A 57,671-nucleotide genomic window follows, 5' to 3' on the forward strand; every position below is an offset into this window, starting at 1 on the left:
AACTGCGTCATCCCTGCGTTGTCCGACAGATAGGTGTCCAGCAGGACCACGGCGGCCGGGCCCGCGCCCAGCTCCTCCAGGCGGGCCGCGACGCCGTGCGCGAGCGTGCCGCCGGACGAGGAGCCCATCAGGACGAGGGGCCGCCCGTCCAGCTCCGCGCGCAGGGTCCTGGCCTGGAAGTCCAGGAGCGCGGCCAGGTCGGCCGGGACCGGTTCGCCGGGCAGGAAGCCGGGGGCCGCGAGGGCGCTGACGCCGTAGCGGTCGCGGAACCGGGCGGCGAAGCGGGCGTACTGGTGGGCGCCGCCGAGCGCCACGACGGAGCCGAAGCAGACCAGTTCCGGGGCGTCGTCGTGCGGGCACAGGCGCAGCAGCTCGGGCCTGGCGTCGGCGGCCTGGAGTTCGGCTCCGGTGCGGAAGTCGGGGCGCAGCGCGGCGGCGTTCTTCAGGAGCGCGATGCCCGCGTCGACGCGGCCCAGTTCGCATGCCTGGCGGAAGAGGGTGCCCACGGGGTCCGTGGTCGCGCTCTGCCCGGTGGCGGGCGTGTCGTCGGCCGCGGCCGCGTTGACGGGTCGCGCCGCCTTGGCCAGTTCGGTACGCAGCCGCTCGGCGAGGCGCGCCGGGGTGCCGCTGTCGAGGACGGTGGTGGGGCGCAGGCGCAGGCCGGTGTGGCCGGCGAGCCGGTTGTGCAGCTCGATGGCGGTGAGCGAGTCGAAGCCGACGGAGAGGAACGCGTCATCGGCGCCCAGGGCCTCGGGCGTGGCGTGGCCGAGCACCGCGGCGGCCTCGGCGAGGACCAGGGCGAGGAGGATCCTCCCGTGCTCGTCCTCGGGCGCGGCGGCGAGGCGCCCGCGCAGCGCCGTGGTGCCGGCCGCGGGGCGTGGCCCGGCGGGCGCCGCCGTCACGAGGGAGCGCAGGAGCGGCGGCACGGTCTGGCCGCGGTAGGCGGCGAGGTCGAGGTGGACGGGGACCAGGGCGGGCTCGTCCAGGGCGAGCGCGCGGTCGAACAGCGCGACGCCCTCCTCCGCCGACAGGCCGCGCACGCCGCTGCGGCGCATGCGGCGCAGGTCGGTGTCGGACAGGTCGGCGGTCAGCCCGCTGCGCCGCTCCCACAGGCCCCAGGCCAGCGAGGTGGCGGGCAGGCCGAGGCGGTGGCGCTCCGTCATGAGGGCGTCGAGCGTGGCGTTGGCGGCGGCGTAGGTGGACTGGCCGGGGCTGCCGAAGACGCCGGCGGCGGAGGAGTAGACGACGAAGGCCGTCAGGTCCGCGTCCCGGGTCAGTTCGTGCAGGTGCAGGGCGCCGTCCGCCTTGGGCCGCAGCACGGCACTCAGCCGCTGGGGCGTCTGGGTGTCGAGCAGCCCGTCGTCGAGGACGCCCGCGGTGTGTACGACGGACCGTAGCGGGTGCTCCGCCGGGATGCCGGCCAGGACGGCGGCGAGGGCCGCGCGGTCGGCCACGTCGCAGGCCGTGACGGTGACGTGGGCACCGGACTCCTCCAGGTCCCGCGCCAGTTCGGCGACGCCCGGCGCGTCGGCGCCCCGGCGGCCGAGCAGCAGCAGGTGGCGTACGCCGTGCCGGGTGACGAGGTGGCGGGCGAGGATGCCCGCGAGGACGCCGCCGCCGGTCAGCAGGACCGTGCCGTCCGGGGCGAGGGCGGGGCCCTCGCTCCTGGGGGCCGCCGCCCGGGCGAGCCTCGGCGCGTACAGCACGCCGTCGCGGAGAGCGAGCTGGGGCTCGTCGGCGGCGAGGACGGCGGGCAGGGCCGCGGCCGTGGCGTCCGGGTCTTCGCTGTCCAGGAGGACGAACCGGCCGGGGTGTTCGAGCTGGGCCGCGCGCAGCAGCCCCCAGACGGCGGCGCCGGGCAGGTCCACGGGCCCGGAGCCGGGTCCGGCCGCGCCCCGGGTGAGGACGACCAGCGGGCCCGACCGGGGCGAGCTGTCCGCCAGCCAGGCGCGCAGCCGCTCCAGGACGGCCGCCGTGGCCGCGTGCACGGCCTCGGGCCCTTCGGCCGCGCCGCGCGGCGGGCAGGGCAGCAGGACCGCGTCGGCCCCGGAGGGGTACGACTCCGCCGCGAAACCGTCCGGCAGGAGCCGCGGGTCGCGCTCCCCGAGGAGTGCCCAGCGCGCCCCGGCCGCAGACGCGGGCACGGGCACGGGTGTGCCGGGGCGGTCGACCGGCGTCCAGTCGACGCGATACAGCGAGCGGTCGACGGCGGGCAGCCCGGCGGGCGAGGCCGCCCGCAGGATCAACGAGCCGACAGAGGCGACGAGTTGCCCGTCTTCGGCGGTGGCGCGCACCGTCACCGCGTCGTCCCCCTCGGGGCGCAGGGTCACGCGCAGGGTGTGTCCGGCGGCCGGGCCGAGGGTGACCCGGCTCCACGCGAACGGCAGCGGTACGGCGCTCCCCGTGGTGTCCACGGGCCGCAGCCCGGCCGTCTGGAGGGCGGCGTCGAGAACGGCGGGGTGGGCCGCGGCGAACACGTCCGGCGTCCCGTCGGGCAGCGCCACTTCGGCGAAGACCGCGTCTCCCTGCCCCCAGGCCGCACGCAGCCCCCGGAAGGCGGGGCCGTACTCCACGCCCCGCGAGGCCATGGCGTCGTACAGGCCGTCGACGTCCAGCGGTACGGCGCCCGCCGGTGGCCAGGACGTCTCCTCGGGGCCCGCGTGATCCGCCGGGGCGGGTGCGAGCCCGCCACTGGCGTGCTGGGTCCAGGGCTCGTCCGTCGCCGCGTCCTCGGGCCGGGAGTGGAAGGCGAGCGAGCGTCGGCCCTCCGGGTCCGCCGGGCCCACGGTGAGCCGCAGTTGGACGCCGCGCGCCGCCTCGTCCCCGTCGGGCAGGAGCAGCGGCGCCGCCAGGGTCAGCTCCTCGACCTGTGCGCAGCCGAGCAGGGCGCCGGCGTGGGCGGCCATCTCCAAGAAGGCCACGCCGGGCAGCAGGACCGTACCGGCGACGGCGTGGTCGGCGAGCCAGGGGTGGGCGGCCACCGAGAGGCGGCCGGTGAGGAGGGTGCCGCCGTCGTGCGGCAGGTCGACGGCCCCGCCGAGCAGGGGGTGCCGGGCGTCGCGCTGCCCCGTGGACGCCGGGTCGCCGGCCGGGGCGGGTGCGTCGAGCCAGTAGCGCTGCCGCTGGAAGGCGTAGGTGGGCAGGTCGGCGCGGCGCGCGCCGGTGTTCTCGTACGCGGGCCGCCAGTCGACGGGGAGCCCCGCCGCGTACGCCTCGCCCAGGGCGAGCAGCAGGCGGCGCGGGCCGCCCTCGTCGCGGCGCAGGGTGGTGACGACCTCGACGTCGGTGGCGCCCGCGTCGGCGGCCGTGTCCGCGATGCCGTACGTGAGCGTGGGGTGCGGGCTCACCTCGACGAAGGTGCGGTGGCCCGTGTCGAGGAGGTGGCGCACGGCCGGGTGGAAGCGGACGGGTTCGCGCAGGTTGCGGTACCAGTAATCGGCGGTGAGGTCGTCGGCGGTCAGCCAGTGGGCGTCGACGGCGGAGAGCAGCGGGATCGCGGGGGTGCGCGGGGCGATGTCCGCGAGCGCCCCGCGCAGTTCGTCACGCACGGCGTCGACCGCGCCGGAGTGGGACGCGTAGTCGACCGGGATGTTCCAGGCCATGAGGCCCTGCCGGGACAGGTCGGTGACGAGGGCGTGGACGGCGGGCGCGGGGCCCGCGACGACCACGACGCGCGGGCCGTTGACCGCCGCGACCGACACCTCGCCGCCGCGCGCGGCGAGCAGTTCCTCGGCCTCCTCCCCGGACATCATCAAGGTGGCCATGCCGCCCCCGCCGGTGACGCCGGCCAGGGCGCGGCTGCGCAGGGCGACGATCCGGGCGGCGTCCTCCAGGGTGAGGGCCCCCGCGACGCAGGCCGCGGCGACCTCGCCCTGGCTGTGGCCGACGGCCGCGGCGGGCTCGACGCCGTACGCGCGCCACACCTCGGCCAGCGAGACCATCACCGCGAACAGCGCGGGTTGCAGGACCTCCACGCCGTCCAGGGACGGCGCGCCCTCCTCACCGCGGAGGACCGCGCCGAGCGACCAGTCCAGGTGCGGGGCGAAGGCGCGCTCGCACGCGGCGACGCGGGCGGCGAAGACGGGGGACGCGTCGAGGAGGTCTGCCGCCATGCCGGGCCACTGGGCGCCGAGGCCGGGGAAGACGAAGACGGCCTTGCGGCCGCCGCGCGGCGCGGTGCCCGTGGCGCCGTCGGTGAGCAGCTCGCCGCGTGCGAGGGCGCCGAGTCCGTCGAGGAGTTCGCCCCGGTCGGCGCCCACGACGACGGCACGGTGGGCGAACCGGGAGCGCCCGGTCGCCAGGGAGAGGCCGATGTCGGCGGGGCGGAGGGCGGGGTCGGCCAGGACGTGGGCGTGCAGGGCGGCGGCCTGGCCGCGCAGGGCCGCCGCGCCCTTGGCGGAGAGCGGCCAGGCCACGGGGCCCTCGTACGGTTCGCGTTCCTCCGCCGGGTCCTCGGGGGCCTGTTCCAGGACGACGTGGGCGTTGGTGCCGCTGGCTCCGAAGGAGGACACACCGGCGCGGCGCGGGCGGTCCGTCGCGGGCCACGGCGTGGCGGCGGTGAGCAGCGAGACGGCGCCTTCGGTCCAGTCGACCTGCGGGGTCGGCCGGTCGATGTGCAGGGTGCGCGGCAGCAGGCCGTGGCGCAGGGCGAGGACCGTCTTGATGACGCCGCCGACGCCCGCGGCGGCCTGGGTGTGGCTGAGGTTGGACTTGAGCGAGCCGACTCGCAACGGCCGGTCCGCGGGCCGCTGTTGCCCGTAGGTGGCGAGCAGGGCCTGGGCCTCGATGGGGTCGCCGAGGACGGTGCCGGTGCCGTGCGCCTCGACGGCGTCGACGTCGGCGGGGGTGAGCCCGGCGTTGTCGAGGGCCTGCCGGATGACGCGCTCCTGGGCGGGGCCGTTGGGCGCTGTCATGCCGTTGCTGGCGCCGTCCTGGTTGACGGCGGAGCCCCGGATCACGGCGAGGACGGGGTGGCCGTTGCGGCGGGCGTCGGACAGGCGCTCCAGGAGGACCATGCCCGCGCCCTCGCCGAAGCCCGCGCCGTCGGCGGCGGCGGAGAAGGACTTGCTGCGCCCGTCGGGCGCGAGGCCGCGCTGCCTGCTGAAGCCGACGTAGAGGCCGGGCGTGGCCATCACGGTCACGCCGCCCGCCAGGGCCAGGGTGGCGTCGCCCGCCCGCAGGGCCTGGCAGGCCAGGTGGAGGGCGACCAGGGAGGAGGAGCAGGCGGTGTCGAGGGTGACCGCGGGCCCTTCCAGGCCCAGGGTGTAGGCGACGCGGCCGGAGGCGACGCTGGCGATGGACCCGGTGCCGAGGAAGGCTTCGAGTTCGTCGGGGACGCGGTCGAGGCGGGAGCCGTACTCGCTGTAGATGACGCCCGCGTAGACGCCGGTGCGGCTGCCCTTGAGGGTCAGCGGGTCGATCCCGGCACGCTCGATCGCCTCCCAGGAGGTCTCCAGGAGGAGGCGCTGCTGCGGGTCCATGGCGAGGGCCTCGCGCGGGGATATCCCGAAGAAGCCGGGGTCGAAGGCGCAGGCGTCGTGGAGGAAGCCGCCCTCGCGGGTGTACGAGGTCCCGGGCGCGTCCGGGTCGTCGTCGTAGACGGCGTCGAGGTCCCAGCCGCGGTCGGCGGGGAAGGCGGTGACGGCGTCGCGCTCCTTGACGAGCAGGTCCCACAGGTCTTCGGGCGAGCGGACGCCGCCGGGGTAGCGGCAGCTCATCGCCACCACGGCGACCGGCTCGCGGGACTCGGCGGCGAGCCTGCGGTTCTCCCCGCGCAGCCGCTGATTGTCGAGGAGGGAGGCTCGCAGGGCCTCCACCACCTGGGGGTCGGTGGACATGTTCTTCCCTTCCTTCCGCGCCGGGTCAGGCACGATCGCCGCCGCCCAGTGCCATCCGCACGAGGCCGTCCAGTTCCATCTCCCGGATCGCGTCGGGGTCGTCGGGCCGGTCCGCTCCGGTCCCGCGCGCCTCGGGGCCGGCTTCGGTTCCGGTTCCGGTTCCGGTTTCGGTGAGCCGGAGTACCGCCTCCAGGAGTCCGGCCTCGCGCAGCCGGGCGACGGGGACGGCAGCGAGGCGCCGCTGGAGTTCTCGGTCGCCGTCCGGGCGCCCGGGGGCGTCGGGCGCGGAGGCCGGGGCGAGACGCGCGGTCACGTACGCGGCCGCGGCAGCCGGTGTGGGGTGGTCGAAGACGAGGGTCGCGGGCAAGCGGAGCCCGGTGGCCGCGTTGAGGCGGTTGCGCAGGTCGACGGCCGTCAAGGAGTCGAACCCGAGGTCCTTGAAGGCCTGTTCCGGGTCGATCGCGTCCGGTCCGCCGTGCCCGAGGACGTCGGCGACGCGGGACCGTACGAGGTCTTCGACGCGCTCGCGGCGCTCTCCGGCGCCGAGGTCCGCCAACTGTTCGCGCAGGGAGGCCGCTTGTCGTGCGTCGGTGCCGGCGGCGGTGGGCCGGGAGGCGCGGACGAGGCCGCGCAGGAGCGGCGGCACGGTGCCGTTCGCGGCGACCGCCCGCAGCCGGGCGGCATCGAGGCGCACGGGTACGAGCAGGGCGTCGTCGCGGCGCAGCGCGGCGTCGAACAGCGCGAGCCCCTGGGCGTCGGAGAGCGCGGCGACGCCGCCGCGGGTCATCCGCCGCAGCCCTGTCGCGTCGAGTGTGCCGGTCATGTCGCCGCGCTGCTCCCACAGGCCCCAGGCGAGGGACTGGGCGGGCAGGCCCGCGGCGCGGCGGCGCTGGGCCAGGGCGTCCAGGTAGGCGTTGGCGGCCGCGTAGTTGGCCTGGCCCGCGTTGCCGATGACGCCCGCGGCGGAGGAGAAGAGGACGAAGGCGGACAGCGGCAGGCCGCGCGTCGCCTCGTGCAGGGCGAGGGCGGCGTCCACCTTGGGCCGCAGGACGCGGTCGACGCGCTCGGGCGTGAGCGCGGCGAGGACCCCGTCGTCGAGGACGCCCGCGGCGTGCACGACGGCCGTCAGCGGGCGCGTGGCGGGCACGCCGGAGACGAGCTGGGCCACGGCGGCCGGATCGGCGACGTCGCAGGCCGCGAACTCCGCGTCCGCGCCCAGCTCACGCAGGTCGGCGAGGAGCGCGTCGGCCCCCGGCGTGCCGGCGCCGCGCCGTCCGGCCAGGAGCAGATGGCGCACGCCGTGCCGGGCCGCGAGGTGCCGGGCCACGAGCCCGCCGAGCGCCCCGCCCGCGCCGGTGACGAGGACGGTGCCGCCGGGGTCGAGCGGCACCGGGCCCTCGTCGGCGCCCGCCTCTGTCCCCACCCGGGCGAGCCGGGCGACCAGCACCTCTCCCCCGCGTACGGCCAGTTGGGGCTCGTCCAGGTCCAGGGCGCCCGGAAGGAGCGTGAGCAGGGCGTCGTGGTCCGGCGTGTCGGCGAGGACGAAGCGGTCGGGGTGCTCGGACTGGGCGGAGCGCAGCAGGCCGCGCACCGCCGCGGCCGCCGGGTCGCTCACGTCGTCGCCCGGCCCGGTGCGCACGGCCCCGCGGGTGAGGAACACCAGGCGGGCGTCATCGAACCGGTCGTCCGCGAGCCAGGCCTGGAGGAGCGCGAGGGTGTCGCGTACGAGGGTCCGTACGGCGGTCGCGTCGTCGCCGTCGGCCTCGGGGCACGGTACGAGGACGACGTCGGGCGCGGGCAGGCCCCCGTCGACGGCCGCGGCGAGGCCCGCGAGGTCCGGGTAGGTGTCGGGCAGCGGCGCGCCGGGGCCGAGCGCGGCCCAGCGGGCGGGCGGGGTGCGGTCGGTGGCCAGGGTGGGCACGGGGGTCCACTCCAGGCGGTACAGGGAGTCGTTCCCCGCCGGTGCGGTGGCGGTGCGCAGGGCGTCGACGTCGACGGGGCGTACGGCGAGCCCGGTGACCGTGGCCACCGGGCGGCCCGAGGGGTCGCTCGCGGTGAGGGACACCGAGCCGTCACCGTCCTGGGCCAGGCGCACCCGCAGCTCGGTGGCACCGGAGGCGTGCAGGGTGACGCCCGTCCAGGCGAACGGCAGCCGCGCGGTGCCCGGTGCGAGGCCCGTTTTGGCCGCCGGGCCGGGCGCGAGCCACAGGCCCTGGAGCGCCGCGTCGAGCAGGGCGGGGTGGAGGCCGAAGGCGGCGGCGGCCGTGTGCTGGTCCTGGTCGAGGCGCACCTCGGTGAACAGGTCCTGGCCGCGCCGCCAGGCCGCGCGCAGCCCCTGGAAGGCCGGGCCGTAGCCGTAGCCGGACGCGGCGAAGCGCGCGTACAGGTCGTCGACGGGGACCGGCTCGGCGCCGGGCGGGGGCCAGCTCCCGCCGGTCACCGGCGCGTCCTGCCCGGCGGCTTCGGCCAGGACGCCGGTGGCGTGCGCTGTCCACGGGGCGTCGACGGCGTCCTCCGGCCGCGCGTGCACGTCCAGGGCGCGACGCCCGGTGGCGTCCGGGGCGCCGACCCGCACCTGGAGCCGGACGCCGCCGGACGGGGGCAGCACCAGGGGCGCCTGGAGGGTGAGTTCCTCCACGACCGGGCAGCCGGCCTCGTCGCCCGCGCGCACCGCGAGGTCGACGAAGGCGGCGCCGGGCAGCAGGACGACGTCGGCCACGGCGTGGTCGGCGAGCCAGGGATGGCTGCGGATTGAGATCCGGCCGCTCAGCAGGATCTCGCCGGTCTCGGCGACCTCGAAGGCCGCCCCGAGGAGGGGGTGGCCGGTGCTGCCGAGGCCCGCGGCGGTGACGTCGGCGGCGGTCTCGGGGCCGGGCACGGCCCAGTAGGGCCGGTGCTGGAAGGCGTACGTGGGCAGGTCGACGCGGCGCGCGCCGGTGCCCGCGAAGAGCGGCGCCCAGTCCACGGGGGCGCCGTGGGCCCAGGCAGCGCCGAGGGACAGGAGCATGCGCTCCATGCCGCCCTCGTCGCGCCGCAGTGTCCCGAGCACGGCGGCGTCGATGCCCGCGGACTCCAGGGTCTCCTCGACCGCGGGGGTGAGCACCGGGTGCGGGCTGACCTCGATGTACGTGCGGTACCCGGCCTCGGCGAGGGCGCGCACCGCGGACTCGAAGCCCACGGTGCGGCGGAGGTTGGCGTACCAGTAGCGGGCGTCCATCGTGGCCGTGTCCAGCCAGCCGTCCGTGACCGTGGAGTACAGCGGGACGTCGGCGGTGGCGGGCTCGATGTCCTTGAGCGCGCTCAGGAGTTCGGCTTCGAGGCCGTCCATGTGGGCGCAGTGGGAGGCGTAGGTGACGTCGACGCGGCGGGCCCGGACGCCGTCGGCCGCGCACATCTCCAGGAGTTCGTCCAAGGCGTCCGCGTCGCCGGAGACCACCACGGCCGAGGGGCCGTTGACGGCCGCGACCGACAGGCGGGCGCCCCAGGCGGCGATCCGTTCGGCGGCCCGCTCCGCGGACACCGCGAGCGAGACCATGCCGCCGTGCCCGGCGAGCCGGGCGAGCGCGCGGCTGCGCAGGGCGACGACCTTCGCCCCGTCCTCCAGGGTGAGCGCGCCCGCCACCACGGCGGCGGCGATCTCGCCCTGGGAGTGCCCGACGACGGCGTCCGGGACCACGCCGTACGCGTGCCACAGCCGGGCGAGCGACACCATCACGGCGAACAGAACGGGCTGCACCACGTCGACGCGGTCCAGGCCGGTGCCCTCGCGCACGGCGTCGAGCAGGGACCACTCGACGTGCGGGGCGAGCGCGGCCGCGCAGGCGTGCAGGGCGTCGGCGAACTCCGGTGACTCGTCGACGAGGTGCCGGGCCATGCCGGTCCACTGCGAGCCCTGGCCGGGGAACATCAGGACGGTGCGCCCGTCGGGGTCCGCGACGCCGCTCGCGGCGGGGGCGCCGCCGGTGGCCCACTCCCGCAGGGCGGGTAGCAGCCGGTCGTGGCCGCCGACGAGGACGGCGCGGTGGGGGAAGGCCGTGCGGCCGGCGAGGGAGAGGGCGACGTCCGCGGCGTCGGGCGTGCCCGCCTGGGTGCTGGGGGCTGCCTGCGTGCCGGGGCCTGCCTGTGCGTCCGGGCCTACCTGTGCGTCCGGGTCCGCCTGTGCGTCCGGGTCCGCCTGCGGCGCGCCCGTGTCCGTCAGGTGCCGGAGCAGCCGGCCGGCCTGGTCGCGCAGGGCGTCGGCGGACCTGGCCGACAGGACCCAGGGCAAGGCCGGGGCGGTGCGGGACCGTTCGGGCGCCGATTCGTCGGGCTCCGGGGCCTGTTCCAGGACGACGTGGGCGTTGGTGCCGCTGAGGCCGAAGGAGGAGACGCCCGCGCGGCGCGGCCGGCCCGTGTCGGGCCACTCCGCGGCCTCGGTCACCAGCGCGACGTCGCCCTCGGTCCAGTCCACATGGGTGGTGGGCCGGTCGGCGTGGAGCGTGGCGGGGACGGTGGCGTGGCGCAGGGCCAGGACCGTCTTCATGACGCCCGCGACACCCGAGAGGGCCTGCGTGTGGCCGATGTTGGACTTCAGGGAGCCGATGAGGAGGGGGCGCCCGCCCGGCCGGTCCTGGCCGTAGGTGGCGAGGAGCGCCTGGGCCTCGATGGGGTCGCCGAGGGTGGTGCCGGTGCCGTGGGCCTCCACGACGTCGACGTCCTTGCCGGAGAGGCCCGCGTCGGCGAGCGCGGCGCGGATGACGCGCTGCTGGCTCGGTCCGTTGGGCGCGGAGAGGCCGTTGCTCGCGCCGTCCTGGTTCACGGCGGAGCCGCGCAGGACGGCGAGGACGGGGTGGCCGTTCCGGCGGGCGTCGCTCAGCCGCTCGACGAGGAGTACGCCGGCGCCCTCGGCCATGCCCATGCCGTCGGCGGTGTCCGCGAACGCCTTGCAGCGGCCGTCGGCAGCCAGGCCCCGCTGCCGCGAGAAGCTGACGAGGGCGCCGGGCGTGGCCATCACGGCGACGCCGCCCACCAGGGCGAGCGAGCAGTCGCCCGCGCGCAGCGCGCGGGCCGCCAGGTGGAGGGCGACCAGCGAGGAGGAGCAGGCGGTGTCGACGGTGACCGCGGGCCCCTCCAGGCCCAGGGTGTAGGCGACGCGGCCGGAGACCACGCTGGGCGCGCTGCCGGTGAGCAGATGGCCCTCGCCCTCGGTGGAGCGGGCCACGGCGGAGGCGTAGTCGCTGTAGTTGACGCCGGTGAAGACGCCGGTGCGGCTGCCGCGCAGGGTCTGCGGGTCCAGGCCCGCGCGCTCCAGGGCCTCCCAGGAGGTCTCCAGGAGGAGGCGCTGCTGCGGGTCCATGGCGAGGGCCTCGCGGGGCGAGACGCCGAAGAAGTCGGCGTCGAAGTCGGCGGCGTCGTGCAGGAATCCGCCGTGCCGGGTGGTGACGGTGCCCGGGTTCTCCGGGGCGGGGTCGTAGAGCGCGTCGAGGTCCCAGCCCCGGCCGGTGGGGAATTCGGTGACGGCGTCGCCGCGGTCTGCCAGGAGCCGCCACAGCTCTTCGGGCGTGGTGATGCCGCCGGGCAGGCGGCAGCCCATGGAGACGACGGCGATGGGTTCGTCGGCGGCTGCCGGGCCGGTCGGGCGGGTCTCCTGTGCCGCTTGCCGCTGCGCGTCCTGCTCCGCCTCGTCCGCGCCGAGCAGCCGGTGTTCCAGGTGGGCGGCGAGGGCGGTGGCCGAGGGGTGGTCGAAGACGAGGGTCGACGGCAGGCGGAGGCCGGTCGCCTTGTTGAGCCGGTTGCGGAGTTCCACAGCCGTCAGGGACGCGAAGCCCAGCTCTTGGAAGGCCTTGCCGGGCGGCACGGCGTCGGCGGACTCGTGGCCGAGTACGGCGGCGGCGTGCCTGCGCACGAGGCCGATGAGCAGCCGGGTCCGCTCGGCAGGGCGGCGCAGCGCGGTGAGGTCGCGGCGCAGCTCGGCGGCGGCCGGGGCGTGGGCGTCGCCCTCCTGCCCGGCAAGGGCGCGGCGGGCTTCGGCGACGCCCTTCAGGAGCGGGCTGGGGCGGCCGGAGGTGAACACCGGGGCGAACTGCTCCCAGTCGACGTCGGCGACGGTCACGAGCGTCTCGTCGTCGTCGAGGATCTGCTGGAGGGCGCCGAGCGCCCGCTCGGGGTCGATGCGGGGCAGCCCGTGGTCCTCGAGGTTGAACAGGTCGGCGTCCGCGCCGTCGGCGGGTGGCGCCCAGGGGTTCTCGGCCCGCCAGATGCCCCAGTCGACGGTGGTGGCGGTCAGGCCGCGGCCGCGCCGGTGCTGTGCGAGGGCGTCGAGGTGGGCGTTGGCCGCGGAGTACGCGCCGTGGTCGCCGCTGCCCCACACGCCCGCGATGGAGGAGAACAGCACGAACGCGTCGAGTTCGCGGTCGAGGAGCGCGTCGAGGTGGGCGGCGCCCGCGGCCTTGGCCGCGACGACACGCTCGTACGCCTCGACGGGGATGGTGTCCAGCGGCGCGAGCGCGATGTACGCGGCGGCGTGGACGACGGCGGTGACGGGGGTGCCGGCCTCGTCGAGGCCTGCCAGGAGCCGCTCGACCTGGGCGCGGTCCGCGAGGTCGCAGCCGGGCAGGGTGAGCCGGGTGCCGAACTCAGCCATCTCGGCGGCCAGTTCGGCGGCTCCGGGGGCATCGGCCCCGCGCCGTCCGGGCATGACCAGGTGGTCGGCGCCGCCGCGGGCGAGCCAGCGGGCCAGGTGGGGGCCGAGGGCGCCGGTGCCGCCGGTGAGCAGGACCGTGCCGCGGGGCTTCCAGGTGCGGCGGGGGCGGGCGGCGGGCCGTGCCGCGCGGACGAGCCGCCGGGCGAACAGGCCGCCCGCGCGCACCGCGAGCTGGTCCTCGCCGTCGACGCCTGCGAGCGCGGCGCACAGCCGGTCACCGGCGCGGGCGTCGAGCACATCGGGCAGGTCCACGAGGCCGCCCCAGCGGCGCGGGTGTTCGAGCGCGGCGACCATGCCGGTGCCCCACACCTGCGCCTGGGCGGGCGCGGTGACCTGGTCGCCCGCCCCCGTGGAGACGGCGCCGCGGGTGGCGCACCACAGGGGCGCGCCGGTCCCGAGGTCCCCGAGCGCCTGCACGAGGGCGAGGGTGAGGGCGGTGCCGGCGGGGAGGCCCGGGCAGCGGGCGTGCGGCCGGTCGTCGAGCCCGAGCAGGGAGAGGATCCCGGCGAGGGGGCGCCCGTCGGCGGCGGCGCTGACGGTGTCGGCGAGGCGGGTGCGGTCGGCCGTACCGCTCGGGTCGCCGTCCTCGCCGGCCGCGGCGACCTGGGCCGTGAGGACGTCCGCCCCGTGCGCGCGCAGGGCACGCACCGTCTCGTGTGCCTCGTGCCCCTCGGGCACGAGCACCAGCCAGGTGCCTGCGAGCGCGGGGGCCGCCGGGTCGGGGACGGGGTGCCAGTCGACGCGGTAACGCCAGTTGTCGTACGTGTCCTTCGTGGCGCGGCGGCGCCAGTGGCCGAGGGCGGGCAGGACCTCGCGGAGCGGTGCGGCGTCGACGGCGAGGGCGGTGGCGGCCTCCGTCACGTCGCCGCGTTCGACCAGGTCCCAGAAGTCCGTGTCGCCGTCGGCGGGCGGCGGCGCGGCGGGCGTGAGCCAGTGGCGGCGCTGCTGGAAGGGGTAGGTGGGCAGCTCGACGCGCCGGGCGCCCCGGCCCTCGTACACCTTGCGCCAGTCCACCGGGACGCCTCGTACCCACAGTTCGGTGGCGGAAGCGAGGGCGCGGCGGGTGCCGCTTTCGTCGCGGCGGAGGGTGCCGGTGACGACGGGGTCGGCGGCGCCCGCCGCCTCGGCGGTGTCCTGGACGGCGGCGGTGAGGACCGGGTGCGGGGACACTTCGAGGAACACCCCGTGGCCCTGCTCGGCGAGGGCGCGCACCGCGGGGGCGAAGCGCACGGTCCGGCGGAGGTTGCGGTACCAGTACGCGGCGTCCATGGTCGTGGTGTCCAGCCACTCCCCCGTGACGGTGGAGAAGAGGGGGGTGCGGGAGGCTGCCGGGGTGATGTCGGCGAGGGCCGTGCGGACCTCGTCCTCGACGCGCTCCATGTGCGCGGAGTGCGAGGCGTAGTCGACGGGGATCGTACGGGCGCGGATCTCGCGCGCCGCGCAGGCCGCGGTCAGCTCGGCGAGGGCCGCCGCGTCGCCGGAGACGACCACGGCGGCGGGTCCGTTGAGCGCGGCGACGGAGAGGCGCCCGGCCCATGGGGCGATCAGCTCGTCGGCCCGCTCGCGCGGTACGGCGAGGGAGACCATGCCGCCGTCGCCCGCGAGCGCGGCGATGGCGCGGCTGCGCAGGGCGACGACCTTCGCCCCGTCCTCCAGGGAGAGCGCGCCCGCCACCACGGCGGCGGCGATCTCGCCCTGCGAGTGTCCGACCACGGCGTCCGGCTCGACGCCCCAGGAGCGCCAGAGCGCGGCCAGGGACACCATCGTGGCGAAGAGGGCGGGCTGGACGACGTCGACCCGGTCGAGCGGCGCCGCGCCGGGCGCGCCGCGGACGACGTCGCGCAGCGACCAGTCCACGTGGCGGGCGAGCGCCTCCTCGCAGGCGGCCATGGAGTGGGCGAACTCCGGTGCGGTGTCGAGCAGTTCGCGGCCCATGCCGGGCCACTGGGAGCCCTGTCCGGGGAAGACCAGGGCGATCCGTCCGGGCGCGGGCTCGGCGACACCGGTCACGCCGGCGTCCGGGTTCCGGGCGACCTCCGTGAGCGCGTCGAGGAGTTCGGCGCGGTCTGCCACCGTCACGGCGGCCCGGTGCGCGAAGGCCGTGCGCGTGGTGGCGAGCGCGTGGCCGATGTCGACGGGGCGGGCGTCGGGGTCGGCCGCGACGCGCGCCTTGAGGCGTACGGCCTGGTCGCGCAGGGCGGCGGCGGTGCGCCCCGAGAGCAGGCACGGGACGGCGGGGTGAGCCGTCTCCCCTGCCGCCGCGTGCGGGGTCGGCTCGGGGGCCCGCTCGGAGGGCTCGGGGGCCTGTTCCAGGGCACCGGTCTGCTCCGGGGCCTCGGGTGCCTGTTCCAGGATGACGTGGGCGTTGGTGCCGCTCATGCCGAAGGACGAGACGCCCGCGCGCCGCGGCCTGCCCGTCGCGGGCCACTCCCGCGCCTTCGTCAGGAGCGCGACGGCGCCCTCGGTCCAGTCCACGTGCGGCGTCGGCTCGGTGATGTGCAGGGAGCGGGGCAGCAGCCCGTGGCGCAGGGCGAGGACCGTCTTGATGACGCCCGCGACCCCGGCGGCGGCCTGGGTGTGGCCGATGTTGGACTTCAGGGAGCCGAGCCACAGCGGCTGTTCGGCGGGCCGGCCACGTCCGTAGGTGGCGAGCAGCGCGTCGGCCTCGATGGGGTCGCCGAGGGTGGTACCGGTGCCGTGGGCCTCCACGGCGTCGACGTCCTTCGCCGCGAGACCGGCGTCGGCGAGGGCGGCTTGGATGACGCGCCGCTGGGAGGGGCCGTTGGGGGCGGTGAGGCCGTTGCTCGCGCCGTCCTGGTTGACGGCGGAGCCGCGCAGGACGGCGAGGACGGGGTGGCCGCCCCGGCGGGCGTCGGAGAGGCGCTCCAGGAGCAGCATGCCCACGCCCTCGCCCCAGCCGGTGCCGTCGGCGGAGGCCGAGAAGGGCTTGCAGCGGCCGTCCGCGGACATGGCGCCCTGGCGGCTGAACTCGGTGAACACGGACGGCCGCGACATCACGGTGACGCCGCCGACCAGGGCCAGTGAGCACTCGTCGTTGCGCAGGGCCCGCGCCGCCTGGTGCAGGGCGACGAGCGAAGCCGAGCAGGCGGTGTCGACGGTGACGGCGGGCCCTTCGAGGCCGAGCGCGTAGGCGACGCGCCCGGACATGACGCTCATCGAGTTGCCGGTCATCAAGAAGCCCCGCACGGTCTCGGGCGCGCCGGTGCCGAGCTGGGCGTAGCCCTGGTCGATGGCGGCGGCGAACACGCCGGTGCGGGTGGCGCGCAGCGAGGCCGGGTCGATGCCCGCGCGCTCGATGACCTCCCAGGCGGCCTGGAGCAGCAGCCGCTGCTGCGGGTCCATGGCCACGGCCTCGTGCGGGGACACCGCGAAGAACTCGGCGTCGAAGTCGGCGGCGCCGTCGATGAACGCACCCCGGCAGGGCACGCCCCCCGCGCTGAGCCGCTCGGTGTCCCAGCCGCGGTCGCCGGGCACGCCGGTGACGGTGTCGCGGCCCGCGACGAGCAGCTCCCACAGTTCCTCCGGGGTGCGGACGCCGCCGGGGAAGCGGCAGCTCATGGAGACGACGGCGATCGGCTCGTGGCTCCTGGCCTCGGCCTCGCGCAGCCGTCGGCGGGTGTCGCGCAGGTCGATGGTGACGCGGTTGAGGTAGTCGCGCAGCTTCTGCTCGCCGTGGGAGCCTTGGCCGCTCTGGCCGCTCTGGCCGCTCTGGCCGCTCTGGGTGTTCTGGGTGTTCTGGGTGTTCTGGGTGTTCTGGTGCTGCTTGCTCACCGGGCCCCTCCATGGGTGCGTCGGGACGGCGCGGTCTGGACGGGACTCACGAGATGCCCAGCTCCTTGTCGATCAGGTCGAAGATCTCTTCGTTGGTGGCGGACTCGATGGCGTCGGAGGTCTCCGGGCCGCCGCGCTCCGCGCCGTCGTCCGTGGTGGGTTCGAGGCACGCGAGGGCACCGCGCAGCCGCCGGGCGAGGTCGGTGCGCCGCCCCGCGCCGTCGGGCCCGGCGTCGGCCAGTTCGGCGACGAGCGCGTCGAGGCGGTCGAGTTCGGCCGCTCCGGGCGGCCCGGCCGCTGCGCCGCCGGGGTCGGTGAGCAGCCGCTCGGCCAGGTGACGGGCGAGCGCCTCGGGCGTGGGATGGTCGAAGACGAGCGCGGCGGGCAGCCGCGTCGCGGTGACGGAGGCGAGCCGGTTGCGGAGTTCGACCCCGGTGAGGGAGTCGAAGCCCAGGTCCTTGAACGGCCTTGCCCCTGCGACCAGGTCGGTGGAGGCGTGGCCGAGGACGGCGGCTGCGTGGCCGCGCACCAGGTCGAGCAGGACGCGGTGTGCCTCAGCCGGCGCCAGGTCCGCCAGCTGTGCGGCGAGCGAGGGCCCGGCCTGCGCGGTGGCCGGGCCGGGTGCGGTGGCGCGCCGTGGAGCCCGTACGAGAGCGCTGAGCAGCGGCGGCAGGGGGGAGCCGGTGGCGGCGGTCGCCCGCAGCGCGGCGGTGTCGACGGCGGCGGCCAGGACGTGCGGCTGTGCCGCGGTCAGGGCCGCGTCGAAGAGCGCGAGGGCCGCGTCGGTGGTGAGGGCCCCGATGCCGCCGCGTGCCATCTTGCGTACGTCGGCGTCGGTGAGGTGCCCGGTCAGGGCGCTGCGCTCCTGCCACATGCCCCAGGCGACGGACACGGCGGGCAGTCCCTCGGCGCGGCGGGCGGCGGCCAGGGCATCGAGGGCGGCATTGGCGGCGGCGTAGTTGGCCTGTCCTGCGCCGCCGAGGAGCGCCGCGCCCGAGGAGAAGAGCACGAAGGCCGCCAGGTCGTGGTCGCGGGTCAGTTCGTGCAGGGCGAGCGCGGCGTCCGCCTTGGGCGTGAGCACGCGGTCGAGCCGCTCCGGGGTGAGCGCGGTGACGGTGGCGTCGTCGAGTACCCCCGCGGCGTGCACGACGCCGGTCAGGGCGTGTGCGTCGGGGATGTCCGCGAGGAGCGCGGCGAGCGCGGCGCGGTCGCCCGCGTCACAGGCCGTGACGGTCACGTGGGCGCCCGCGTCGGCGAGGTCGCGCACCAGCCGGTCGGCGCCCGGGGCGTCCATCCCGCTGCGGCCGGTCAGGAGCAGATGGCTTACGCCGTGCGTGGTGGCCAGGTGACGGGCGACGAGCCCGCCGAGGGTGCCGGTGCCGCCGGTGATCAGGACGGTGCCGTCGGGGTCGAGGGGTGCGGGCAGGGTCAGGACGTTCTTGCCGATGTGCCGGGCCTTGCTCAGGTGCCGGAAGGCCTGCGGGGCCTGTCGCAGGTCCCAGCAGGTGACGGGCAGCGGCGTGAGGACGCCCCGCTCGAACAGGGCCAGGACCTCGGCGAGCATGGCGCCGACGCGCTCCGCGCCGGCCTCCATCAGGTCGAAGGCCCGGTAGCGCACGCCGGGGTGGTCGCGGGCCACCTCGTCGGCGTCGCGCACGTCCGTCTTGCCCATCTCCACGAACCGGCCGCCGCGCGGCAGCAGCCGCAGGGACGCGTCCACGAACTCCCGTGCCAGACAGTCCAGTACGACGTCCACGCCGCGGCCCCCGGTGGCGTCGAGGAACCGCTCGGCGAAGTCGAGGGTGCGCGTGGACGCGATGTGCTCGTCGTCGAGGCCCGAGCCGCGCAGCACGTCCCACTTGGCGGGGCTCGCGGTGCCGTACACCTCGGCCCCGGCGTGCCGGGCGAGCTGTACGGCGGCCATGCCGACGCCGCCCGCCGCCGCGTGCACCAGGACGGACTGGCCGCGCCGCAGGCCGCCCAGGTCGAACAGGCCGTAGTAGGCGGTGAGGAAGACGATCGGCACCGACGCGGCCTGCGCGAAGGTCCAGCCGGAGGGGACGCGGGCCAGGGTGCGCCGGTCGGCGACGGCGGTGGGCCCGAAGGACCCGCCGAAGACGCCCATCACCCGGTCACCCGGCGCGAGGTCGTGGACGTCCGCGCCCACCTCCAGGACGACGCCCGCTCCCTCGCTGCCGAGCACCGCCTGGTCGGGGTCGAGGCCGAGGGAGACCACCACGTCGTGGAAGTTGAGGCCCGCGGCCCGGACGGCGACCCGGACGTCGCCCGCGCCGAGCGGCGCGAGGGCGGCGGGCGCGGGGACGGCCGCGAGCCCGTCGGCCGCCCCGGGTCCTGCGAGCCCGACCGTCCAGGCCGTCTCGTCGCCCGCGGGCGGCACGAGGGTGTCCCGGCCGGGCCCGGCGAGCAGCCGCGGCACGAGCACCTCGCCGTGCCGTACGGCTACTTGGTTCTCGCCGACCGCGAGCGCGGCGGGCAGGGCTTCGTGGGACTCCGGCAGCCCGTCGAGGTCCACGAGCGCGAACCGGCCGGGGTGCTCGGTCTGCGCGGTCCGCACGAGGCCCCACACGCCGGACTGCGCCAGGGCGGCCGCGCGGTCGCCGGGCGCGGTGCGCACCGCGCCGCGGGTGACGAGGGCGAGGGTGGCGTCGGCGTACCGCTCGTCGGCGAGCCACTCCTGCACCAGCGCGAGGCAGTGGGCGGTGGCGGTGTGCAGAGCCGCGGCGTCGTCCCGGCGGCCGTCGGCGCCCTCGGGCCACGGGAAGTCCGCGACGACCAGGGCGGGCACGGCGGCGTCGGGCGCGGCGCGAAGATCCTCCAGGCGCGCCCAATCCCCGTCCGTCACAGGCTCGTCGGTGCCGGGCGCGGGCAGCCACTCCACCCGGTGCAGCCCGTCCTGTCCGTGCCGCCCCGCGGGCCGCGGCCCGTCCGCCGCGACGGGGCGCAGCACGAGCGAACCGGCCGACAGGACCTCCTGTCCCGCCAGGTCGTACACGGCGAGGGCGACGGTCTCGGGCCCGTCGGCGGTGAGCCGCACCCGCAGGGCCGTGGCCCCGGCGGCGTGCGCGGTGACGTCGTTCCAGCTGAACGGCAGGCGCGCGGTGTCGTCACGGCCGGGCAGCAGCGCGGCCGTCTGCAAGGCTGCGTCGAGGAGCGCCGGGTGCACGGCGTACGCGGGCGCGTCGGCGTGCTGCCGCTCGTCCAGGACGAGTTCGGCGCAGACCTCGCCGTCCCGCACCCAGGCGGCGCGGACGCCCTGGAACGTGGGCCCGTACGCGTACCCGGCGGCGGCGAACCTCTCGTAGAGGTCCTCGACGTCCACGGCTTCGGCGCCGGGCGGCGGCCAGGAGATCAGCGCGGGTCCTGCGGGCCGCCCGGCGGGGGCGGCGGTGCCGGTGGCGTGGGGCGTCCACGCCGGCTGCTCGCCGTCGGCTTCCCCTTCGGCCGGCGAGCAGTCGCGTTCGGCTCGCGAGAAGAGGCCGAGCGCGCGCCGCCCGTCCTCGTCGGGCGCGCCGAGCCGCACCTGTACGAGGACAGCGCCCTCCTCCGGCAGCACGAGGGGCGCCCCCAGGGTGAGTTCGTCCACGGCGCCGCATCCGGCTTCGGCAGCGGCGCGCAGCGCGAGTTCCAGGAAGGCGGTGCCGGGCAGCAGGGCGACGCCCTGGACGGCGTGCTCGGCGAGCCACGGATGCGTACGCCGCGAGAGCCGTCCGGTGCACAGCAGTTCACCCGTGTCGGCGATCTCCACGGCGGCCCCGAGCAGCGGATGCCCCGTCGTGCCGAGGCCTGCCGAGGCGACGTCCCAACTGGTGGTCGGGACGTCCAGCCAGAGGCGACGCTCCTGGAAGGGGTAGGTGGGCAGTTCGACACGCCTGGCCCCGGTGCCTTCGAAGAGCGGCTTCCAGTCCACAAGAAGCCCATGAGCGTGGGCCTGGCCGAGCGCGAGGAGCATGCGCTCCAGACCACCCTCCTCACGGCGCAACGTACCGAAGACGGGCGCGCTGGCCTCGGCCGCATCCAGCGTGCCCTCCACCGCAGCCGTCAGCACCGGGTGCGGACTGACCTCCACATACGCCCCGAAACCCTCGCTGGCGAGCGCCCGAATCGCGGGCTCGAAGGCAACCGTGCTGCGCAGATTGCTGTACCAATACCGCGCGTCCATCACCGAGGTGTCCAGCCAGCCCCCGGTCACCGTGGAGAACACAGGGATGTCACCGGCCACCGGCTCGACCCCGTCCAACACCTCCAGCAGCTCGGCCTCGATGCGCTCCACATGGACCGAGTGCGAGGCGTAATCCACATCGATCCGACGCGCCCGTACGCCCTCCCTCTCACAACGCTCCAACAGCTCGTCCAAGGCATCGGGATCTCCGGAGACCACCACCGCCGTGGGCCCGTTGACAGCAGCCACCGCAAGGCGCCCACCCCACGCGGCCAGCCACTGCCCCACCACGGCCGGCGACAGGGCAAGCGACACCATCCCGCCCTGCCCAGCCAGCCCCACGATCGCCCGGCTGCGCAGCGCCACCACCCTCGCCCCATCAGCCAGCGACAGACCACCGGACACCACCGCCGCCGCGATCTCCCCCTGCGAATGCCCCACCACCGCATCCGGCACCACACCGAACACCCGCCACAACCGCGCAAGAGACACCATCACCGCGAACAACACCGGCTGCACCACATCCACCCGCTCAAGCCCTTCACCCGAGCGCACGACTTCCAGCAGCGACCACTCCACATACGGCGCCAGAGCCGCCTCGCACTCCCCCATGAACCCCGCGAAGTCCGCGGACTCCGCGAGCAGCTCACGGGCCATCCCCACCCACTGCGCCCCCTGCCCCGGGAACACGAACACCGTCCCCCCGGACACCGACGCCCGCCCCTCCACCACGAACGCCGACGGCTCACCCACCGCCAACGCCCCCACACCAGCAAGCAGTTGCTCGCGGCCACCGGCCACCACCGCCCGGTACTCATGCCGGGCCCGGGTCTCGGCCAGCGACAGGGCGACGTCGTCGAACCGGACGTCGTCCGCGCCGCACATCTCAAGCAACCGCTCCGCCTGTACCCGCAATGCCTGCGGCGACCGCGCCGACAACACCCACGGCACCGGCGCACGCACCTCGGAAACCCCCGGAACAACCTCCTCCGGGACCTCCTCCACGATCACGTGCGCGTTCGTCCCGCTGACGCCGAACGACGAGACGCCGGCTCGTCGCGGTCCGCCGCCGGTCTCCCACGCTCGTGCCTCGGCGAGCAGGCGCACCTCGCCCGTCGACCAGTCGACCTGAGGGGTGGGCTCGTCGACGTGGAGGGTCTGCGGCAGCAGTCCGTTCCGCATCGCCAGAACCATCTTCATGACACCCGCGACACCGGCCGCCGCGGAGGTGTGGCCGATGTTGGACTTGAGGGAGCCCAGCCACAACGGCCGCCCCTGCACGCGCTGTTGGCCGTACGTGGCCAGCAGGGCCTGTGCCTCGATCGGATCGCCGAGTGTGGTGCCCGTGCCGTGGGCCTCGACCGCGTCCACGTCCTTCGCCGACAGGCCCGCGTCCGCCAGGGCGGCACGGATCACCCGCTGCTGACTCGGCCCGTTCGGGGCCGTCAGGCCGTTGCTCGCGCCGTCCTGGTTCACCGCGCTGCCCCGCACCACCGCGAGCACCGGATGACCGTGGCGACGGGCATCCGCCAGACGCTCCAGGACGAGCACTCCGGCCCCTTCGCCGAAGCTGGTGCCGTCCGCGGCCGCCGCGAAGGACTTGCAGCGGGCATCGGCGGCGAGGCCTCCCTGGCGGCTGAACTCCACGAAGAGTTCGGGGCTCGACATCACGGTGACGCCGCCCGCGACCGCGAGCGCGCACTCGCCGCGGCGCAGCGACTGCACCGCCGTGTGCAGGGCCACCAGGGAGGACGAGCACGCCGTGTCGATGGTGAGGGCGGGGCCTTCGAGACCGAAGGCGTAGGCGACGCGGCCGGAGACGACGCTGCCGGAGTTGCCGGTGCCGAGGAAGCCCTCGACGTCTTCGGGAATGTGGGGCAGGAGGCGTACCGCGTAGTCCTGCTGCATGAGGCCGATGAAGACGCCCGCCGGGGTGCCGCGCAGCGCGGTGGGGTCGATGCCGGCGCGTTCGAAGGCCTCCCAGGTGATGGTGAGCAGGAGCCGCTGCTGCGGGTCCATGGCGATGGCCTCGCGCGGCGAGATGCCGAAGAAGTCGGCGTCGAAGTCCGCCGCGCCGGTGAGGAAACCGCCTTCGCGCACGTACGAGGTGCCGGTGTGGCCGGGGTCGGGGTCGTAGAGCGCGTCGAGGTCCCAGCCGCGGTCGGTGGGGAAGGCGGAGATGCCGTCGGCGCCGGAGGCGACGAGGCGCCACAGGTCGTCCGGGGTGCGGACGGCGCCGGGGAAGCGGCAGCCCATGGCGACGATCGCGACCGGCTCGTCCGCCGAGGACGCCACGGATGTCACGGATGTCACGGAAGCCCCGGGCACGGCTGCGGCCGGCCGCGTCTCCGTCCCGGCCAGCTCGTCCCGCAGGTACGCGGCGAGCGCCTGCGGGGACGGGTGGTCGAAGACGAGCGTGGCGGGCAGGCGCAGGCCCGTCGCGCCGTTGAGGCGGTTGCGCAGCTCGACGGAGGCGAGGGAGTCGAAGCCGAGGTCGCGGAAGGCCCGCGCGGGGGCGACCGCGCCGCCGGAGGCGTGGCCGAGTACGGCGGCGGCCTGCGCGCACACCAGCTGCACGAGGGCGCGCAGCTGTTCGGACGCGGGCAGCGCGGCGATGCGCTGCCCCGGCGCTGAGCCGCTGTCCGGCGCGGCGGCCGCGGCCCTGTGCACGGGGACGCGTACCAGCGCGCGCAGGAGCGGCGGCACCGGTTCGCCCGCGGCGGCCCGGGAGCGCAGAGCGCGCCGGTCGAGCCGGAGCGGCACGAGCGCGGGCGCGTCGACGGTGAGGGCCGCGTCGAGGAGGGCGAGGCCCTGTGCGGTGGTGAGCGGGGGCATGCCCGAGCGGGCCAGGCGGCGCACGTCGGCGTCGTCGAGGTGGCCGGTGAGGGCGGAGCGCTGCTCCCACAGGGTCCAGGCGAGGGACTGCGCGGGCAGGCCGAGGGCGTGGCGGTGCTGGGCGAGGGCGTCGACGTAGGCGTTGGCGGCTGCGTAGTTGCCCTGGCCGGGGCCACCGAAGGTGCCCGCGGCCGAGGAGAAGAGGACGAAGGCCGTCAGGTCCAGGTCCTGGGTCAGCTCGTGGAGGTGGAGCGCGGCGTCGGCCTTGGGGCGCAGGACGGTGTCGAGACGCTCTGCCGTGAGCGAGGTGACGACGCCGTCGTCGAGGGCGCCCGCGGCGTGCACCACGGCCGTCAGGGGGTGGGCGGCGGGGATGTCGCCGAGGAGGGCGGCGAGCGCGGCGCGGTCGGCGGCGTCACAGGCGGCGACGCTGACGTGGGCGCCGAGGGCGGTGAGTTCCGTGCTGGTCTCGGCGGCGCCCGGCGCGTCGGGCCCGGACCGGCTCGTGAGCAGGAGGTGGCGGACGCCGTGGTGTTCCACGAGGTGGCGGGCGACGCGGGAGCCGAGCAGTCCGGTGCCGCCGGTGACCAGGACGGTGCCGCCCGGGTCGAGGGCGACCGGCTTCGGGTCATCGGCGGGGGCCTTGCCGAGCCGCGGGGCGAGGAGGGCGCTCTCCCGCAGGGCGAGCTGCGGCTCGTCGGCGCCGAGGGCCGCTACCACGGCTTCGGTTCCCGCCCGCGCGTCCAGGTCCAGCAGCGCGAAGCGGCCGGGGTGTTCGGACTGGGCGGAGCGCACCAGGCCCCACACGGCGGCGCGGGCCGGGTCGGTGGGGGCCTCGCCCGGGGTGGCGGCGACCGCTCCCCGGGTGACGACGGCGAGGCGGGTGCCGGCGAGGCGCTCGTCGGCGAGCCACGTCTGGAGGGCTTCCAGGGTCCGGTGCAGGGCGCGGCGTGCCGCGCTCACGTCCGTGCCGCCCGCCTCGGCGGCGTCGGAGTCGTAGGGGAATTCCGCCAGCAGGACGGTGCCGGGGGCGGGCGCGCCCGCGTCGAGGGCGGCGAGGAAGGCGGCGGTGTCGGGGTAGGCGTCCGGCAGGCCGAAGGAGTGCGGGCCGACGGCCACGGGCGCGGTGCCCGTCTCGCCTGGCGGGCAGGTGACGGGGGCCCACTCCACGCGGAACAGGGAGTCGTGGTGGGCGCGGCCCGCCCCGGGCGCGGGGGCGGCCGGGCGCAGGGACAGGGACTCCACGGAGGCCAGGGGGCTTCCGGCGGCGTCGGCGACGTCGAGCGCGAGGGTGTCGGGGCCGGTCGCGGTCAGGCGCATGCGCAGCGCGGCGGCGCCCGAGGCGTGCAAGGTCGTACCGGACCAGGCGAACGGCATCCGGCCGCCGTCGGCCGCGTCGGCGGCGAGCCCGGTGGCGTGCAGGGCCGCGTCGAGCAGCGCCGGGTGCAGGGCGAACCGCGCGGCGTCCTGGTGGAGTTCGGGCGGGAGTACGGCCTCGGCGTACAGGTCGTCGCCGAGGCGCCACGCCGCCGTGAGGCCTTGGAAGGCGGGCCCGTAGGCGAAGCCGCCCTCGGCGTAGCGGGCGTACATGCCGTCGAGGTCGAGAGGGGTGGCGCCGGGCGGGGGCCAGGCGGTGTGGGCGGCGGGGGCCGGGGCGGGGGTGGGCGGGGCGAGGACGCCGGTGGCGTGGCGGGTCCACTCCTCGTCCGCGTCGGGGTCGTCGGCCCGGGCGTGCAGGGTGAGGGCGCGGGTGCCGTCGGCGGCGGGCGCGCCGACGGACAGGCGCAGCGCGACGCCGCCGTCCTGGGGCAGCGTCAGGGGCGTTTCGAGGGTGAGGTCTTCGACGCGGGGGCAGCCGGTGCGGTCGCCCGCGAGGACGGCGAGTTCCAGGAAGGCGGTGCCGGGCAGCAGGGCGGTGCCGCGCACGGCGTGGTCGGCGAGCCAGGGGTGGGTGCGCAGCGAGAGCCGGCCGGTGAACAGCAGCCCTTCGGTGTCGGCCTGCGCGATGACGGCGCCGAGGAGCGGGTGCCCGGAAGGGGCGAGCCCCATAGAGGCGGCGTCGCCGGAGGGGGCGCCGGAGTCCTCCAGCCAGTAGCGCTCGCGCTGGAAGGCGTAGGTGGGCAGGTCGACACGGTGCGGCCGCCGGCCGGCGAGGACGGCGTCCCAGTCGACGCGGACGCCCCGCACGTGCAGGTCCGCGAGGGCGGTCAGCAGCCGGCGCGGGCTGCCGTCGTCGCGGCGCAGCGTGCCGAGGGCGAGCGCGTCGGTGCCGGTGGCGTCGGCGGTGTCCTGGAGCCCGGCGGTGAGCACGGGGTGCGGGCTGACCTCGACGAGGACGCGGTGCCCGTCGGTGAGGAGGGCGCACGTGGCCTCCTCGAAGCGCACGGTCCGGCGCAGGTTCTCGTACCAGTAGGAGGCGTCGAGTCCCGCGGTGTCCAGGAGGCCGCCGGTGACGGTCGAGTAGAAGGGGACGTCGGCGGTGCGGGGGGTGAGGTCCGCGAGCGCCGTCAGGAGTTCGTCCCGGACGGCCTCGACGTGGGGGCCGTGCGAGGCGTAGTCGACGGGGATGGAGCGGGCGCGTACGCCGTCGGCGTCGAGGGCGGCGAGGAGTTCGGCGAGCGCTTCGGGGTCGCCGGAGACGGCGGCGGACGCGGGGCCGTTCACGGCGGCGACGGCGATCCGCTCGCCCCAGGGCGCGATGCGCTCCCGCACCTGCTCCGCGGGGAGCGCCACCGACGCCATGCCGCCGCGCCCGGCGAGGGCCCGCAGCGCCTTGGCGCGCACGGCGACGACCTTCGCGGCGTCGGGGAGGCTGAGCGCCCCGGCCACGCACGCGGCGGCCATCTCGCCCTGGCTGTGCCCGACGACGGCGGCGGGCTCGACGCCGTACGCACGCCATACTTCGGCGAGCGAGACCATCACGGCGAACAGGGCGGGCTGGACGACGTCCACGCGCTCCAGGGGAGCGTCGCCGCGCAGCACGTCGAGCAGCGGCCGGTCCGTGTGCGGGGCGAGCGCGTCGGCGCACTCGGCCATGCGGGCGGCGAACACCGGTGAGGAGTCGAGGAGTTCGCGGGCCATGCCGGTCCACTGGGAGCCCTGGCCGGGGAAGACGAAGGCGACGGCCTCGCCGGAGCGGGCCGTGCCGCGTACGCCGCCCGCGGGCAGCGGGTCGGCGCCGCGGGCGAGGGCGGCCAGGCCGTCGAGCAGCGCCTGCCGGTCGTCGGCGACGAGGGCGGCGCGTTGTTCATGGGCGGCGCGGCCGGTCGCCAGGGTGTGGGCGACGTCCACGGGGTGCAGCTCGGGGTGCTCCGCCAGGTGAGTGTGCAGGGTGGCGGCCTGGGCGCGCAGGGCCTGGGCGTCGCGGGCGGAGACGAGCCAGGGCACGGGGCCGTGGCGGTCGCCGCCGGAGCGCGGTTCCGGGTCCGGTTCGGCCTGTTCCAGGACGACGTGGCCGTTGGTGCCGCTGACACCGAAGGAGGAGACGGCGGCGCGGCGCGGACGCCCCGTGGCGGGCCACGGCGTGGGCTCGGTGACGAGCCGCAGCGTCCCCGACGACCAGTCGACCTGGGGGGTGAGGTCCCCGCCGTGCAGGGACGGCGGTACCACGCCGTGCCGCATGGCGAGGATCATCTTGATGACGCCGCCGACGCCCGCGGCGGCTTGGGTGTGGCCGATGTTGGACTTCAGGGAGCCCAGCAGCAGCGGCCGTTCGGCGGAGTGCTCGCGCCCGTAGGTGGCGAGGAGGGCCTGCGCCTCGATGGGGTCGCCGAGCGGGGTGCCGGTGCCGTGCGCCTCGACCACGTCGACGTCGGACGGGGTGAGCCGGGCGCTCGCGAGGGCCTGGCGGATGACGCGCTGCTGGGAAGGCCCGTTCGGGGCGGTGAGGCGGCTGCTGGCGCCGTCCTGGTTGACGGCGGAGCCGCGGACGAGGGCGAGCACGGGGTGGCCGCTCCGGCGGGCGTCGGAGAGCCGCTCCAGGAGGAGCATGCCGACGCCCTCGCCCCAGCCGGTGCCGTCGGCGGAGGCGGCGAAGGACTTGCACCGGCCGTCGGCGGCGAGGCCGTTCTGCCGGCTCATCTCGACGAACGGCACCGGCGTCGACATCACCATGGCGCCGCCCGCGAGGGCGAGTGTGCAGTCGCCCTGGCGCAGCGCCTGGCAGGCCAGGTGGAGGGCGACGAGCGAGGAGGAGCAGGCGGTGTCGACGGAGATGGCGGGGCCTTCGAGGCCGAAGGTGTAGGAGACGCGGCCGGAGGCGACGCTGTCGGAGCTGCCGTTGCCGAGGTAGCCCTGGACGTCGTCGGGCACCTGGCGCAGGCGCACGGCGTAGTCCTGGTACATGACGCCGGCGAAGACGCCGGTGCGGCTGCCGCGCAGTGCGTGCGGGTCGATCCCGGCGCGCTCGACGGCCTCCCAGGCGGTCTCCAGGAGGAGCCTTTGCTGCGGGTCCATGGCGAGGGCCTCGCGCGGGGATATCCCGAAGAAGCCGGGGTCGAAGGCGGCGGCGTCGTCGAGGAAGCCGCCCTCGGCGCTGTACGTGCTGCCGGGCCGCTCCCCCGTCGGGTCGTGCAGGGCGGCCAGGTCCCAGCCGCGGTCGGCGGGAAAGGGCGTGATCGCGTCGGTGCCCGTCGAGACGAGCCGCCACAGGTCCTCGGGGGTGCGTACGCCGCCGGGGTAGCGGCAGCTCATCGCGACGACGGCGATCGGCTCCCGGTCCTTCGCCTCGGCCTCGCCGAGGCGCTGCTTGGTCCGGTGCAGGTCGGCGGCTACCCGCTTGAGATAGTCGCGCAGCTTGTCGTCATTCACCGTGCATCGTCACCTTCGGTACGCGGGCGGTCGGAGGAAGGGAGGGGGGTCGGTGGCCGGGCGCAGTCATGGCCTGCCGAGTTCGTTGTCGATGAAGGCGAAGAGGTCGTCGTCGGTGGAGCCCATGCGGTCCTCGACGGCGTCCGCGTCCGGCTGCGGGCCTGTGCGGAGCGTCTCGAGGAGGTCCTGGAGGCGGGCCGTGAGCGCGGTGCGCGCGCCGTCGTCGGGCACGCCGTCGCGCACCGCGGCCTCCAGGCGGTCGAGTTCGGCGAGGGCCGCGGGGCCGGTGCCGTCCGCGCCGTCGTCGGGGGCGACCTCCTCGGCCAGGTGGCGGGCGACCGCGGCGGCCGTCGGGTGGTCGAAGAGCAGGGTCGCGGGCAGGTGCAGGCCGGTGGCTGCGCGCAGCCGGTTGCGCAGTTCCACGGCGGTCAGCGAGTCGAAGCCGAGGTCGAGCAGGGGCTGTTCGGTGCTGAGGGCCGACGGGTCGGGGAAGCCGAGGACCAGCGCGGCGTGGGTGCGGACCACGTCGACGAGGACCCGTTCGCGCTGCGCCGGGGGCCGTCCTGCGAGGCGCTGCCGCAGCGCGTCCGCGGCGTCGGGCCCCGGGCCTTCGCCCGCCGCGGCCCGGCGTGCCGGGGTGCGCACGAGGCCGCGCAGGAACGCGGGCACACCACCCGCGGCGGCCTGGGCGGCGAGCGCCCCGGTGTCCAGGCGCAGCGGCATGAGCGCGGGCGCGTCCAGGGCGGTGGCGGTGTCGAGGAGGGCGAGGCCGTCGGCGGGCGCGAAGGCCACGATGCCGCCGCGGGCGATGCGGGCGAGGTCGGCCTCGCCGAGGTGTCCGGTCATGCCGCCGCCGGTGGCCCACAGGCCCCAGCCGAGCGAGGCGGCGGGCAGGCCCTGGGCGCGGCGCCGGTGGGCCAGGGCGTCCAGGAAGGCGTTGGCCGCCGCGTAGTTGGCCTGGCCCATGCCGCCGAAGACACCGGCGATGGAGGAGAAGACGACGAACGCGGACAGGTCCAGGCCCGCGGTCAGCTCGTGCAGATGGACGGCGGCGTCGACCTTGGGGCGCAGCACCCGGTGGAGCTGCTCGGGGGTCATGTCGGCGACCACTCCGTCGTCGATGACTCCCGCCGTGTGCACGACGCCGCGCAGCGGGTGCTCCAGGCCGCCCAGGGCCTTCTCCAGGGCCTCCCGGTCGGCGGCGTCGCAGGCGACGATGTCGGCTTCGGCGCCCAGGGCGGCCAGCTCGGTGCGGAGCGCGTCCGCGCCCTCGGCCGCGGGTCCGCCGCGGCTGGTGAGCAGCAGGTGCCGCACGCCGTGTTCAGCCGCGAGGTGCCGGGCGACGAGGCGGCCGATGGAGCCGGTGCCGCCGGTGATCAGGACGGTGCCCTCGGGGTCCCAGGCGGGTGCGCGCACGGGTGCGGAGCCGGGCACGCGGGCCAGGCGCGCGGCGTGGATGCGTCCGGCGCGCAGGGCGAGTTGGGGCTCCCCGGTGGCGAGGGCGGCGGGGACGGCGGCGAGCGAGGCGGGTTCGCCGTCGGTGTCGAGCAGGACGAACCGGTCGGGGTTCTCGGTCTGCGCGGAGCGGACCAGGCCCCAGACGGCGGCCTGCGCCGGGTCCGCCACGTCGTCGTCGGGGCCAAGGGGCACGGCGCCGGTGGTGACGAGGGCCAGCGTCGCGCCCTCGTACCGCTCGTCGGCGAGCCAGGCCCGCACCAGTCGAAGAACGCTGTCCGTGAGGTCGTGGACGGACGCGATCGGCTCTCCGGCCGCCGCCGGCAGCGCGGTCACCACCAGGGCGGGCACCTCGGCGCCCGCGTCGGCCGCGGCGCCCAGGGCGGTGAGGTCGGCGTGGACGGGCGCGGGTCCGGCGAGATCCGGGTGGGCGGGCGCGGGTCCGGCGAGGGCGTCGCGGAGCACGGCCCAGGACGCCGGGGCGACGTCGGTGGTGGCGAGGGCGGGCCACTCCAGGCGGAACATGTCCTCGTACGCGCTGGTGCGGGACTCCTGGACACGCTCAGCGGTCACCGGCCTGAGCACCAGCGAGCGGGCCGATGCGACCGGTGCCCCCGTGGGGTCCGCCACGGTCAGGGCGACGGCGTCGCGCCCTGCCGGTGTCATGCGCAGGCGCAGCGCGGACGCGCCCGAGGCGTGCAGCCGTACGCCGCTCCAGGAGAACGGCAGCCAGCCCTGGTCGCTGCCTTGGAGGACGCCGAAGGCCAGCGAGTGCAGCACGCTGTCGAGGAGCGCGGGGTGCAGGCCGTAGTGCCCGGCGTCGCCCTGCTGCTCCTCGGGCAGGCGGGCCTCGGCGTAGACGGCGTCGCCCAGGCGCCAGGCGGCGCGCAGGCCCTGGAAGGCGGGCCCGTAGGCGAAGCCGCCCTCGGCGAGGCGTTCGTAGAGGCCGTCGACGTCCAGGGGTTCGGCTCCGGCGGGCGGCCAGGCCGTGAGGTCCTCGGGCTGCGTGCGCCCGCCGGGGGTGAGGCGGCCCGTGGCGTGCCGGGTCCAGGGCTCGTCCGGCGCGGCGTGCTCGGGCCTGGCGTGGAAGGCGAAGGCGCGGCCGCCGCTCGCGTCGGGTGCCTGGACGCTGAGCTGGAGGGTGACGGCGCCCCGCGCGGGCAGGGTCAGGGGTGCTTCCAGGGTGAGTTCGTCGACCTCGTCGCAGCCCGTACGGTCGCCCGCGTGCACGGCGAGTTCGAGGAAGGCCGTGGCGGGGAGGAGCGCGCCGCCGTGCACGGCGTGGTCGGCGAGCCAGGGGTGGGCGGCCACGGAGAGGCGGCCGGTGAACAGGTGGCCGCCGGTGTCGGCGAGGGGGGCGCCCGCGCCGAGCAGCGGGTGCCCCGCGGGCAGCAGGCCCGCGGCGGGCATGTCGCCCGTGGGCGGCGTCGCCGCGAGCCAGTAGCGGGAGCGCTGGAAGGCGTAGGTGGGCAGCTCGACGTGCCCGTCCGGGACCCGTGCGTACAGCGGTGCCCAGTCGACGCCCACGCCGTGGACGTGCAGTCGGGCCAGGGCCGTGGTGAACGCGGCCTCCTCCGGCGTGTCCTTGCGCAGCAGCGGCACCAGGGCGGCGCCGTCGGCGGGCCCGGTCAGGCACTCCTGGCCGAGCGCGGTCAAGGAGCCGTCGGGTCCCAGCTCCACGTACGCGGTGGCGCCTTCCGCCTCCAGGGCGCGTACGGCGTCCAGGAAGCGGACGGTGGAGCGGACGTGGCGGACCCAGTGGCCGGGGTCGCACAGCTCGTCGGCGGTGGCGAGGGCGCCGGTCAGGTCGGAGGCGACGGGGATCCGCGGCGCGTGGTAGGTGACCTGCTCGGCGACGGCACGGAAGTCGTCGAGCACGCCGTCCATGTGCGGGGAGTGGAAGGCGTGGCTGACGGTGAGCCGCCGCGTCTTGTGGCCCTCGGCGCGCCAGTGGGCGGCGATCTCCTCGACGGCCGCCGCGTCGCCGGACAGGACGGTGGCGGCGGGCCCGTTGACGGCGGCGACGGCGATCTCGCCCTCCCTGCCGGCCAGGTGGGGCAGCAGCTTGGCCTCGGGGACGGTGAACGAGACCATCGCGCCACCGCCGGGCATGGCCTGCATCAGGCGGCCGCGGGCGGCCACGAGGGCGGCGGCGTCCGGCAGCGAGAACACCCCGGCGACGTGTGCGGCGGCCAGCTGCCCCACGGAGTGCCCGGTGACGAGGTCGGGGCGTACCCCGTACGACTCCAGGAGCCGGTGCAGGGCGACACCGACGGCGAACAGGGCGGGCTGGGTGTAGGCGGTGGTGTCGAGCAGGGCCGCGTCCGCGCTGCCCGCCGCCGCGTCGATCACGTCGCGCAGCGGCCGGTCCAGGAGCGGGTCCAGCTCCGCGCACACCGCGTCGAAGGCGTCGGCGAACACGTCGAAGCGCTCGCGGAGTTCGGCGCCCATGCGCAGGCGCTGGCTGCCCTGCCCGGGGAAGAGGAAGGCGGTCTTGCCCACGCGGCCGGTGGCGCCCTCGATCACGTCGGCCGACGGCCTGCCGTCGGCGAGCGCGGTCAGAGCGGCCACGCGGGTCTCGCGGTCCGTGCCGACGAGGACGGCCCGGTGCTCGAAGGCGGTGCGGCCGGTGGCCAGGGCCTTGCCGACAGCGTCGGGGGCGAGGCCCGGCGCGGCGGTGACCCGGTCGAGGAGCCGCCGGGCCTGGGCGCGCAGGGCGTCCTCGCCGCGGGCGGACAGGAGCCAGGGCAGGCAGCGGTCGGCGGGAGCCGCCACGGCGGGAGCCGGGGCCTCGGGGACGTGTTCCAGGATGGTGTGCGCGTTGGTGCCGCTGACGCCGAAGGACGACACGCCGGCGCGGCGCGGGCGGTCCTGTTCGGGCCAGGCGGTGTGTTCGGTGACCACCTGTACGCGGCCCGCGGACCAGTCCACGTACGGCGTCGGCTCGTCGACGTGCAGGGTCGCCGGGAGCGCGCCGTGCCGCATGGCCAGGACCATCTTGATGATGCCTGCGATGCCCGCGGCGGCCTGGCTGTGGCCGATGTTGGACTTCAGCGAGCCCAGGTACAGGGGTGTTTCACGCTGCTGCCCGTACGTGGCGAGGAGGGCCTGGGCCTCGATGGGGTCGCCGAGGCGGGTGCCGGTGCCGTGGGCCTCGACGGCGTCGACGTCGCCGGGGGTGAGGCCCGCGGCTGCCAGGGCCTGGCGGATGACGCGCTGCTGGGAGGGGCCGTTGGGGGCGGTGAGGCCGTTGCTCGCGCCGTCCTGGTTGACGGCCGAGCCGCGGACGAGGGCGAGCACGGGGTGGCCGCTCCGGCGGGCGTCGGAGAGGCGTTCCAGGAGCACCATGCCGGCGCCCTCGGCCCAGGCGGTGCCGTCGGCGGCGGCGGCGAACGGCTTGCAGCGGCCGTCGGCGGCGAGCCCGCGCTGGCGGGAGAACTCGACGAACGCGCCCGGTGTGGCCATCACGGTGACGCCGCCCGCGAGGGCGAGGGAGCACTCGCCGCCACGCAGCGCCTGCGCCGCCATGTGCACGGCGACCAGCGAGGAGGAGCAGGCCGTGTCCACGGTGACGGCCGGGCCCTCCAGGCCGAAGGTGTAGGCGATGCGGCCGGAGGCGACGCTGCCCGCGCTGCCGATGCCGAGGTAGCCCTCGAACTCCTCGGACGGCTCGGTGACCCGGGAGCCGTAGTCGCGGTAGCTGGAGCCGACGAAGACGCCGCCGTCGCTGCCCTTGACGGTCCGCGGGTCGATGCCCGCCCGTTCGAAGGCCTCCCAGGCGGTCTCCAGGAGGAGGCGCTGCTGCGGGTCGACGGCGAGGGCCTCGCGGGGCGAGATGCCGAAGAAGGCGGGGTCGAAGTGGTCGGCGTCGTGGAGGAATCCGCCTTCGCGTGCGTAGGTGCGGCCGACCTTCTCCGGGTCGGGGTCGTAGAGGCCCTCCAGGTCCCAGCCCCGGTCGGCCGGGAAGGCGGAGATGGCGTCGGTGCCGTCGGCGAGGAGGCGCCAGAACTCCTCGGGGGTGGTGACGCCGCCGGGGAAGCGGCAGCTCATCGCGACGATGGCGATCGGGTCGTCGTCGGTGGCGGCCGTAGGCGCTGCGGCTGCCCCGGGTGCGGGTGCCACCGTGCCGAGCAGTTCCTCGCGCAGGTGGTCCACGAGCGCGCTGGTGGTGGGGTGGTCGAAGACGAGCGTGACGGGCAGGCGCAGGCCGGTGGCCTCGGCGACGCGGTTGCGCAGCTCCACCGCGGTCAGCGAGTCGAAGCCGAGGTCCTTGAACGCCCGCTCCGCCTCGATCGCGGCGGGGTCGTCGTGGCCGAGCACGTCGGCGGCCAGGGCCCGTACGAGGGCGGTGAGTTGCTGCGTACGTTCGGTCTCGCCCAGTACGGCGAGGCGCGTGAGGAGGGTGTTCTCTCCCCCGCCGGAGGCGGCGGCGCTGTCGGCGAGGGCCCGGCGCGCCTCGGGCACGTCGGCGAGGAGGGCGCTGGGCCGCAGCGCGGTGTAGGCGCGTACGAAGCGGTCCCAGGCGAAGTCGGCGATGACGAGGCGGGACTCGTCGTCGTCGAGGGCCTGCCACAGGGCCTCGACGGCGAGTTCGGGGTCCATTGCGGGCAGGCCGTCGCGTGCGAGGCGTTCGCTGGTGGCGCCCGCGGCGAGGCTGTCGCCGCCCCACAGGCCCCAGGCCACGGAGGTGGCGGGCAGGCCGTGGTCGTGGCGCGCCTGGGCGAGGGCGTCGAGGTAGGCGTTGGCGGCGGCGTAGCTGCCCTGGCCTGTGCCGCCGAGGGTGCCGGCGAGGGAGGAGAACAGCACGAAGGCCGTCAGGCCGGCGCCGCGGGTCAGCTCGTCGAGGTGGCGGGCGGCGTCCGCCTTGGGGCGCAGGACACCCGCGGCGCGCTCGGGGGTGAGCGTGTCGAGGACGCCGTCGTCCAGGACGCCCGCGGCGTGGAACACGGCGCGCAGGGGCCGTTCGGCGGGGAGGGAGCCGAGGAGCCCGGCGAGGTCGTCGCGGTCGGCGGCGTCGCAGGCGGCGATGGTGAACTCGGCGCCCAGTTCGGTGAGTTCGGCGGCGAGTGCGGCGGCGCCGGGGGCGTCAGGGCCGCGGCGGCTGGTCAGGAGCAGATGCGCGGTGCCCGCGCGGGCGAGCCTGCGCGCGATCTGGGCGCCGATGCCGCCGGTGCCGCCGGTGACGAGGACGGTGCCGTCGGGCGTCCAGCCGGGGCCGGTGGGCTCGGTCCGGGGTGCGGCGTGGGCGAGGCGCCGCCCGAACACGCCGGAGGCGCGGACCGCCAGCTCGTCCTCGCCGTCCGGGGCGGCGAGGGCCGTGGCGAGCCGGGCGCGGGCCCGCTCGTCGAGGCGGGCGGGCAGGTCGACGAGGCCGGCCCAGCGCTCGGGGTACTCGACGGCGGCGACACCGCCGAGGCCCCAGTGCAGGGCTTGGAGGGGCGCGTCGAGGCGGTCGGAGCGGCCCACGGCGACGGCGCCGCGGGTCGCGCACCACAGCGGCGCCTTCACGTCGGCGTCGCCGAGCGCCTGGAGCAGGGCGGTGGTGAGGGCGAGGCCCGTGGGCAGGGCGGTGCCGTCGGCGTACGGGGTCTCGGCGAGGGCGAGCAGGGAGAGCACGCCGTCGGCCGGGGCCCCCTGAACGAGGGCGCGCAGCCGTCCGGCGAGGGAGGTACGGTCGCCGTCCTCGTCGGTGAGTTCGACCACGACGGGGTGCGCGCCGTGCTCGCGCAGGGCCTGGACGCAGGCCGTGACGGCCGGGTCGGCGGTGAGGGCCGCGGGGACGGTCACCCACCAGGTGCCGCCGAGGCCGGCTGTGCGGTCCTGGGCCAGGGGCCGCCAGGTGACGCGGTGGCGCCAGGAATCCAGCGTGGTCCGGCCGCGTCGGCCGTGCAGCCACCGGGAGAGGGCAGGCACGACGGTACTCATGGCCGCGCGTACGTCCTCGTCCTCTACGCGCAGGTGCCGGGCGAGGGCATCGGGGTCCTGCCCGGCCACGGCGTCCCAGAAGGCCTGGTCGACGGGGTCCGTGCCGGTGTCGGCGGTGGCGGCGGTGTCACGGGATGCGGGCTCCATCCAGTAGTGGCGCCGCTGGAAGGCGTAGGTGGGCAGCGCGCGGCGGCGGGCGCCGGTGCCGTCGAAGACCGCGTCCCAGTCCACGGGGTGGCCCAGGACGTGGAGTTCGGCGAGGGAGGTGAGCACGCGGTCGCGGCCTCCCTCGCCCCGGTGCAGGGTGCCGACGGTGCCGCCGCTCCCGCCCGCGGCCTCCAGGGCCTCCTGGAGCCAGACGGTGAGGGCGGGGTGGGTGCTGGACTCGACGAACAGGCGGTGCCCGTCGGCGAGGAGGCGGTCCACGGCCCGGCGGAAGTCGACGGGCTCGCGCAGATTGCGGTACCAGTACGCGGCGTCCAGGGCGGTGGTGTCGAGGGCGGCGCCGGTGACGGTGGAGTAAAAGGGCACGCGCGAGGGGCGTGGGGTGATTCCGGCGAGCAGGGTGTGCAGTTCCTGGTGGATCTCCTCGACCTGCGGCGAGTGCCCGGCGAAGTCGACGCCGGGGATCGGCCAGCACAGCACGCCGTCGTCGGCGAGCGCGGTGTGCAGCGCGCCCAGGGCGTCGGGGTCGCCCGAGACGGTCACGGTGGTGGGGCCGTTGACGGCGGCGACGCTCACCCGGTCGGCCCAGGGGGCGAGCCGGGCCTCGACCTGCTCCGGCGGCAGCGGGACGTACAGCATGCCGCCGCGTCCGGTGAGCGCGCGCAGGGCCTTGCTGCGCAGGGCCACGACCAGGGCGGCGTCCTCCAGGGACAGCGCCCCGGCCACACAGGCGGCGGCGATCTCACCCTGCGAGTGCCCCACCACGGCCGCGGGCTCCACCCCGTACGACCGCCACACCTCCGCCAGCGACACCATCACCGCGAACAACACCGGCTGCACCACGTCCACACGCTCCAGCGACGGGGCGCCAGGAGCCTCCCGCAGTACGTCCATCAGCGACCAGTCCGTATGCGGAGCCAGGGCCCCGGCACACTCGGCCACCCGCGCGGCGAACACCGGCGAGGTACCGAGGAGTTCACCCGCCATCCCAGGCCACTGCGAGCCCTGGCCCGGGAAGACGAACACGGCGCGCCGATCCTGGGCGGCGGTGCCGCGCACGGCTCCGGGGCCGGTGCGGCCGTCGATCAGGGTGTCGAGCGCGGCGAGCAGGGTCTCCCGGTCGCGGCCGACGGCGGCGGCGCGGTGCTCGAAGGCGGTGCGCGTGGTGGTCAGGGAGTGGCCGATGTCGGCGGGGCGCGCGTCCGGCCGGGCCGCGACGTGGGCGCGCAGGCGCACGGCCTGCTCGTGCAGGGCTTCGGGGGTGCGGGCGGAGAGGACCCACGGCACGGCCACGTCCGGGGCATCGGGCGCGGTCGGCTCCTCGTCGGCGGGCGGCTGTTCGACGACGACGTGGGCGTTGGTGCCGCTGAGTCCGAAGGAGGAGATCCCGGCGCGCCGCGGGTGGCCGTTCGCGGGCCATGGCTCGGCCTCGGTGAGCAGGGAGACGTTCCCCGACGACCAGTCGACGTTCGGGGACGGGGCGTCCACGTGCAGGGTCGCCGGGAGCGTCTCGTGACGCATGGCCAGGACCATCTTCATGATGCCCGCGACACCGGCGGCGGCCTGGCTGTGCCCGATGTTGGACTTCAGTGAGCCGAGGCGCAGGGGCGTCTCGCGGTTCTGCCCGTAGGTGGCGAGCACGGCCTCGGCCTCGATGGGGTCGCCGAGGGTGGTGCCGGTGCCGTGGGCCTCCACGGCGTCCACGTCGGCGGCGGACAGGCCCGCGTCGGCCAGGGCCTCGGTGATGACGCGCTGCTGGGCCAGGCCGCTGGGGGCGGTGAGGCCGTTGCTCGCGCCGTCCTGGTTGACGGCGGAGCCGCGCAGGACGGCGAGGACGGGGTGGCCGTTGCTGCGGGCGTCGGACAGGCGCTCCAGGAGCAGCAGTCCGACGCCCTCGGCCATGCCGAAGCCGTCGGCCGCCGCCGCGAAGGACTTGCAGCGGCCGTCGGCGGCCAGGCCCCGCTGGCGGCTGAAGCCGGTGAAGGTGAGGGGGGAGCCGATGACGGTGGCGCCGCCGGCGAGGGCGAGCGAGCAGTCGCCGTTGCGCAGCGCCTGCGCCGCGGTGTGCACGGCGACGAGGGAGGAGGAGCAGGCGGTGTCGATGGTCACGGCGGGGCCTTCGAGGCCGAGCGTGTAGGCGACGCGGCCGGACAGGACGCTGGTGGAGATGCCCGCGACGAAGAGGCCTTCCAGTTCGTCCGGTACGTCGTCCATGCTGCCGCCGTAGCCCTGGTAGGCCGCGCCCGCGAAGACGCCGGTGCGGCTGCCGCGCAGGGTGTGGGGGTCGATCCCGGCGCGCTCCAGGGCCTCCCAGGAGGTCTCCAGGAGGAGGCGCTGCTGCGGGTCCATGGCGAGGGCCTCGCGCGGCGAGATACCGAAGAAGCCCGCGTCGAAGCGGCCCGCGTCGTAGACGAAGCCGCCTGCCGCCGCGTAGCTGGTGCCGGGCCGGTCGGGGTCGGCGTCGTAGAGCGCGTCGAGGTTCCAGCCGCGGTCGGCGGGGAGTTCGGCGACGGCGTCGCGGCCGTCGGCGACGAGCTGCCACAGCTCCTCGGGGCTGGCGACGCCGCCCGGGTAGCGGCAGCTCATGGAGACGATGACGATCGGGTCGTCGTCGGCGGCGGCCACGCGCACCACCGGCGCGGCCGCGGCCGGGGCGGTGTCGCCGAGGAGGTCGGCGCGCAGGTGGCGGGCGAGCGCGCCGGGCGACGAGTAGTCGAAGACGAGGGTGACGGGCAGGCGCAGACCGGTGGCGGCGGTGAGCCGGTTGCGCATCTCCACGGCGGTCAGGGAGTCGAAGCCGAGGTCGCGGAAGGCCCGTTCGGGCGCGATCGCGTCGGGCGCGTCGTGGCCGAGCACGGCGGCGGCCTCGGTGAGCACGAGGGTGGACAGGACGCGTTCGCGCTCGGGTCCGGTGAGGCCGCGCAGCCGGTCGCGGAGGCCGCCTGCCGGGTCGCCCGTATCGCCCGCCGGGGCGGGGGCCGGGGCGAGGGCGGCGCGGGCCTCGGGGACGGAGCCGATGAGGGGGCTCGGCCTGCTGGTGGTGAAGACCGTGGCGAAGCGGTCCCAGTCGATGTCGGCGACCAGGACGAGGGTCTCGTCGTGGTCGAGGACCTGCTTCAGGGCGGTGACGCAGGTGGCGGGCGGCATGAACAGCACGCCCTGGGCGCGGAGTTGGTCCTCGGCGAGGTTCGCGGCCATGCCGCCGCCGTCCTCGGGGCTCCAGATGCCCCACACCACGGAGGTGGCGGTCAGGCCCCGGGCCCTGCGGTTCTCGGCGAGGGCGTCCAGGTGGGCGTTGGCGGCGGCGTACGCGCCGTGGACGGCGCTGCCCCACACCCCGGAGATGGACGAGAAGAGGACGAAGGCGTCGAGCGTGTCCCGGTCGAACAGCGCGTCCAGGTGGGCCGCGCCGAGGGCCTTGGCGTCCAGGGTTCCGGCGAACTCGGCCAGGTCCGTGCCGTCGAGCGCCACGAGCGAGCCCCCGGCGGCGGCGTGCAGCACGGACCGGATCTCGCAGCCGTCGCGCTCCAGGTCCGCGACGAGCGCGGCGAGGGCGTCCCGGTCGGTGATGTCGCAGGCGGTGACGGTGGTGCGGGCGCCCAAGCCGGTGAGTTCCTCGGCCAGTTCGGCCGCGCCCGGCGCGTCGGGGCCCCTGCGGCTGATCAGGACGAGGTGCTCGGCGCCCTCGCGGGCGAGCCAGCGGGCGATGTACGCGCCGAGGCCGCCCGTGCCTCCGGTGATCAGGGTGGTGCCGCGCGGGGTCCAGGCGCGGCCCGGCGGGGTGTCGCCGAGCGGGGCCCGGACGAGCCTGCGGCCGTGGACGCCCGCGCCGCGCACGGCGAGCTGGTCCTCGTCACCGGGCGCGGCGAGCACCGCGCACAGCCGGGCCGCGGCGCGCGGGTCGGGCTCGGGCGGCAGGTCGACGAGGCCGCCCCAGCGGCGCGGGTGCTCCAGGGCCGCGCACCGGCCGAGGCCCCAGCCCACGTGCTGCGCGGGGCGCGCGGGCGGGTCGGCGGGGCCGACGGACACGGCGCCGCGCGTGACCCACCACAGCGGCGCGTCCACACCCGCGTCGCCGAGGGCCTGCACCAGGGCCAGGCCCAGGGCGGTGCCGACGGACACGGAGGGGTGGCGCGGGTGCGGCCGTTCGTCGGTGGCGAGCAGCGACAGGACGCCCGCGGGCGGCTCCTCGGCACCGGAGAGGGCATCGGCGAGGGCGTCGGCGATCCGGGCGGCGAGTGCGCCCCGCTCGGCGTCGGGCACGTCGAGGACGGCCGTCACGGTGGTGGCCCCGGCGTCCTGGAGGGCGCGCACGCAGTCGAGGTTCCGCGGGTCGGCGGCCCCGGGGGCGGGCAGCAGCACCAGCCAGGTGCCGGAGAGCCGGGCGGCGGCGGGCTCGGGCAGCGCCTGCCAGGTGGGCCGGTAGCGCCAGGACTCGACGGTGGTGAGCGCGGCGCGGCGTTCGCGCCAGGTGGCGAGGGCGGGCAGGACGGCGCTCAGCGGCTCATCGGGCCCGACGCCGAGCGTGGCGGTCAGCTCCGGCAGGTCGCCGGTGCGCACGGCCTCCCAGAAGCGGTCCTCCACGGGGTCGGCGGGCGGCGCGGCCACGGCCGCGGAGGCGGGCTCCGGCTCCAGCCAGTACGGGCGGCGCCGGAAGGCGTACGTGGGCAGCCCGGTCGCGGCCTGGTGCCCGGCGAACACCCGGGACCAGTCCGGGGACAGGCCGCGCGTGTGGGCCCCGGCGAGGGCGAGCAGGAAGCGCTCGCGTCCGCCCTCGTCGCGGCGGAGCGTGCCGAGCACGGCGACGGGCCGCTCCAGGCCTGCGTCGTCGGCGGTCTGCTCCACGCCGAGGGTGAGCACCGGGTGGGCGCTGATCTCGACGAAGGAGGTGTGGCCCTGGTCGAGGAGGCCGCGTACGGTCTCTTCGAAGCGCACGGTCCGCCGCAGGTTGCGGTACCAGTACGCGGCGTCGAGAGGCGTCGCGCCGTCGAGCCGGGCGGCGTCGACGGTGGAGTGGAAGGGCACGTGGGCGGTGCGGGGCGCGAGGTCCGCGAGCGCGGTGTGCAGACGCTCCTCGATCTCCTCGACGTGCGCGGAGTGCGAGGCGTAGTCGACGGGGATGACACGGGCCCGTACGTCCTGGGCGACGAGGGCGGCGACGATGCCCTCGACGGCCTCGACGTCGCCGGAGAGGACCGTGGTCGCGGGCCCGTTGACGGCCGCGACGGACAGTCGGTCGCCCCAGGGCTCCAGGTGGGGCCCGAGGGCGGCGGCGGGCAGCGGCACGGACGCCATGCCGCCGCGCCCCGCCAGGTCCGCGAGGGCCCGGCTGCGCAGCGCGACGACCTTGGCCGCGTCGTCGAGGGACAGCGCGCCCGCCACGCAGGCGGCGGCTATCTCGCCCTGGGAGTGTCCGACGACGGCGTCCGGTTCGACGCCGTACGACCGCCACAGCTCGGCGAGGGACACCATCACGGCGAAGAGGGCGGGCTGCACCACGTCGACGCGGTCCAGGGACGGGGCTCCTTCGGCGCCGCGCAGCACGGCCTCGAGCGACCAGTCCACGTACGGGGCGAGGGCCCGCTCGCAGGCGGCCGCGCGCGCCGCGAACACCGGCTCGGCGTCCAGGAGGCCGACCGCCATGCCGGGCCACTGCGAGCCCTGCCCGGGGAAGACGAACACGGTCTTGCCCTCGGGCCCGGTGACGCCGCGCACGAGGTGCGGCGCGGCGCTGCCGGAGGCGAGCGCGCTCAGGCCCTCGACGAAGCCGGGCCGGTCGCCCGCGACGACGGCGGCACGGTGCTCGAAGGCGGCCCGGGTGGTGGCGAGGGCGCGGCCGATCGCGCCGTCCGTGGCGTCCTCGTCGGTGCCGGTGCCGGTGTCGGTGCCGGTGCCGGTGTCATCGAGGTGCGCGAGCAGGCGCGCGGCCTGCTCGCGCAGGGCGTCCTCGTCGCGGGCGGAGAGCACCCAGGGCAGCGGGCCCGCGGCCGGCTCGGGCGCGGGGGCCTCCGGTGCCCGCTCGTCGGAGTCCTGCGGGGTGTCCTCCTCCAGGACGAGATGCGCGTTCGTGCCGCTCACGCCGAACGCCGACACGCCGGCCCGGCGCGGGCGCCCCGGCGTCTCCCAGGGGCGGGGCTCGGCGAGGACCCGTACAGCCCCTTCCGACCAGTCGACGAACGGCGTCGGCTCGTCGACGTGCAGGGTGCGCGGCAGGCGGCCGTGGCGCAGGGCGAGGACCATCTTGATGACGCCGCCGACGCCCGCGGCGCCGGAGGTGTGGCCGATGTTCGACTTCAACGAGCCGATCCACAGCGGACGTTCGGCGGGCCGGTGTTTCCCGTAGGCGGCGAGCAGGGCCTGGGCCTCGATGGGGTCGCCGAGGCGGGTGCCGGTGCCGTGGGCCTCCACGGCGTCGATGTCACCGGGGGCGAGGCGGGCGTCGGCGAGGGCGTCGGCGATGACGCGCTCCTGCGCGGGGCCGTTGGGCGCGGTGAGGCCGTTGCTCGCGCCGTCCTGGTTGACGGCGGAGCCGCGGATGACGGCGAGCACCTGGTGGCCGTTGCGGCGGGCGTCGGCGAGGCGTTCCAGGACGAGAACGCCGACGCCCTCGGACCAGCCGGTGCCGTCGGCCGCGGCCGCGAACGCCTTGCAGCGGCCGTCCGCGGACAGGGCGCGCTGGCGGCTGAAGGCGACGAAGGCGTCCGGTGTCGCCATCACGGCGACGCCGCCCGCGAGGGCGAGGGAGCACTCCCCGGAGCGCAGCGAGCGGACCGCGAGGTGCAGGGCGACCAGGGACGAGGAGCAGGCGGTGTCGACGGTGAGCGCGGGGCCCTCCAGGCCGAGGGTGTAGGCGACGCGCCCGGAGACGACGCTGGCGGCCGTGCCGGTGTCGAGGAGGCCTTGGAGTTCGGGGACGTGCCGCGAGGTGCTGCCGTAGTCGTTGCGCATCGCGCCGATGAACACGCCGGTCCTGGTGGCGCGCAGCGCGTCCGGGTCGAGGGCGGCGCGCTCGACGGCCTCCCAGGCGGTCTCCAGGACGAGGCGCTGCTGGGGGTCCATGGCGAGGGCCTCGCGGGGGGAGATCCCGAAGAAGCCCGCGTCGAACTCCGCCGCCTGGTGCAGGAATCCGCCGTGCCGGGTGAAGGATGTGCCGGGGTGGTCGGGGTCGGGGTGGTAGAGCGCGTCGGTGTCCCAGCCGCGTCCGGTGGGCCACTCGGTGATGGCGTCGGCGCCGCTGTCGACGAGGTCCCACAGGCGCTCGGGGGTGTCGGCGCCGCCGGGGTAGCGGCAGCTCATGGAGACGATCGCCACGGGGTCGTGGCGGGCGTCCTCCGCCTCGCGCAGTCGGCGTCGGGCGTCTCCCAGGTCGGCGGTGGCGCGCCTGAGGTATTCGAGGAGCTTGTCGTTGTCCGGCATAGGTGTTCCCGCTTCTCCCTCAGGCCCCGTAGTTGTTGTCGAGCAGTTCGAAGAGTTCGTCGGCGGTGGCGGTGTCGACGGCCGTCGTGCCCTCGTCGCCGCCGTCGTCCTGCGGCAGCCGGCCGTTCCAGGCGCGCAGCAGGTCCCGCAGCCGGGTGCCGATCTCGGCGGCGCCGGGTGTGTCGGGCCCGGCGACCGCCAGTGCGTCGGCGAGCCGGTCCAGGTGGTCGAGTACCGGCAGGTCCGGTGCGTCGGGCACGCACAGCCGCTGGTACAGGTGGTCGGCGAGCGCGGCGGGCGTGGGGTGGTCGAAGACCGCGGTGGGCGATATCCGCAGGCCTGTCGCTTCGCCGAGGCGGTTTCTGAAGGTCACGGCGAGCATCGAGTCGAACCCGGCGGCGGTGAACGGCCGCCGGGGCTCGACGGCCGCGCCGCCGGAGTGCCCGAGCACGGCGGCGGCGTGCGCGGTGACCAGGTCGAGGACGGCGCGACGGCGGTCGGCATCGGCCAACGGGGCGAGCCGGGCGGAGAGTTCGGCCGCCGGGTCGGCGTTCTGCACGGGCGCGGGGTCTTGCGCGGGCGCGATGGCGGCGACGGCGGCGTTCCGGCCCGGGGTGGCGAGCCAGTAGCGCTCGTGCTGGAAGGCGTAGGTGGGCAGGGGCGTGTGCGCGTGCGCGGGCCGGGGCAGGGCGGCGGTCCAGTCGAGCGGCGCCCCGTGGGTCCACGCCTCGGTGAGCGCGGTGAGCAGCCGCTCGGTGCCGCCGTCGTCGCGGCGCAGCGTGCCGACGGCGGCGACGGACCGTTCCCTCTGCTCGGCGGTCCCGGTGAGCGCGGCGGTCAGGACGGGGTGCGGGCTCGTCTCGACGAACAGGTCGTGTCCCGCGGCGAGCAGGGTGTCGGTGGTGCGGGCGAACTCGACGGGCTCGCGCAGGTTGCGGTACCAGTAGTCGGCGTCCAGGGCGGTCCCTTCGACGATGTCGCCGGTCACGGTGGAGTAGAGCGGGACGCGCGAGGGCCGGGGCCGCACTCCGGCGAGGGCGGCGCGCAGCGCGTCGCCCACGTCGGCGACCTGGGCGGAGTGCGCGGCGTAGTCGACGGGGAGGCGCCGGGACCGCAGGCCTTCGCGCTCGCAGTCGGCGAGCAGGCCGCTCAGCGCGTCGGGCGTGCCCGCGACGACGACGGCCCCCGGCCCGTTGACGGCGGCCACGCTGATCCGCCCGTCGTGGGGCAGCAGCAGTTCCCGTACGCGCTCCTCGGAGGCCGCGAGCGAGACCATGCCGCCGCGGCCCGCGAGCCGCAGCAGTTCCCGGCTGCGCAGGGCCACGACCAGGGCGGCGTCCTCCAGGGACAGCGCCCCGGCCACACAGGCGGCGGCGATCTCACCCTGCGAGTGCCCCACCACGGCCGCGGGCTCCACCCCGTACGACCGCCACACCTCCGCCAGCGACACCATCACCGCGAACAACACCGGCTGCACCACGTCCACACGCTCCAGCGACGGGGCGCCAGGAGCCTCCCGCAGTACGTCCATCAGCGACCAGTCCGTATGCGGAGCCAGGGCCCCGGCACACTCGGCCACCCGCGCGGCGAACACCGGCGAGGTACCGAGGAGTTCACCCGCCATCCCCGGCCACTGCGAGCCCTGGCCGGGGAAGACGAACACGGTCCGTGCCTCTCCGGCGCGGGCGGTGACCACGCCGGGCGCGGGCGCCCCGTCGGCCAGTGCGGCGAGGGCGCCGAGCAGTTCGTCCCGGGTGCTTCCGGTCACCGTGGCGCGGTACGGGAACGCGGTGCGCGTGGTGGCGAGCGCGTGGGCGAGGTCCGTCAGGGGCTGGGCGGGCGCGGCCTCGGCGTGGTCGCGCAGGCGGCGGGCCTGGGCGCGCAGGGCGGGGGCGGAAGCGGCCGACAGGGGCAGCGCGACGGTGTCCGTGGCGATCGGGGCGGTGCCCGCGGCCGCCCGGTCGGCGTCCGTGGCGGTCGGGGCGGCGGCGGGGGCCGCGTCGGCGGTCTCCTGGGGCGTGTCGTCCGGGGCTTGTTCGAGCACGGCGTGGGCGTTGGTGCCGCTCATGCCGAAGGAGGACACGCCCGCGCGGCGGGGGCGCCCGGTGTCGTCCCAGGGGCGGGCCTCGGTGAGCAGCCGTACCGCCCCCGTGGTCCAGTCGACCTTGGTGGCAGGTGTGTCCACGTGCAGGGTGCGGGGCAGCAGGCCGTGACGCAGGGCCATGACGGTCTTGATGACGCCGGCGACGCCCGCGGCGGCCTGGGTGTGGCCGATGTTGGACTTGAGCGAGCCGAGCCACAACGGCCGTTCGGCGGGCCGTTCCTGGCCGTAGACGGAGAGCAGGGACTGGGCCTCGATGGGGTCGCCGAGGGTGGTGCCGGTGCCGTGGGCCTCGACGAGGTCGACGTCGGCCCCGGTGAGCCCGGCGGTGGCGAGTGCCCGGCGCAGGACGCGTTCCTGCGCGGGTCCGCTCGGCGCGGTCAGGCCGTTGCTCGCGCCGTCCTGGTTGACGGCGGAGCCCCGGACGAGGGCGAGGACGGGGTGGCCGTTCCGTCGGGCTTCCGAGAGCCGCTCCACCACGAGCACGCCGACGCCCTCGCCCCAGCCGGTGCCGTCGGCGGCGTCGGCGAAGGACTTGCAGCGGCCGTCGGGGGACAGGCCGCGCTGGCGGCTGAACTCCACGAACACGTCGGGCGACGCCATCACGGCCGCCCCGCCGACGAGCGCGAAGGAGCACTCCCCCGCGCGCAGTGCCTGCCCGGCCAGGTGCAGGGCGACGAGCGACGACGAGCAGGCGGTCTCGACGGTGACGGCCGGGCCCCCGGTGCCGAGGGTGTAGGCGATGCGGCCGGAGGCGACGCTGGTGACCGTGCCGCTGAGCAGGTGGCCCTCGACGTCGGCGGCCGGGTCCCGGGGGCCGGTGCCGTAGCCCTGCGTGGCCACGCCGAGATAGACGCCGCCCTGGCTGCCGCGCACCGACGCCGGGTCGATGCCCGCGCGTTCCAGGGCCTCCCAGGAGGTCTCCAGGAGGAGGCGCTGCTGGGGGTCCATGGCGAGGGCCTCGCGCGGTGAGACGCCGAAGAAGGGGGCGTCGAAGTCCCCGGCGTCTTCGAGGAATCCGCCGCCGCTCGTGTAGAAGGTGCCCTCGTGCTCGGGGTCGGGGTCGTAGAGGTCGTCGAGCGGCCAGCCCCGGTCGGTGGGCAGGGGGCCGATGGCGTCCCGCTCGCCCGCGACGAGGTCCCACAGGTCCTCGGGGCCGCGCACGCCGCCCGGGAAGCGGCACGCCATGCCGACGATCGCCAGGGGCTCGTCGGGGGCGGCGGGTCGCGTGGGCTCTGCGGGTCGCTCGGGCGTGGTGCCGGTCAGTTCGGCGTACAGGTGGTCGCCGAGCGCGGTGGCCGTGGGGTGGTCGAAGACGGTGCTCGCGGGCAGGGTCAGACCGGTGGTGGCGGCGAGCCGGTTGCGCAGCTCGACGGCGGTGAGCGAGTCGAAGCCGATGTCGTGGAAGGGCCGGGCGGCCTCGACGGCGGTCGCGGCGTCGTGGCCGAGCACGGCGGCCGCCTCGGCGCGCACGAGGTCGGTGAGCGCCCGCCGCCGCTCCGCGCGGGGCAGCGCGGTGAGCCGGTCGCGCCAGCGGGCGGCGGTGTCGGTCACCGTGTCGTCCGCGGCCGGGCCCGGCTCCGCGGCGGCCTCGGGGAGTTCGGCGAGCAGCGCGCTGTCCCGGCCCGAGCGGAAGGCCGAGGCGAAGCGCGGCCAGTCCATGTCGGCGACGACGGTGCCGCTGTCGTCGGCCTCCAGGGCGCGCCACAGTGCGCCGAGGGCCGCTTCGGGTGCCATCGGGACGAGGCCGAGGCGGCGCAGGCCCGCGCCGGTCGCGCCGTGCGCCATGCCCGCCCCGGCCCAGGGCCCCCAGGCCACGCAGGTCGCGGCGCGGCCCTGCGCGCGCCGCCGCTCGGCGAGGGCGTCCAGGTGGGCGTTGGCGGCGGCGTAGGTGGCCTGCCCCGCGCTGCCCCAGGTGGCGGAGACCGAGGAGAACAGCACGAAGGCGTCCAGCTCTTCGCCGAGCAGGTCGTCCAGGTGGGTGGCGCCGCGCACCTTGGCCGCGGTCTCCTCGGCGAGCAGCGTCGGGGTGCACTCCGCGATCCGGGTGTCGGAGGTGACTCCTGCGGCGTGGAAGACGGCCCGTACGGTGTCGCCGTCGGCAGCGATGCGTGCGAGCAGCTCCGCGAGCGCGTCGCGGTCGGCGATGTCGCAGGCCGCCACGGTGACGCGGGCGCCCAACACCTCGATGTCCCCGGCCAGTTCGGCTGCCCCGGGGGCGTCCGGGCCGCGGCGGCCGGTCAGGACGAGGTGTTCGGCGCCTTCGCGGGCGAGCCTGCGGGCCACGTGGGCGCCGAGGCCGCCGGTGCCTCCGGTGACGAGGACGGTGCCGCGAGCGGCCCAGCCGGGCTCGCCCTTGTGGGTCGTACGGGATCCGTGGTGGGCCGCGGCGCCCGTGTCGCGGACGAGGCGGCGTCCGTGGAGGCCGTCCGCGCGGATGGCCACCTGGTCCTCGGCACAGCCGCCGTCGGCGCGGACGGATCCGGACAGCAGCGCGCACAGGTGGCGCAGGGCAGTGGCGTCGGGCTTCTCGGGCAGGTCCACCAACCCGCCCCAGCGGCCGGGGTGTTCGAGCGCGGCGACGCGGCCGAGCCCCCACACCTGGGCCTGCTCGGGGTGGTCCGGGCCCCGGCCGTCCACGGCGACGGCGCCGGTGGTGACGCACCACAGCGGCGCGCCGGTGCCTGCGTCGCCGAGGGCCTGGACGAGCAGCAGGGTGGCCTCGGTCCCGGCGTCGGGGCCGGTGGCGAGCAGGGACAGTACGCCGCTCACTCCGGGCGGTACGAGCGCGGTGAGCCCGGCCCGGTCCGTGCCCTCCGGGACGGTGAGGACGGACACGTCGGCGCCGTGCAGGGCGAGGGCTCCCCGGCAGTCGTCGGGGAACGGGGCGTCGACGGCGGCCTCGGGCACCACGAGCAGCCAGGTGCCGGAGAGGGCGGGTGCGACGGCCGGTCCGGGCAGGGCACGCCAGGCGACGCGGTACGTCCAGGTGTCCGCGGGGGCGGCCGGGTGGGCCGGGCGTGCCGTGGGCCAGTACCTGCGGTGCTGGAACGGGTAGGTGGGCAGGTCCAGTGGGGGCGTACGGCCGGGGCAGCCCACGGACCAGTCGACGGGCACGCCGCGGACGTGCAGGGCGGCGAGGGCGCCGGTGAGCGACTCGGCCTCGGGCCGCCCGGCGCGCAGCAGCGGCACCGCGCGGCAGTCGTCGCCGTCGCTCCGGCACTGCTCGACGAGGCCGGACAGGACACCGCCGGTGCCGAGTTCGAGGCAGTTGGTGGTGGGCTCGGCGAGCAGGGTGCGGGCGCCGTCGAGGAAGCGGACGGTGCCGCGCGCGTGCCGCACCCAGTACTCCGGGTCGCACAGTTCGTCGGCGGTGGCGCGCGCGCCGGTGAGGTTCGAGATGACCGGGATGCGCGGCGGGGCGTAGGTCATCTGCTCGGCCACGGCCCGGAACGCGTCGAGCATGCCGTCCATGCGCGCGGAGTGGAAGGCGTGGCTGACGGCGAGTTCCTTGGTGCGGCGGCCGCGCGCCCGGAAGGCCTCGGCCAGGCGCAGGACGGGGGCGCGGTCGCCGGACAGGACGGTGGCGCGCGGCCCGTTGACGGCGGCGACGCTGACGCCGGGCTCGGCGGCCTCGGCGAGCAGCTCGCGCACTTCCGCCTCGTCGGCCTCCACGGCCGCCATGGCGCCGCCGCCGGGCAGCGCGTCCATGAGCCGGCCGCGCGCGGCGACCAGGGCGCAGGCGTCCGGCAGGTCGAGGACCCCGGCCACATGTGCGGCGGCGAGTTCGCCGATGGAGTGGCCGAGCAGCAGGTCGGGCCGTACGCCCCAGTGCTCCACGAGCCGGAACAGCGCGACCTGGAGGGCGAACAGCGCGGGCTGGGTGCGGCCGGTGCGGTCCAGGAGCGCCGCCGCCTCGGTGCCGGGCGCGGCGAACATGACGTCGCGCAGCGGCAGTTCCGTGCCGGAGGGGCGCGGGGAGAGGTGTGGGTCCAGGTGGGTGAGGACGGCGTCGAGCGCGTCGGCGAAGACCGGTTCGCTGCCGTAGAGCCGGGCGCCCGTGCCCGCCCGCTGGCTGCCCTGGCCAGGGAAGAGGAAGGCCGTGCGGCCTGCCGCGCCCGTGCGGCCGGTGACGAGCCGCCCGGAGGAGGCCCCGTCGGCGAGTGCGGCGAGGGCGGCGAGGACCGTGTCGGGGTCGCGGCCGAGGACGGCGGCGCGGTGGTCGAGCGCGGCCCGCCGGGTGGCGAGGGCGTGGGCGGCGTCGGCGAGATTGCCGGTGGCGGGCCCGTCGGGATCGCTGTCCGCGCCGACGAGGTAGGCGCGCGTCCGGGCGGCCTGGGCGCGCAGGGCGTCCGGGGTCCGGGCGGACAGCAGCAGCGGCACGTCGACACCGGTTCCGGAGGTCTCGGGGGTGCCGGGAGCGCGGCTTTCCGGGACCTCGGCGGGCGGTGCCTGTTCCACGATCACATGGGCGTTGGTGCCGCTGATGCCGAACGAGGAGACTCCGGCCCGGCGCGGCTCGCCCGTCTCCGGCCACGGGGTGCGCCCGGTCAGGAGCCGTACGTCGCCCGTGGACCAGTCGATGTGCGGGTTGGGCTCGTCGGCGTGGAGCGTGCCGGGCAGTTCCCCGGCCGCCAGGGCGAGCACCATCTTCATCAGTCCGGCCACTCCCGCGGCGGCCTGGGTGTGCCCGATGTTGGACTTGACCGAGCCGAGCCACAGCGGCCGCCCGTCGGGGCGTCCCGCGTGGACGGCCTGGAGCGCCTGGGCCTCGATCGGGTCGCCGAGTGCGGTGCCGGTGCCGTGCGCCTCGACGGCGTCCACCTGGTCGGCCCTGAGCCCGGCGTTGGCGAGCGCGGCGCGGATGACGTCCTGCTGTGCGGGTCCGTTGGGGGCGGTGAGGCCGTTGCTCGCGCCGTCCTGGTTGACGGCGGAGCCGCGGATCACGGCGAGCACGGGGTGGCCGTCTCGGCGGGCGTCGGAGAGGCGCTCCAGGAGCAGCACTCCGGCTCCCTCGCCCCAGGACGTGCCGTCAGCTCCCGCCCCGAAGGCCTTGCAGCGGCCGTCGCGGGCGAGGCCGCGCTGGCGGCTGAACTCGACGAAGAGGCGGGGCGTGCTCATCACCGTGGCACCGCCCGCGAAGGCCTGGTCGCAGTCGCCGCGCCGCAGGGCCTGCGCGGCGAGGTGCACGGCGACCAGGGAGGAGGAGCACGCCGTGTCGACGGTGAGGGCGGGGCCTTCGAGGCCGAGGACGTAGGCGATGCGACCGGACATCACGCTGGCCGTGTTGCCGGTGAGCAGGTGGCCTTCGGAGACCTCGGGGTCGGCTCCGGCGAGGCCCATGTAGTCCTGGCCGTTGGTGCCGATGAACACGCCGACGCGGCGGCCGCGCAGCGCGGCCGGGTCCTGTCCCGCGCGTTCCACGGCCTCCCAGGAGGTCTCCAGGAGGAGGCGCTGCTGCGGGTCCATGGCGAGGGCCTCGCGCGGTGAGATCCCGAAGAACTCGGCGTCGAACCCGGTGGCGTCCGCGACGAAGGCGCCCTGGGTGCAGTAGGTGGTGCCCGCCCGGTCCGGGTCCGGGTCGTAGAGCCCGGCCGCGTCCCAGCCCCGGTCCGCGGGCCAGTCCGTGACCGCGTCCCGACCGTCGGCGAGCAGCCGCCACAACTCGGCGGGGTCCGTGACGCCGCCGGGGAACCGGCAGCCCATGCCGATGACGGCGATGGGCTCTCCGTCGTCGTACGCGGATGGCGTCCGCCCCGGCTCGCGGGCGTCGTCGCTGGGCCGGGGGCGTTCGTGTGCCGCGCCCGCTTCGCCGAGTTCGCCCAGGAGGTGGGCGGCGAGGGCGGCCGGTGTGGGCCGGTCGAAGAGCACGGTGGCGGGCAGTCGTACGCCGGTGGCGGCCGCCAGGCGGTTGCGCAGTTCGACGGCGGTGAGGGAGTCGAACCCCATGTCGTTGAAGGCCCGTTCGGGCCGCACGGCGTCGGGCGTGGTGTGCCGCAGGACCGCGGAGGCGTGCGTACGGACGAGATCGGTGACGAATCGTTCGCGCTCGGCGGCGGGCACGGCGGCGAGCTGGTCGCGCAGCGTCCCCTCGGAGGTGCCGGGCCCGCGCTCGCCGCCGTCGCCGTCCCGGCCGGTGAACGCGTCGAGCAGCGCTCCGGCGCGTGGTCCGCCGGCGGCGGCGAAGCGCCGCCAGTCCGCGTCGGCGACGACCACGTGGCCGTCGTCCTGGGCGAGGGCGCGGCCGACGGCCGTCACGGCCGCCGCGGGGTCCATGGAGGTCAGGCCGCGGTCGCGCAGCCGCCCGGCGACGCCGTCGTCGAGCATGCCCTCGCCCGCGGCCCAGGCGCCCCAGGCGAGGGCCGTGCCGGGCAGGCCCGCGGCGCGGCGGGCGGCGACGAGGGACTCGAGGGCCGCGTTCGCCGCCGCGTAGTTGGCCTGTCCGGCGTTCCCGACGACGCCCATGACGGAGCTGAAGACGACGAAGGCCGACAGGTCCAGGCCCACGGTGGCCTCGTGCAGGACGCGGGCGGCGGTGGTCTTGGCGCGCAGCGACACGGCGAGCCGCGCCGGTGTGAGGGCGTCGAGCATGCCGTCGTCGAGGACGCCCGCCGCGTGCACGACCGCGGTCAGGGGACGGTCCTTTGGCAGTGCCGCGAGTACCGCCGCCACCTGGTCCGGGTCCGCCGCGTCGCAGGCCGCGAGGGTCACGGCGGTGCCTGACTCGGCCAGTTCCGTCCGCAGTTCGGCGGCCCCGGGTGCCTGGGGCCCGCGTCGGCTGAGGAGCAGCAGGTGCCGGGCGCCGTGCGCGGCCAGCCATCGCGCCACGTGGGCGCCGACGCCTCCGGTGCCTCCTGTGATCAGTACGGTGCCGCTCCCGAAGCTCTCCTCCGCGGCGAGGGTGCCGCCACCCGCGACGGGCGCGGGCAGCAGTCGCCTGCCGTGCGCGCCGGTCGGGCGGACCGCGACCTGGTCCTCGTCGGTCGTGGATGCCAGGACGGCGCACAGCCGCCGCAGGGTCCGCTCGTCCGGCTCGGCGGGCAGGTCGGCGAGGCCGCCCCAGCGGTCGGGGTGTTCGAGGGCGGCGCACCGGCCGAGACCGGTGACGGCCGCGTGCACGGGTGCCCCCGGCCGCTCCCCCGCGCCGACCACGGCGGCGCCACGGGTCAGGCACCACAGCGGCGCGTCGATCGCCGCGTCCCCGAGTGCCTGCACGAGCGTGAGGGTGAGCGCGAGCCCGCCGGGCAGCTCGTCGTGGTCGGGGTGCGGGCGGGGCTCGTCCGCGAGCAGGGACAGGACTCCGGCGACGGGCCGCTCCGCCACGGCGGCCGTGAGCGCATCGGCCAGCGCGGCGCGGCTCTGCCCGGGCCCTCCGGCGGTGACCACGGCGAGGTCGAGCCCGATCGTCCGGAGCCCGCCCACGACGTCGTCGGCGGCGCCTCCTTCGGGGCACACGGCGAGCCAGCTCCCCTCGGGCAGCGGGCCGGGCGGCACATCGAGCGGCTGCCACCCCACGCGGTAGCGCCAGGAGTCGACGTGCCCCTCCCGCGCCCGTTCGGCACGCCACGCCGTCAGCGCGGGCAGCACCTCGTCCAGGGCCTGCGGGGTCACCTTCAACGTCTCGGCGAGGCGGGTGGGTTCCTCCCGTACGAGGGCCTCCCACAGCCCGTCCGCCTCCGCGCCGGGCGCGGCCCCGGCGCTCTCCCGGGCCTCCAGCCAGAAGCGCTCACGTTGGAAGGGGTAGGTGGGCAGTTCGACACGCCTGGCCCCGGTGCCTTCGAAGAGCGGCTTCCAGTCCACAAGGAGCCCATGGACATGGGCTTGGCCGAGCGCGAGGAGCATGCGTTCCAGACCACCCTCGTCACGGCGCAACGTACCGAAGACCGGGGCACTGACCTGGGCCGCATCCAGCGTGCCCTCCACCGCAGCCGTCAGCACCGGATGCGGACTGACCTCCACATACGCCCCGAAACCCTCGCTGGCGAGCGCACGGATGGCGGGCTCGAAGGCAACCGTGCTGCGCAGATTGCTGTACCAATACCGCGCGTCCATCACCGAGGTGTCCAGCCAATCCCCGGTCACCGTGGAGAACACAGGGATGTCACCGGCCACCGGCTCGACCCCGTCCAACACCTCCAGCAGCTCGGCCTCGATGCGCTCCACATGGACCGAGTGCGAGGCGTAATCCACATCGATCCGACGCGCCCGTACGCCCTCCCTCTCACAACGCTCCAGCAGCTCGTCCAAGGCATCGGGATCTCCGGAGACCACCACCGCCGTGGGCCCGTTGACAGCCGCCACCGACAACCGCCCACCCCACGCGGCAAGCCACTGCCCCACCACGGCCGGCGACAGGGCAAGCGACACCATCCCGCCCTGCCCGGCCAGCCCCACGATCGCCCGGCTGCGCAGCGCCACCACCCTCGCCCCATCAGCCAGCGACAGACCACCGGACACCACCGCCGCCGCGATCTCCCCCTGCGAATGCCCCACCACCGCATCCGGCACCACACCGAACACCCGCCACAACCGCGCAAGAGACACCATCACCGCGAACAACACCGGCTGCACCACATCCACCCGGTCCAGTGACGGCGCCCCAGGAGCCTCTCGGATCACCTCCAGCAACGACCACTCCACATACGGCGTCAGAGCCGCCTCGCACTCGCCCATGAACCCCGCGAAGTCCGCGGACTCCGCGAGCAGCTCACAGGCCATCCCCACCCACTGCGCCCCCTGCCCCGGGAACACGAACACCGTCCCCCCGGACACCGACGCCCGCCCCTCCACCACGAACGCCGAGGGCTCACCCACCGCCAACGCCCCCACACCCGCCAGCAGTTGCTCCCTCTCCCCCACCACGACGGCACGCGTCTCGAACTGCGAACGCGCCGTCACCAACGACAGGGCGACGTCATCGACCCGGACGCCGTCCGCGCCGCACATCTCAAGCAGCCGCTCCGCCTGTACCCGCAACGCCTGCGGCGACCGCGCCGACAACACCCACGGCACCGGCGCACGCACCTCGGAAACCCCCGGAACAACCTCCTCCGGGACCTCCTCCACGATCACGTGCGCGTTCGTCCCGCTGATCCCGAAGCCGGAGACTCCGGCCCGTCGCGGCCGGTCGTTCTCCGGCCAGGGCGTCGGTTCGGCGAGCAGGTGGATGTCACCCGCGCTCCAGTCCACGTACGGCGTCGGTTCGGTGATGTGCAGGGAGCGGGGCAGCAGTCCGTGCCGCATCGCCAGGACCATCTTCATGACGCCGCCGACGCCTGCGGCGGCCTGGGTGTGGCCGATGTTGGACTTGAGGGAGCCCAGCCACAACGGCCGCCCCTGCAAGCGCTGTTGGCCGTAGGTGGCCAGCAGGGCCTGTGCCTCGATCGGATCGCCCAGGCGGGTGCCCGTGCCGTGCGCCTCCACGGCGTCCACGTCCTTCGCCGACAGGCCCGCGTCCGCCAGGGCGGCACGGATCACCCGCTGCTGACTCGGCCCGTTCGGCGCCGTCAGGCCGTTGGAAGCACCGTCCTGGTTCACCGCGCTGCCCCGCACCACCGCGAGCACCGGATGACCGTTGCGACGGGCGTCCGCCAGACGCTCCAGGAGCAGAACACCGACGCCCTCGGCCAGGCCGAAGCCGTCGGCCTGTGCGGAGAACGCCTTGCAGCGGCCGTCGGGGGCCAGGCCGCCCTGACTGCTGAACTCCACGAACATGCCGGGCGTCGGCATCACCGTCGCCCCGCCCGCGAGGGCGAGCGCGCACTCACCGCGGCGCAGCGCCTGCACGGCGAGGTGCAGGGCCACCAGGGAGGACGAGCACGCCGTGTCGACGGTGACGGCGGCGCCTTCGAGGCCCAGGGCGTAGGCGACGCGACCGGAGGCGACGCTGCCGGTGTTGCCGGTGAGGAGGTGGCCGTTGCCGTCCGTGGCCTCGTGCAGGCGGGGGCCGTAGTCCATGGTCATCGCGCCGATGTAGACGCCGGTACGGCTGCCGCGCAGCGTGTGGGGGTCGAGCCCCGCGCGCTCCAGGGTCTCCCAGGAGGTTTCCAGAAGGAGGCGCTGCTGCGGGTCCATGACGAGGGCCTCGCGGGGTGAGATCCCGAAGAACTCGGCGTCGAAGCGGTCGGCTTCGTGGAGGAGGCCCGCCTCGCGCTGATAGTGGCGGCCGGGTCCGGTGTCCTCGGGTGCGCAGGCGCCCGCGGTGCTCCAGCCGCGGTTTCCAGGGAAGGCCGTCACAGCGTCGGCGCCGTCGGCGAGGAGTCGCCACAGGCGTTCGGGGGTGTCGGCGCCGCCGGGGAAGCGGCAGCCCATGGCGACGATCGCCACGGGGTCCTCGTACGAGGCCGTCGCGGGCGCCTCGGTGTGCTCCTGCTGCCCCTTGCCGCCCAGGAGTTCGTCCCTGAGTGCCTCGGTGAGGGCCCTCGGCGTCGGGTGGTCGAAGACGGCCGTCACGGGCAGCGACGCGGCGCCCGTGGTGGCGGCGACGCGGTTGCGGATCTCCACGGCGGTGACGGAGTCGAGTCCGAGCCCGGTGAAGGTGGCGTCGGGGTCGACGGGGCCCGGCTCGCCGAGCACGGCGGCGACTTCCTGGCCCACCAGGTGCAGCAGCCGCTCGCGCTGTGCCCGTGCGGTGAGGGGGGCCAGCTCGTCGTGGAGGGCCGCTGCGGGCGTTTCGGCGTCGGTGTCGTCGTCGGCTTCCCACAGCTGCGGGGGCAGGTCGGCGGGCCGGGCGTCGAGCCCTTCGTAGACGGCCTCGTGATCCGGTGCGGCGCCGCCGTGGACGTACAACTCGCCGAGAGCAGCGAGGAATTGGGTGCGGTCACCGTGGTCGCGGCGCAGTGTCGCGCCGACGTGGGCGGTGATGCCGCGCTCGGTGGCGATCGCCTGGAGGGCGGTGGTGAGGACCGGGTGCGGGCTGATCTCCAGGAGGGTGTGGTGGCCGTCGCGCAGCAGGGCAGCGGCGGCCTGGTCGAAGCGGACGGTGCGGCGCAGGTTGCGGGCCCAGTAGGCGGCGTCGAGGACCGGTTCGGGGAGCAGGTCGCCGGTGAGGCCCGAGTAGTACGGCAGGTGGGCGGGGAGCGGCCGGACGGCTGCCAGGTCGGCGTGGAGGCGGGGCACGATGGCGTCGATGTGCGGGGAGTGGGCGGCGAGCCCGACGTCGATGCGGCGTGCGTGCAGGCCCGCGGCGGTGAGCCGGGCGGTCAGCTCCGTGGTGGCGTCGGCGTCGCCGGACACGATCACGGAGCGGGGCCCGTTCACGGCGGCGATGCCCACCTGGCCTTCCATTCCGTCCAGTTGGGCCTCCACCTCGCCGACGGTCGCCATCACGGAGACCATTTCGCCGCGCCCGGTCAGGGTCGCCTGGGCCTGGCTCCACAGGGCGACGACGCGGGCGCTGTCGTCCAGGGAGAGGGCGCCGCCGACGGCGGCGGCGGAGATCTCGCCGCAGCTGTGGCCGAGCACGGCGGCCGGCTCGACGCCGTGGTCGCGCCAGAGGCCGGCCAGGCCGACGCCGACGGCGAACAGGGCGGGCTGGACGACGTCGGGCCGCCCCGGGCCGGGTGTGCCCTCGGTGGCGCGCAGCACGTCCATGAGGGACCAGTCGACGTAGGGCTCAAGGGCTTGGGCGCAGGCGTCCACGCGCTGCTTGAACCGCGGCGTGGTGTCGAGGAGCCGGGCGGCCATGCCGGGCCATTGGGAGCCTTGGCCCGGGAAGACGAAGGCGATGCCGCCGCCGGGGCCACCGGGGCCTTCGGTGAGGCCGGGGGCGCCGCGCCCGTCGGCGAGGGCGTCGAGTCGCTCCAGGAACGCCTCGCGGTCGCGCGCCACCAGGGCGGCGCGCCGTCCGGTGGCGGTGGCGGTGGTGCGGGCGAGGGCGAGCCCGACGTCCGCCGGGCTCCACTGCGGCAGGGCGCGCAGGTGGTCGCGCAGCCGTCGGGCCTGTGCCGTCAGGGCGCCCCGCCGTTCGGCGGACAAGGCCCACAGGAGGGGGGTCCCGGCGGGGGACTGGGGCACGTTCACGCCATGGCTCCTCAAGACGTACGGGACGGGGGCGGCGGCACGGGCCGTGCCGGGGCACGGCCGTACGCAGGCTCACGGAGGCGCGGGATCACCGGGCGCGGCGTTGCCGCACGGCTCGGGTGCGGGCGCCTCAGCGCGTACAGGTGAAGGTGTGGGGGTGGGGTGGGGGTCGGTGAGGGCGCCGCGTCAGTAGAGGCCCTCGGGGGCGGAGTTGGTCACCTGGAGGGGACGGACGTCGGCGACGCCGTCGCAGGGCCAGTTGCTGTCGAGGTGCCGTACGGCCTGGTCGCGTTCCAGGACGTTCGGCAGGAAGAGGTCGTCGTGGAGGACGGTCAGGCGGACCTGTCCGCCCGTGCCGGGGGCGACGACGGCGCGCCAGTCGTCCTTGCGTACGACAGCCATCGTCACGTGCGGGTAGTTCGGCATGTATGGGATGGTGTCGCCTCCTTCGGG

At 76.4% G+C, this 57,671-nt stretch carries 6 protein-coding genes (2 of these 6 cut by a window edge); all 6 read right to left on the reverse strand.

Annotated features, from left to right (window positions below):
* A protein-coding gene (locus AC07GB_RS30310) for a type I polyketide synthase (protein WP_478851002.1) crosses the window boundary here: on the reverse strand, positions 1-5,819 show its 5' portion. It extends 340 nt beyond the left edge of the window; only the first 5,819 of its 6,159 coding nucleotides appear in the window; its start codon is at positions 5,817-5,819; its stop codon lies beyond the left edge, outside the window.
* A gap of 43 nt (positions 5,820-5,862) precedes the next feature.
* On the reverse strand, positions 5,863-16,200 hold the full coding sequence (locus AC07GB_RS30315; protein WP_478851004.1) for a type I polyketide synthase: 10,338 nt from the start codon (positions 16,198-16,200) through the stop codon (positions 5,863-5,865).
* 157 nt (positions 16,201-16,357) lie between these two features.
* Positions 16,358-28,135 carry an SDR family NAD(P)-dependent oxidoreductase gene (locus tag AC07GB_RS30320; protein ID WP_478850970.1) on the reverse strand — a complete coding sequence of 3,926 codons (11,778 nt, stop codon included), beginning with the start codon at positions 28,133-28,135 and terminating at the stop codon, positions 16,358-16,360.
* A 66-nt stretch (positions 28,136-28,201) separates the two neighbouring features.
* Complete coding sequence (locus AC07GB_RS30325; protein ID WP_478850972.1) at positions 28,202-43,096, reverse strand: type I polyketide synthase; 14,895 nt, start codon at positions 43,094-43,096, stop codon at positions 28,202-28,204.
* Between the two features lie 19 nt (positions 43,097-43,115).
* A complete protein-coding gene (locus AC07GB_RS30330; protein ID WP_478850974.1) occupies positions 43,116-57,218 on the reverse strand; it encodes a type I polyketide synthase in 14,103 nt (4,700 codons plus the stop codon).
* A gap of 186 nt (positions 57,219-57,404) precedes the next feature.
* Positions 57,405-57,671 carry the 3' portion of an acyl-CoA synthetase family protein gene (locus tag AC07GB_RS30335; RefSeq protein ID WP_478850976.1) on the reverse strand. Its footprint extends 753 nt past the window's final position, so only the last 267 of its 1,020 coding nucleotides appear in the window; the start codon falls outside the window, past its right edge; its stop codon occupies positions 57,405-57,407.

It is taken from the genome of Streptomyces sp. NPDC045778 (assembly GCF_056431945.1).

Coding starts and splice junctions, on each gene's coding strand:
- AC07GB_RS30325 (WP_478850972.1), bottom strand. CDS start 43,096: ATGCCGGACAACGACAAGCTCCTCGAATACCTCAGGCGCGCCACCGCC.